46 protein-coding genes (1 of these 46 only partly in view) are annotated in these 47,294 nt (G+C 38.3%); 33 read left to right on the plus strand and 13 right to left on the minus strand.

The features are described 5' to 3' along the window. The 10 genes from xseA to G4Z05_RS07680 all read left to right on the plus strand — a co-directional run. Positions 1-376, plus strand: the final stretch of a protein-coding gene (gene xseA / locus G4Z05_RS07635) for an exodeoxyribonuclease VII large subunit (RefSeq protein WP_163251263.1). It extends 983 nt beyond the left edge of the window; the window shows 376 of its 1,359 coding nt (coding positions 984-1,359); its start codon lies off the left edge, out of view; its stop codon occupies positions 374-376. Beyond that, entirely contained in the window at positions 366-599 is a 234-nt protein-coding gene (locus tag G4Z05_RS07640) for an exodeoxyribonuclease VII small subunit (RefSeq protein WP_038536051.1), read from the plus strand. Before xseA ends, G4Z05_RS07640 begins: the two co-directional genes overlap by 11 nt. Before the next feature lie 2 nt (positions 600-601). Further along, on the plus strand, positions 602-1,495 hold the full coding sequence (locus G4Z05_RS07645; protein WP_163251264.1) for a polyprenyl synthetase family protein: 894 nt from the start codon (positions 602-604) through the stop codon (positions 1,493-1,495). 184 nt (positions 1,496-1,679) lie between these two features. Next, a complete protein-coding gene (dxs, locus tag G4Z05_RS07650) occupies positions 1,680-3,575 on the plus strand; it encodes a 1-deoxy-D-xylulose-5-phosphate synthase (RefSeq protein WP_163251265.1) in 1,896 nt (631 codons plus the stop codon). Between the two features lie 4 nt (positions 3,576-3,579). Beyond that, the gene (locus G4Z05_RS07655; RefSeq protein ID WP_163251266.1) at positions 3,580-4,410 is read left to right on the plus strand and encodes a TlyA family RNA methyltransferase; all 831 of its coding nucleotides are present in this window, start codon (positions 3,580-3,582) and stop codon (positions 4,408-4,410) included. A 261-nt stretch (positions 4,411-4,671) separates the two neighbouring features. Continuing rightward, complete coding sequence (ahrC, locus tag G4Z05_RS07660) at positions 4,672-5,121, plus strand: transcriptional regulator AhrC/ArgR (protein WP_038536048.1); 450 nt, start codon at positions 4,672-4,674, stop codon at positions 5,119-5,121. Between the two features lie 15 nt (positions 5,122-5,136). Beyond that, the gene (gene recN, locus G4Z05_RS07665) at positions 5,137-6,825 is read left to right on the plus strand and encodes a DNA repair protein RecN (protein WP_163251267.1); all 1,689 of its coding nucleotides are present in this window, start codon (positions 5,137-5,139) and stop codon (positions 6,823-6,825) included. 121 nt (positions 6,826-6,946) lie between these two features. Further along, positions 6,947-8,236 (plus strand): SpoIVB peptidase, encoded by a 1,290-nt coding sequence (spoIVB, locus tag G4Z05_RS07670; RefSeq protein WP_163251268.1) that lies wholly within the window; start codon positions 6,947-6,949, stop codon positions 8,234-8,236. 268 nt (positions 8,237-8,504) lie between these two features. Continuing rightward, entirely contained in the window at positions 8,505-9,299 is a 795-nt protein-coding gene (gene spo0A / locus G4Z05_RS07675) for a sporulation transcription factor Spo0A (RefSeq protein WP_163251269.1), read from the plus strand. Between the two features lie 401 nt (positions 9,300-9,700). Beyond that, the gene (locus tag G4Z05_RS07680) at positions 9,701-10,429 is read left to right on the plus strand and encodes a glycerophosphodiester phosphodiesterase (protein ID WP_163251270.1); all 729 of its coding nucleotides are present in this window, start codon (positions 9,701-9,703) and stop codon (positions 10,427-10,429) included. 19 nt (positions 10,430-10,448) lie between these two features. On the opposite strand, the gene G4Z05_RS07685 is transcribed toward G4Z05_RS07680, so the two are convergent. Further along, positions 10,449-10,682, minus strand: coding sequence for a DUF2627 domain-containing protein (locus G4Z05_RS07685; protein ID WP_163251271.1), 234 nt, complete (start codon positions 10,680-10,682; stop codon positions 10,449-10,451). 192 nt (positions 10,683-10,874) lie between these two features. Here G4Z05_RS07685 and G4Z05_RS07690 point away from each other — a divergent pair, with 192 nt between their 5' ends. The 12 genes from G4Z05_RS07690 (at position 10,875) to G4Z05_RS07745 (ending at position 27,100) form a co-directional block, all read left to right on the plus strand. Continuing rightward, a complete protein-coding gene (locus G4Z05_RS07690; protein WP_163251272.1) occupies positions 10,875-12,947 on the plus strand; it encodes a sigma-54 interaction domain-containing protein in 2,073 nt (690 codons plus the stop codon). A 132-nt stretch (positions 12,948-13,079) separates the two neighbouring features. Then, a complete protein-coding gene (gene yqiS / locus G4Z05_RS07695) occupies positions 13,080-13,988 on the plus strand; it encodes a phosphate butyryltransferase (protein WP_163251273.1) in 909 nt (302 codons plus the stop codon). A gap of 53 nt (positions 13,989-14,041) precedes the next feature. After that, positions 14,042-15,145: a branched-chain amino acid dehydrogenase gene (bcd, locus tag G4Z05_RS07700; protein WP_163251274.1), complete on the plus strand. Its 1,104-nt coding sequence runs from the start codon at positions 14,042-14,044 to the stop codon at positions 15,143-15,145. A gap of 110 nt (positions 15,146-15,255) precedes the next feature. After that, the gene (gene buk, locus G4Z05_RS07705; protein WP_163251275.1) at positions 15,256-16,359 is read left to right on the plus strand and encodes a butyrate kinase; all 1,104 of its coding nucleotides are present in this window, start codon (positions 15,256-15,258) and stop codon (positions 16,357-16,359) included. 21 nt (positions 16,360-16,380) lie between these two features. Further along, the gene (gene lpdA, locus G4Z05_RS07710) at positions 16,381-17,802 is read left to right on the plus strand and encodes a dihydrolipoyl dehydrogenase (RefSeq protein ID WP_163251276.1); all 1,422 of its coding nucleotides are present in this window, start codon (positions 16,381-16,383) and stop codon (positions 17,800-17,802) included. Between the two features lie 38 nt (positions 17,803-17,840). Further along, positions 17,841-18,845, plus strand: coding sequence for a thiamine pyrophosphate-dependent dehydrogenase E1 component subunit alpha (locus G4Z05_RS07715; protein ID WP_276207633.1), 1,005 nt, complete (start codon positions 17,841-17,843; stop codon positions 18,843-18,845). A gap of 12 nt (positions 18,846-18,857) precedes the next feature. Continuing rightward, positions 18,858-19,841, plus strand: coding sequence for an alpha-ketoacid dehydrogenase subunit beta (locus G4Z05_RS07720; RefSeq protein ID WP_163251277.1), 984 nt, complete (start codon positions 18,858-18,860; stop codon positions 19,839-19,841). Between the two features lie 133 nt (positions 19,842-19,974). Beyond that, positions 19,975-21,288 (plus strand): dihydrolipoamide acetyltransferase family protein, encoded by a 1,314-nt coding sequence (locus G4Z05_RS07725; protein ID WP_163251278.1) that lies wholly within the window; start codon positions 19,975-19,977, stop codon positions 21,286-21,288. Positions 21,289-21,402: 114 nt separating this feature from the next. Then, positions 21,403-23,268 carry a methylmalonyl-CoA mutase subunit beta gene (locus G4Z05_RS07730; RefSeq protein WP_327989853.1) on the plus strand — a complete coding sequence of 622 codons (1,866 nt, stop codon included), beginning with the start codon at positions 21,403-21,405 and terminating at the stop codon, positions 23,266-23,268. A 37-nt stretch (positions 23,269-23,305) separates the two neighbouring features. Next, positions 23,306-25,447: a methylmalonyl-CoA mutase gene (gene scpA, locus G4Z05_RS07735; RefSeq protein ID WP_327989863.1), complete on the plus strand. Its 2,142-nt coding sequence runs from the start codon at positions 23,306-23,308 to the stop codon at positions 25,445-25,447. Next, positions 25,447-26,571, plus strand: a complete 1,125-nt coding sequence (gene meaB / locus G4Z05_RS07740; protein ID WP_163251280.1) for a methylmalonyl Co-A mutase-associated GTPase MeaB — start codon at positions 25,447-25,449, stop codon at positions 26,569-26,571. Before scpA ends, meaB begins: the two co-directional genes overlap by 1 nt. 91 nt (positions 26,572-26,662) lie before the next feature. Further along, the gene (locus G4Z05_RS07745; protein WP_163251281.1) at positions 26,663-27,100 is read left to right on the plus strand and encodes a BrxA/BrxB family bacilliredoxin; all 438 of its coding nucleotides are present in this window, start codon (positions 26,663-26,665) and stop codon (positions 27,098-27,100) included. A gap of 173 nt (positions 27,101-27,273) precedes the next feature. Here the strand turns inward: G4Z05_RS07745 and prli42 are convergent, their stop codons facing one another. Continuing rightward, on the minus strand, positions 27,274-27,444 hold the full coding sequence (prli42, locus tag G4Z05_RS16670) for a stressosome-associated protein Prli42 (RefSeq protein WP_338036752.1): 171 nt from the start codon (positions 27,442-27,444) through the stop codon (positions 27,274-27,276). 88 nt (positions 27,445-27,532) lie between these two features. On the opposite strand from prli42, the gene mce reads away from it, so the two are divergent. From mce to G4Z05_RS07765, 3 genes are all read left to right on the plus strand, one after another. Further along, positions 27,533-27,946, plus strand: a complete 414-nt coding sequence (mce, locus tag G4Z05_RS07755) for a methylmalonyl-CoA epimerase (protein ID WP_163251282.1) — start codon at positions 27,533-27,535, stop codon at positions 27,944-27,946. Between the two features lie 5 nt (positions 27,947-27,951). Beyond that, on the plus strand, positions 27,952-29,499 hold the full coding sequence (locus G4Z05_RS07760; RefSeq protein WP_163251283.1) for an acyl-CoA carboxylase subunit beta: 1,548 nt from the start codon (positions 27,952-27,954) through the stop codon (positions 29,497-29,499). Positions 29,500-29,608: 109 nt separating this feature from the next. Then, a complete protein-coding gene (locus G4Z05_RS07765; RefSeq protein ID WP_163251284.1) occupies positions 29,609-30,730 on the plus strand; it encodes a tripeptidase T in 1,122 nt (373 codons plus the stop codon). A gap of 265 nt (positions 30,731-30,995) precedes the next feature. On the opposite strand, the gene rnz is transcribed toward G4Z05_RS07765, so the two are convergent. After that, positions 30,996-31,919, minus strand: a complete 924-nt coding sequence (gene rnz, locus G4Z05_RS07770; protein WP_163251285.1) for a ribonuclease Z — start codon at positions 31,917-31,919, stop codon at positions 30,996-30,998. 212 nt (positions 31,920-32,131) lie between these two features. On the opposite strand from rnz, the gene zwf reads away from it, so the two are divergent. Continuing rightward, a complete protein-coding gene (zwf, locus tag G4Z05_RS07775) occupies positions 32,132-33,613 on the plus strand; it encodes a glucose-6-phosphate dehydrogenase (RefSeq protein ID WP_163251306.1) in 1,482 nt (493 codons plus the stop codon). Between the two features lie 41 nt (positions 33,614-33,654). Here the strand turns inward: zwf and G4Z05_RS07780 are convergent, their stop codons facing one another. The 3 genes from G4Z05_RS07780 to proC form a co-directional block, all read right to left on the minus strand. Beyond that, positions 33,655-34,932, minus strand: coding sequence for a DNA polymerase IV (locus G4Z05_RS07780; protein WP_163251286.1), 1,278 nt, complete (start codon positions 34,930-34,932; stop codon positions 33,655-33,657). Positions 34,933-35,029: 97 nt separating this feature from the next. After that, on the minus strand, positions 35,030-36,049 hold the full coding sequence (gene namA, locus G4Z05_RS07785; RefSeq protein WP_163251287.1) for an NADPH dehydrogenase NamA: 1,020 nt from the start codon (positions 36,047-36,049) through the stop codon (positions 35,030-35,032). Between the two features lie 78 nt (positions 36,050-36,127). Further along, positions 36,128-36,967 (minus strand): pyrroline-5-carboxylate reductase, encoded by an 840-nt coding sequence (proC, locus tag G4Z05_RS07790; RefSeq protein ID WP_163251288.1) that lies wholly within the window; start codon positions 36,965-36,967, stop codon positions 36,128-36,130. A 653-nt stretch (positions 36,968-37,620) separates the two neighbouring features. On the opposite strand from proC, the gene G4Z05_RS07795 reads away from it, so the two are divergent. After that, entirely contained in the window at positions 37,621-38,412 is a 792-nt protein-coding gene (locus G4Z05_RS07795) for an SDR family NAD(P)-dependent oxidoreductase (protein WP_163251289.1), read from the plus strand. 335 nt (positions 38,413-38,747) lie between these two features. Here G4Z05_RS07795 and G4Z05_RS07800 read toward each other — a convergent pair whose 3' ends face one another. Further along, positions 38,748-38,939: a YqzH family protein gene (locus G4Z05_RS07800; RefSeq protein ID WP_038536008.1), complete on the minus strand. Its 192-nt coding sequence runs from the start codon at positions 38,937-38,939 to the stop codon at positions 38,748-38,750. 159 nt (positions 38,940-39,098) lie between these two features. Here G4Z05_RS07800 and G4Z05_RS07805 point away from each other — a divergent pair, with 159 nt between their 5' ends. Together G4Z05_RS07805 and G4Z05_RS07810 are read left to right on the plus strand one after the other, a co-directional pair. Continuing rightward, entirely contained in the window at positions 39,099-40,358 is a 1,260-nt protein-coding gene (locus G4Z05_RS07805) for a Y-family DNA polymerase (RefSeq protein ID WP_163251290.1), read from the plus strand. Positions 40,359-40,372: 14 nt separating this feature from the next. Further along, entirely contained in the window at positions 40,373-40,708 is a 336-nt protein-coding gene (locus G4Z05_RS07810; protein WP_163251291.1) for a YolD-like family protein, read from the plus strand. A gap of 36 nt (positions 40,709-40,744) precedes the next feature. Here the strand turns inward: G4Z05_RS07810 and G4Z05_RS07815 are convergent, their stop codons facing one another. After that, positions 40,745-40,951 (minus strand): CDGSH iron-sulfur domain-containing protein, encoded by a 207-nt coding sequence (locus tag G4Z05_RS07815; RefSeq protein ID WP_163251292.1) that lies wholly within the window; start codon positions 40,949-40,951, stop codon positions 40,745-40,747. Between the two features lie 147 nt (positions 40,952-41,098). On the opposite strand from G4Z05_RS07815, the gene G4Z05_RS07820 reads away from it, so the two are divergent. After that, complete coding sequence (locus tag G4Z05_RS07820) at positions 41,099-41,422, plus strand: iron-sulfur cluster biosynthesis family protein (protein ID WP_163251293.1); 324 nt, start codon at positions 41,099-41,101, stop codon at positions 41,420-41,422. A gap of 83 nt (positions 41,423-41,505) precedes the next feature. Here G4Z05_RS07820 and G4Z05_RS07825 read toward each other — a convergent pair whose 3' ends face one another. The 3 genes from G4Z05_RS07825 to G4Z05_RS07835 all read right to left on the minus strand — a co-directional run bounded on the left by G4Z05_RS07825 (position 41,506) and on the right by G4Z05_RS07835 (position 43,639). Next, the gene (locus tag G4Z05_RS07825; RefSeq protein WP_163251294.1) at positions 41,506-42,426 is read right to left on the minus strand and encodes an alpha/beta hydrolase; all 921 of its coding nucleotides are present in this window, start codon (positions 42,424-42,426) and stop codon (positions 41,506-41,508) included. A gap of 102 nt (positions 42,427-42,528) precedes the next feature. After that, positions 42,529-42,669 (minus strand): hypothetical protein, encoded by a 141-nt coding sequence (locus G4Z05_RS07830; RefSeq protein WP_163251295.1) that lies wholly within the window; start codon positions 42,667-42,669, stop codon positions 42,529-42,531. 55 nt (positions 42,670-42,724) lie between these two features. Continuing rightward, positions 42,725-43,639 (minus strand): hydroxymethylglutaryl-CoA lyase, encoded by a 915-nt coding sequence (locus G4Z05_RS07835; RefSeq protein ID WP_163251296.1) that lies wholly within the window; start codon positions 43,637-43,639, stop codon positions 42,725-42,727. Between the two features lie 333 nt (positions 43,640-43,972). Between G4Z05_RS07835 and G4Z05_RS07840 the strand changes: the two genes are divergently transcribed. After that, positions 43,973-44,212, plus strand: a complete 240-nt coding sequence (locus tag G4Z05_RS07840) for a YqkE family protein (RefSeq protein WP_163251297.1) — start codon at positions 43,973-43,975, stop codon at positions 44,210-44,212. A gap of 18 nt (positions 44,213-44,230) precedes the next feature. Here G4Z05_RS07840 and G4Z05_RS07845 read toward each other — a convergent pair whose 3' ends face one another. Further along, entirely contained in the window at positions 44,231-45,142 is a 912-nt protein-coding gene (locus G4Z05_RS07845) for an aldo/keto reductase (protein WP_163251298.1), read from the minus strand. A 65-nt stretch (positions 45,143-45,207) separates the two neighbouring features. Then, positions 45,208-45,336 (minus strand): Z-ring formation inhibitor MciZ, encoded by a 129-nt coding sequence (mciZ, locus tag G4Z05_RS07850; RefSeq protein WP_163251299.1) that lies wholly within the window; start codon positions 45,334-45,336, stop codon positions 45,208-45,210. Positions 45,337-45,409: 73 nt separating this feature from the next. On the opposite strand from mciZ, the gene G4Z05_RS07855 reads away from it, so the two are divergent. Together G4Z05_RS07855 and G4Z05_RS07860 are read left to right on the plus strand one after the other, a co-directional pair. Beyond that, on the plus strand, positions 45,410-45,964 hold the full coding sequence (locus G4Z05_RS07855; RefSeq protein WP_163251300.1) for an NUDIX hydrolase: 555 nt from the start codon (positions 45,410-45,412) through the stop codon (positions 45,962-45,964). Continuing rightward, positions 45,961-47,130, plus strand: coding sequence for an endonuclease Q family protein (locus G4Z05_RS07860; protein ID WP_163251301.1), 1,170 nt, complete (start codon positions 45,961-45,963; stop codon positions 47,128-47,130). Before G4Z05_RS07855 ends, G4Z05_RS07860 begins: the two co-directional genes overlap by 4 nt. Positions 47,131-47,294: the final 164 nt, after the last annotated feature.

Genomic DNA, 47,294 nt, shown 5'->3' on the forward strand with positions numbered 1-47,294 from the left:
AGCTATTCGTTTATTTAAGATTAAAAAAGAGAATCAAATGCTTCTACATAAGCGTCTTGAAAAAAATCATCCTAAAAAAGTATTTAGCGAATCTAAGCATAATTTTGAACGGAAACAAAAAGAGTTAAACAAGGCTTTATTGCAAGTTCTTTCAAAAAAGAAATCAGAATTTGAGCGAATGATTACAACCTTACAAGCTCTAAGCCCTTTAAAGATTATGGAGAGAGGTTACAGTTTAGCCTATACAAAAGATAATCATCTTGTTAAAAGCATAGATCAAGTCAAAGTATCGGATAATGTTAAGATTCAGCTGGCAGATGGAAGTCTTTTTTGTAAAGTGGAGAAAATAAAGGAGAGCGACAAAAGTGACGAATGAAAAAAATATAACATTTGAAGAGGCCATGGCGAAGCTTGAACAAATTGTTGAAAAGCTGGAAGAGGGAGACATTCCTCTTGAGGAGGCCATCATTTATTATAAGGAAGGGATGGAGCTTTCCAAGCTTTGTCATGACAAATTAAAAAGTGCCGAAAAGCAGTTGACACAAATAATAACGGAGGATGGACGCAAGGAAGTTTTCTCAATCAATGAGGAGGAATAGTTTTGAAGCCCAAGAAATTAAATATATTTGCTGCTGAATATAAAAAGCTACTTGAACACGAATTGCGTCATTTGATTGAAAAGCTTAATGCTCCTGCCATTCTTAAGGAATCGATGATGTATTCTCTCGAAGCAGGAGGTAAGCGTATTCGCCCATTATTGTTATTTGCAGCCTTAGATGCATTTGGAGTTAACCCTAGAAATGGCTTGCTTGCGGCGTGTGCGATTGAGATGGTTCATACATATTCTTTAATCCATGATGATTTGCCTAGTATGGATAATGACGATCTTAGAAGAGGAAAACCAACCAATCATAAAGTATTTGGGGATGCAATTGCAACACTTGCAGGTGATGCTTTATTAACATATAGCTTTGAGGTGATGAGTAGCATACCGAATGAAATTGCATCTCCAGAAATGAAGTTGAAATTAGTCTTAGAAATGGCAAAAGCAGCTGGTTCAGAAGGAATGGTTGGTGGGCAAGTCGCAGATATGGAAGGAGAAGGAAAATCTTTAAATTTGGAGGAATTGGAGTATATCCATATCCACAAAACAGGAAAACTCCTAGAATTTAGCATATTGGCTGGTGCGATTTTAGCAAGAGCTGATCAGAAACAATTAGATTGTCTTTCTTCTTTTGCTTATCATCTCGGGTTAGCATTTCAAATACAAGATGATATTTTAGATTTAATTGGAAATCAACAATTGATTGGCAAACCTGTTGGTAGTGATACAGTCAATCTTAAAAGTACATATCCAAAATTATTAACGTTAGAAGGAGCAAAGGATGCTTTGGAACATCAAATTGAACAGGCAAAGATCCAATTACAGAAATCTGGATTATCCACGAACCTGCTCCTAGAAATAACGGATTTAATCGCGTCACGGGACCGTTAGTATACAGCTATTTGAGGCAGAGAAATTAGTGTGTTATAATTTTAATCAATGTATAAATGTAGACAACGCCGTTATCACTGTCGTGTTAGCGGCTCTTTTTTAAGAAGTAAGTCCTCATTTTAAGAAATGAGAAATACAACAGCTTAGGTAAGATAGAAAAAGCATGAAAGTGAGTGGTCCATAAATGGATCTATTAAAAATTAAAGACCCATCCTTTTTAAAGGGTCTGTCTATTAAAGAACTGGAAGCTTTAAGTAAAGAAATTCGCCAATTCCTTATTGAAAAGCTGTCTGTAACCGGTGGCCATATAGGACCGAATTTAGGAGTGGTTGAATTAACGATTGCATTACATAAATGCTTTAACAGTCCTAAGGATAAGATAATATGGGATGTTGGACACCAATCATATGTTCATAAGATACTAACAGGACGTGCATGCGAGTTTGATACGTTAAGGCAATACAAAGGCCTTTGCGGATTTCCTAAAATGGCAGAGAGTGAGCATGATGTTTGGGAAACCGGTCATAGCTCTACATCTCTTTCTGCAGCGATGGGTATGGCCATTGCCAGAGATTTAAAAAAAGAAAATTATTTTGTTGTTCCTGTCATTGGTGATGGTGCTTTAACGGGGGGGATGGCTTTAGAGGCACTTAATCATATTGGACATGAAAAAAAAGATATGATTGTTATTCTTAATGATAATGAAATGTCAATTGCTCCGAATGTAGGAGCTTTGCATAATATTCTAGGACAGTTACGTACGGCTGGAAAATACCAATGGGTAAAAGATGAATTGGAATATTTATTAAAGAAAATACCGGCTGTAGGTGGTAAATTAGCTGCCACAGCTGAACGGGTGAAGGATAGTCTTAAATATTTATTTGTATCTGGGATGTTTTTTGAAGAATTAGGTTTTACCTATTTAGGACCCGTTGATGGGCATAATTTCGAGGATTTGTTTGAGAATATCGCCTATGCGAAAAAGACTGAAGGGCCAATCCTCCTCCATGTCATAACTAAGAAAGGGAAAGGTTTTCATCCTGCTGAATCGGATAAAACAGGTACTTGGCATGGTACAGGCCCTTATAAAATGGATACGGGTGATTTTGTTAAACCAAATAAAAAGCAGCCGCCTGCATGGAGTAGTCTAGTTAGCGAAACTGTTCGTAGACTTGCACGGGATGATGATCGAATTGTGGCGATCACACCTGCTATGCCGGTTGGCTCTAAACTTGAAGGGTTTGCGAGTGAGTTTCCTAACCGTATGTATGATGTGGGGATAGCTGAACAACATGCAGCCACAATGGCAGCAGGTTTGGCGACGCAAAATATGAAGCCATATTTGGCCATTTACTCCACATTTTTGCAACGTGCGTATGATCAGGTAGTCCATGATATTGCTCGGCAGAATCTAAATGTATTTATTGGGATAGATCGAGCTGGACTTGTTGGAGCGGATGGAGAAACTCATCAAGGAGTATTTGATATTGCCTTCTTAAGACATATTCCTAATATCATCTTAATGATGCCAAAAGATGAAAACGAAGGTCAGCATATGGTCTATACGGCAATAAATTATGACGATGGTCCCATTGCAATGAGATTCCCTCGGGGGAATGGGATTGGTGTACCTTTAGATAAAGAATTACAGAACATTCCTATTGGCACTTGGGAAGTACTAAGAGAAGGAGAGGATGCTGCCATTCTCACCTTTGGTACTACCATTCCAATGGCTATGAAAGCGGCAGATCAACTTGAAAAACTGGGCATATCTGTTAAAGTTGTAAATGCCCGTTTTATAAAACCGATGGATGAAAATATGTTGACTAGTTTATTGGATGAAAATATGCCAATCTTAACGATTGAAGAAGCGGTCTTGCAAGGAGGATTTGGGAGCTATGTATTAGAGTATGCCCATTCTAAAGGGTATTATCATGTTCAAATTGATAGAATGGGTATACCAGACAAATTTATTGAACATGGAGATGTCTCTTCATTGTTAGAAGAAATTGGATTAACAACCGAGGAAGTAGTTAAAAGGGTTTCGGTACTTGCAAGAAAAAAACAAAAAAGGGCTTAAACGGATGAAAACGAAAGAACGTTTAGATGTATTATTAGTTGAAAGAGGATTATTTGAAACAAGGGAAAAAGCTAAACGAGCCGTCATGGCTGGAATCGTATATACAGGTGAACAAAGGTTGGATAAACCGGGTGAAAAAGTAAAAATTGATATCCCAATTAATGTAAAAGGTAATGTTATGCCCTATGTTAGTAGGGGAGGATTAAAGCTTGAAAAGGCATTAAAAGTGTTTGATGTCAATGTGATGGATAAAGTGGTCATTGATATTGGTGCCTCAACAGGTGGATTTACAGATTGTGCCCTCCAAAATGGAGCAAAAAAATCTTACGCATTGGATGTGGGGTATAATCAATTAGCCTGGAAGCTACGTCAAGATAAACGAGTTGTTGTGATGGAACGAACCAACTTCCGTTATGTAACACCTGCTGATCTAACCGATGAAATGCCTAATTTCGCTACAATCGATGTTTCTTTTATTTCATTGACCCTAATTTTACCTGTATTAAAAAATTTGCTTGTTCCTGGAAGTGACATTATTGCGCTAGTAAAACCTCAATTTGAAGCAGGAAGAGAGCAGGTAGGAAAAAAAGGTATTGTTCGTGATGAAAAAGTACATCTTCAAGTAATAGAAAAAATTATTGATTTTTCCATTCAGCAAGCATATACAGTTGCTAATTTATCTTATTCTCCTATAACAGGGGGAGATGGAAATATCGAATTTTTACTGCACCTGAAATGGGAAGGAGAACGGGAGAAAGGTGTATGTGAATTACCAGTTGAGCCTTCCCAAATCGTAAAAGACGCACATAAAGAATTTCAAACTAAACAAAAATAAAAAGGATAAGCCTGAGTGCTTATCCTTTTTATTTTAGATATGAGGTGAATTTTTAACATCTAGAAAAGTATAGAATTTGAATACGGATATACGAATAAAACAATCATCTGACTTATAGAGTCACAATATGTTAAGGTGCCTATCCTATTGAATGTATATATATGTATTTTTATAAAAGAATTCATTGTACAAACCTTTAAAAATCGGCTAACATATGGGTAGAAGTGCTCATTAATAATTGAGGATTTTAGGAGTGAAAAAATGAATAAAGGACAGCGCCATATTAAAATAAGAGAGATTATAGCCAGTAATGATATAGAAACACAGGATGAATTGGTAGATGAACTAAAAAATGCAGGCTATAATGTCACTCAAGCTACCGTTTCAAGAGATATAAAAGAATTGCATCTTGTTAAAGTGCCATTAAGTGATGGAAGATACAAATACAGTCTTCCAGCCGACCAAAGGTTTAACCCATTACAAAAATTAAAAAGAGCCTTAGTTGATGCATTTATCCGTATTGATTCTGCAGGAAATTTACTTGTGATGAAATGCTTGCCTGGAAATGCTATGGCCATAGGGGCATTAATTGACAATTTGGACTGGGATGAAATTTTAGGAACGATTTGCGGAGATGATACTATACTTATAATTTGTCGTACACCAGAACATGCCGAAGGAATTTCAAAAAGATTTCTTGATATGCTTTAATTGGGGGAGTTCTTCTTGTTAGCAGAATTATCGATAAAAAATTTCGCCATTATTGAAAAGCTTTCTATCTCATTTGATAAAGGGCTAACTGTTTTAACTGGAGAAACAGGAGCGGGGAAATCAATTATTATTGATGCGATTCATTTACTGGTAGGTGGGCGAGGATCTTCCGAATTTGTCCGCCACGGCGAGGAAAAAGCGGAGATTGAAGGTTTGTTTCAAATTGACGATCTTCAACACCCAGTATATGCAAAAGCATTAGAATTCGGTATTGATATTGAGGAAGGCATGGTCATTTTGCGCCGTGATATCTCTCGAACAGGAAAAAGTGTGTGCCGTATTAATGGAAAGTTGGTTACCATTTCCACTCTTCGAGAAATTGGTGCAGTTCTTGTTGATATCCATGGCCAGCATGAGCATCAAGAATTAATGGATGAAACGAAACATTTACCACTCCTTGATCAATTTGGAGGAGAAGAAATCACTTCTTCACTTGAGGTATATCAGGAACTTTTTCGCAAATACGAGCAAACGCGCCAAAAGCTTAAGGCGTTAAGTGAAAATGACCAGCAAATGGCTCATCGGTTGGATTTAATTTTATTTCAATTTAACGAAATCCAAAAAGCTAATTTAAAGCTGGACGAAGATGAAGAATTAATGAGTGAAAAAAGAAAATTGGTGAATTTTGAAAAACTCTTCGAGGCTTTTCAATTAAGTTATTCTGCATTAAATGGTGAACAAAAAGGGTTAGATTGGCTTGGAATGGCAATGGGCCATTTAGAAAATGCTGCCTCTCTGGACTCCACATACAAAGACTTATATGAGGCTGTTTCCAATTGTTATTATCAATTGGAGGATGCAGGCCGGGCAATTAGAAATGAAATGGAAGTATTGGAATTTGATCCAGAACGATTAAATGAAATCGAAGATCGTTTAAATGAAATAAACCAATTAAAACGAAAATATGGAAAGACAATACATGAAATATTAGAATATGCTGCAAAAATTGAAGAGGAAATCGAAACACTTCAAAATAAAGAAACATTTATTGGAGAATTAGAAAAGGAGTTATCTTCCATAGAAAAAGACCTAGCTCTCGAGGCAAAACAATTAACAGAGCTTCGTCAAAAATGGGCAAGGAAGTTAACAGAGCTCATACATAAAGAATTAAAAGATCTATATATGGAAAAAACTATTTTTGAAATTCGTTTTGAGACTGATTTACATCATTTTTCAAAAACAGGTTCAGATTATGTGGAATTTTATATTTCAACTAATCCTGGTGAACCATTAAAGCCATTGTCAAAGGTGGCTTCTGGTGGGGAGTTATCCCGTATTATGCTCGCACTAAAAAGCATCTTTTCTAAACATCAAGGAGTCACATCAATAATTTTTGATGAAGTCGATACGGGTGTTAGTGGAAGAGTGGCTCAAGCAATTGCTGAAAAAATTTATAAAGTAGCGAATAATTCACAAGTATTATGTATTTCCCATTTACCACAGGTCGCAGCTATGGCAGATAATCATTTATTTATTTCAAAGAATATTAAAGATGGCAGAACGACAACATCTGTTAGAAAATTACAAGAGGATGAGAAAATTAAAGAAATTGGACGGATGATTTCTGGTGCTGAAATTACCGATTTAACTAGGCAGCATGCTAGTGAATTATTACAATTAGCTGTAAAATATAAAAAAACTTGAAAAGCTACCCAACTTGGGTAGCTTTTTTATATTGTACGGAGTTATAAATGGTTGTTGAGGAGGCAAAATTATAATTGTAGCCATTTGTAATGTAGAACAAGAAGCGAGGAGAGTGAAGAATTTGAAGTTAGAAATTATTAGAAAAACGATTGGTGGAATTCTCCTTGTTTCATTAGTTAGCCTAATTTTTTTTCAGCCCATGAGGCAGTTTTTTTGTCTACCTAAAAGTATAACTGTTTTTGAAGGACAGAAATATACGTTTAAAGTAGCTGCTCCGGTTTCAGCTGCTTTAGTTTCTAAAGATTCAACAATTTCACTTGAACAGGATAAAAATTCAGTTACATTAAATGCATCAGAACAAGGCAAAGATGAGATGATATTAGAATTTGCCGGAATCCCCGTCAAAAAAGTGGATGTCAATGTACTTAAAGATTTCCGAGTTATTCCAGGTGGCCAGTCTATAGGTGTAAAATTAAATACAGTAGGAGTGCTAGTTGTTGGCCACCATTTAGTGAATACGGAAGAAGGAAAAAAATCTCCTGGAGAATTGGCAGGCATTAAAGTCGGGGATATTATTACCGAAATAAATGGAAACAAGATTGAAAAAATGACGGATGTCGCACCTTATGTTCAGGAAGCGGGTAAAGACGGAAAGCCGTTAGATTTGGTTATAAGCCGTGATAGTGGGAAATTCAAAACAAAATTAATCCCATTAAAGGAAAAAGGGGAAGAAAACTACAAACTTGGTTTATATATTAGGGATTCAGCAGCAGGGATTGGTACCATGACTTTTTATCACCCTCAATCAAGAAAATATGGTGCTTTAGGACATGTTATTTCTGACATGGATACAAAGCAGCCAATTGTTGTGGAAGATGGTCAAATTGTTCGCTCAACAGTCACTTCCATTGAAAAAGGAAGTAACGGTGACCCTGGTGAAAAATTGGCCCGATTTTCAAATGATCGTGAAATAGTTGGAAATATAAAAAAGAACAGTCCGTTTGGTATTTTTGGCGAGTTAAAGAAAGAGTTAAAAAATGGGATATTGGATAAACCTTTACCGATTGCTTTATCTCATCAAGTAAAAGAAGGGCCAGCAAAAATATTAACAGTAGTTAATAATGACAAGGTTGAAGAATTTAATGTAGAAATCGTAAGTACCATTCCACAAAAATTTCCAGCTACTAAGGGAATGGTTATTAAAGTAACGGATCCTAGACTTTTAGAAAAAACTGGTGGAATTGTCCAAGGAATGAGTGGTAGTCCGATTATTCAAAATGGAAAACTTATTGGTGCGGTGACCCATGTATTTGTAAATGATCCAACCTCAGGCTATGGTGTTCACATTGAGTGGATGCTTAATGAGGCCGGAATTAACATATATGAAACACCAAAAAATAAAGCAAGTTAAAGTAATGAGCAAAATAGGCTAAATTTCCCTATTTTGCTTCTTTTTTTATAATGGATATTTGATAAAAAGAGTAAAATATTGGGATAGTAGCGTATTTCGTCGAAAAAACGAGAAATACAAAGAAAAGATAAGATAATATTACTAATTTGAGAAAAATTAAAAAATGAAAGGAATTTTTGTTGCATTGTCGAATTTCTTATTTAGAATAGAATTAGAAGATAATGGCTATGGAAAACAGAGTTTATGATAAGTTGAGGAGGAACCGGAGTTGAAGAAAATTAAAGTTTGTGTCGTGGACGACAATAGAGAATTAGTGAGTATGTTAGAGGATTATATTTCTTCTCAAGACGATATGGAGGTAGTAGGAATAGCCCATAATGGACAGGAATGTTTGAATTTATTAAGTTCAACTGATCCAGATGTCCTTGTATTAGATATTATTATGCCACATCTTGATGGGCTGGCAGTACTTGAAAGACTTCGTGATATGAAAAAGGGAGTTCTTCCAAATGTAATCATGCTTACAGCTTTTGGGCAGGAAGATGTTACGAAAAAAGCTGTGGAGCTTGGGGCATCTTATTTTATCCTCAAACCATTTGACATGGAGAATCTAGGAAATCATATTCGTCAAGTAAGCGGCAGCAGAACTGCTTTTTCTTCTCGGAAAGCTCCAGCATCAAGTTATCGTCCTCAGGCTGAAACAAAACCCAAGAATCTGGATGCAAGCATTACAAGTATCATTCATGAAATCGGAGTTCCTGCGCATATTAAAGGGTATTTATATTTACGTGAGGCTATTGCAATGGTGTTCAATGATATTGAGCTTCTTGGTTCAATCACGAAAGTATTATACCCAGATATTGCCAAAAAATATAACACAACTGCCAGTCGTGTAGAAAGGGCAATTCGACACGCGATTGAAGTTGCCTGGAGCCGTGGTAACATTGATTCTATTTCTTCCTTATTTGGTTATACAGTAAGTATGTCTAAAGCAAAGCCAACAAATTCAGAATTTATCGCGATGGTAGCAGACAAACTTCGCTTGGAGCATAAGGCTTCTTGAAAGAAATGATTATAAAAAAGTCTCAGAAATGAGACTTTTTTATATAACTAGAACTATTCGTTATGTCTAGTATATTCGTCTCCATATATCGAGTCCTTCGCTCTCAGTATTAATATTAGTCAACATCGAATAACCTTCGTCTCTTCGTGTTTCCTTTATCTATAGTTATAGCGCATCGCAACAATGAAGGCCGTGGCACACTAACATATACCACGGACTTGCGATCATTTTATGAATAATACGCGGTTGACCAGGGCGAATGCGCTTTTTCTAATTTGTTTATGAATTTTCTTTTATCAATTACATTAATTTTGAATAAAAATATGTAGACGCATATAAATCAGCTACTTTTGTTAACAGGGATTTATTTTAGCTAACTTTTAACATTAGGGTGTGAGAAAATGACGCAAATTTTTGCTCACCGTGGCTATTCCTCTGCCTATCCGGAAAATACGATGAGTGCATTTGTTGCTGCTGAAAAAGCTGGGGCGGACGGCATTGAATTGGATGTACAGTTAACAAAAGATGGTGAAGTGGTCGTTATCCATGACGAAAAAGTAGACAGGACTACCACTGGAATTGGATTTGTTAAAGACTTATTGTATAAGGAATTACGTCAACTCAATACGAATAAAAAAGGAGGGAGAAAAGAACCTATACCTGCTTTGAAAGAAGTCCTCGAATGGATGACATCGAATCAGCTGATATGTAATATTGAATTTAAAAATAACCGATTTCCTTATGATGGTATGGAAGAAAAGGTCATACATCTCGTAAGAAATTTTCATTTAGATAATCGGATTATTTTTTCCTCATTTAATCATTATAGCATTGTCCATTCATACTGCTTAGCACCGGAGATTGAAACAGCTCCCTTATTATTAGAAGGCATTTATATGCCTTGGGTTTATTGCCAATCGATTCGGGCAAAAGGACTTCATCCGAAGCATACCACTATTTCCGATCGAATTATTCAAAAAACGATGGAAAATGGAATTGCTGTACGACCTTATACAGTAAACCAAGAAAAAGATATGCATAGACTCTTTAATATTAAATGTACATCCATAATTACTGATGACCCAGTAAAAGCAATAAAAATTAGAAACCAATACAAAAAGAGACCTTAGAGGTCTCTTTGTTTCCATATTACTTTTTAAATCGTGCTTGAACTTTATTTCTTTTTCGATCCCTATGAAGGATAAAGCCGGCAATAAATCCAAGCCCACCTAAAAAAAGAATGAACCCCACCAGAAATTGAAGCCATAATTGGTTAAATGGAGATTGGAGAATGCCAAAGGCCATGTCACGCATTAATTTAATTCCCCATGCAGCTAACACTCCAGGAATTACTAGTATGATAAGGGCAATAATCCTCTTCATAAATAAATCCTTCCACGTCAAATTTTTTAATTCCATTAATTCTGTCTTCAAAAAAATCATAGTACATTGAAGAAAATTGTCAAGCAAGAGAATGTATTAAAATATAAATATTGAAAAAAATTGCATGTTATAATAGTACTGTCTTGAAAGTTTCTTCTTGGTAAGGGCATTTTTTTATGAGGGGCTGGAAATATGCAAAATGTAATGATTGTAGGCGCAGGTAAAGGCGGTACGGCCATTCTTAAGATTATAAAAGAATCAGAAATGCTTAATATCTATGCAGTCATTGATCGTAATTTGGATGCGCCGGGTATAAAATTGGCAAAACAAGAAGGTATTATTACGGGAACAGATTGGCATCCATTTATCAACGATCCGATTGATATCATTATCGAAGTGACAGGGGATGAGAATGTATTTCATGACTTAAGAGAGAAAAAAAATAAAAATACGGTTTTAATTCCCGGTAGTGTTGCCTTTTTGGTTTCAAAATTAATGGAAGAGAAAGAAGAATTAATTCAAAAACATCAATATGAATCTTATCTCCAGGAACTTATTTTTAATGCGACAAATGACGGAATGATCGTTATTAACAATCATGGAGTAATAATCCTATTTAACAGAAGAGCGGAGGAAATGATGGGGATAAAAAAAGAGTATGCCATTGGCGAACATATTGTAGAAGTAATTCCTCAAACAAGACTCCCTCTAATATTGGAAACACGAAGAATTGAATCTAATCAAGAGATGGTATTAAGTAACGGGCGAAAAATTATCACTACACGTATCCCTATTATTGAAGAGAATGGAACATTAATTGGAGCGTTAGCTGTTTTTAAAGACATAACAGAGGTTGTGAATTTAGCAGAAGAAATAACGGATTTAAAAGAAATTCAAACGATGCTCCAAGCCATCATCCACTCAAGTGATGATGCGATTTCTGTTGTGGACGAAAATGGTCGTGGAATATTGATCAATCCTGCCTATAGCCGCTTAACTGGTTTAACGCAAGAGGAAGTCATTGGCAAACCTGCTAATGCCGATATTTCAGAGGGAGAGAGTATGCATATGAAGGTACTCAAAACGAGGAGAGCGGTTCGTGGAGTGCCAATGAGAGTGGGACCGAATAAGCGAGAAGTAATTGTGAATGTTGCACCAATTATTGTAAATGGAAAATTAAAAGGAAGTGTTGGTGTCATTCATGATATGTCCGAAATGAAATCATTAAGCAGGGAATTAAATCAAGCGAGACAGTTAATTCGAAAGTTAGAAGCAAAATATACTTTTGAAGATATCATAGGAAAATCTGATGAAATGGTACTCGCGATAGAACAAGCAAAACTTGGTGCAAAAACTCCTGCTACAGTTCTATTACGTGGTGAATCCGGCACTGGTAAAGAATTGTTTGCTCACGCAATACATAATGCAAGTGATCGAAAGTATAACAAATTTATTAGGGTAAATTGTGCAGCCATCTCTGAATCATTATTAGAAAGTGAGCTTTTCGGTTATGAAGAAGGGGCATTTTCGGGTGCAATAAGAGGTGGCAAAAGGGGATTATTTGAGGAGGCGAATAATGGCAGTATTTTTCTTGATGAAATCGGAGAGCTATCAGCAAATACTCAGGCTAAACTGCTTAGGGTTCTTCAAGAAAATGAAATCATTAGAGTTGGGGGGACAAAGCCAATTTCGATCAATGTCCGTATAATTGCTGCCACAAATGTCAATTTAGAAAAGGGGATTGCTAATGGTACGTTTAGGGAAGACTTATACTATCGCTTAAATCGAATGCCTATTCACATTCCTCCACTAAGGAAAAGAAAAGAAGAAATTCCTGCACTGTGTGAAAGGTTAATACAAAAAATTAATCGTGATTACGGTAGGAATGTGGAAGGGATTACTGAAGCTGCATTACAACAATTAATGGACTACGACTGGCCTGGTAATGTCAGGGAACTAGAGAATATATTAGGCAGAGCCATTATCTTTATGAATTTTCATGAATTGTTGATTGATACTCATCATTTACCAGAATTACAAAGAAAAGAAGGACAAGAACCATCTGTCTTCCTAAATGCTGATTCTTTTAAATCAGACCGCCCTTTGTCAGAAATGCTGGATGAATACGAAGCAAAAATAATAAAACATACCTTACAGCGATTTAAAGGAAATAAAACACAAACAGCTAAGGCACTTGGTCTATCAGTAAGAAATTTATATTACAAGATCGAAAAATATAACCTTGAAAAAAATAACATGCAATAATTTTCATTATATGAAAAATATTGCGCAATAGAAATCGACAGATAAAGCGTTTTCACGACAATGGGGATTTGGCACGGAACTTGCATTATAAAATGATGGAGTTGCAGTTGAAAAGAAGGGGTTGATGACATCTTGTTGCTGGATTCACTGATTGAAAAAGCAACCCAAATAGGTCCAAAGACGGTTGCAGTTGCTGCCGCGGAAGATTCTGAAGTGATTGAAGCAGTTTTAGATGCTTTAGACCGTAACTTGGCAAATTTCATTTTGTATGGTAACGAAGAAGAAATACGTACCATAATCCGTTTGAAAGCACGGGAAGAAGTGAATGGCAATGATAGGTTGAAGATTGTACACACTAATTCCAAAGCTGAATCGGCTGAGCAAGCTGTAAAAGCAGTTTCTAATAATGAAGCAAATGTATTGATGAAAGGCAATATTTCAACCAGTGTCATTTTAAAAGCTGTTTTAAATAAGGAATACGGTCTAAGAACTGGGAATGTATTATCCCATACAGCAGTTTTTGAAGTTCCGGGGTTTGAAAGATTTGTTATCGTAACAGATGCAGCGATGAATATCGCACCTGATTTAGAACAGAAAACTCAAATAATAAATAATGCCGTTCAGTTAGCAAAATCGATTGGAATCGATCTTCCGAGAGTTGCCCCGATTGCTGCTGTCGAAGTCGTAAATCCTTCTATGCAAGCAACACTGGATGCAGCTGCTTTAACAGTAATGAATAAACGTGGACAAATATCGGGGTGTATTATTGATGGACCGCTAGCACTTGATAATGCAGTTTCCGTTCTTGCTGCGGAACATAAAGGAATTCATAGTGAAGTAGCTGGAAAGGCAGATATTTTATTGGTACCAGCGATTGAAGTTGGAAATGTGTTATATAAATCGCTCATTTATTTTGCTCATGCAAAAGTCGGAGCAGTCATTTCAGGAGCGAAAGCCCCGATTGTTTTAACCTCAAGAGCTGATTCAGCAGAAAGTAAGTTATATTCTCTCGCGTTAGCGTTATGTGCATCACAATATTGATAATATAAATTCCAAAGTATATGTGACTTTTATCATTGAGGAGGAATTCACACATGGAAATTTTTAAGTATTTAGAAAAATATGATTATGAGCAAGTTGTATTTTGCCAAGATAAACAATCTGGATTAAAAGCGATTATAGCCATTCATGATACTACACTTGGTCCAGCACTTGGTGGAACACGTATGTGGACTTATGAATCCGAAGAAGCAGCCATTGAAGATGCTCTGCGTTTAGCTCGTGGAATGACCTATAAAAATGCTGCGGCGGGGTTAAATCTTGGTGGTGGAAAGACTGTTATTATCGGTGATCCACGAAAAGATAAGAATGAAGAGATGTTCCGAGCATTTGGCCGTTTTATCCAAGGACTTAATGGTCGATACATTACTGCTGAAGATGTAGGTACCACTGTTGCTGACATGGATTTAATCCATGAAGAAACTGATTATGTAACAGGTATTTCTCCAGCTTTTGGTTCTTCTGGTAACCCTTCTCCTGTAACAGCATATGGAGTCTATCGCGGAATGAAAGCAGCTGCTAAAGCCGCATTCGGAACTGATTCACTAGAAGGGAAAGTTATAGCTGTACAAGGGGTAGGAAACGTGGCATACAATCTTTGCAAACACCTACATGAAGAAGGCGCTCAATTAATTGTAACGGATATTAATAAAGAAGCGGTAAAGCGTGCAGTTGAAGAGTTTGGTGCCCGTGCAGTAGAGCCGGATGAAATTTATGGTGTGGATTGTGACATTTATGCGCCATGTGCTCTAGGTGCAACTATTAATGACGATACGATTCCTCAATTAAAGGCAAAAGTGATTGCTGGTGCAGCAAATAATCAGTTAAAAGAAACTCGTCATGGAGATCTTATTCATGAAATGGGCATAATCTACGCACCAGATTATGTAATTAATGCCGGTGGGGTTATCAATGTGGCTGATGAATTATATGGTTATAATCGAGAACGTGCAATGAAAAAGGTAGAAACCATTTATAATAATATTGAAAAAGTTATAGAAATTTCAAAACGTGATGGTATTCCAACTTATTTAGCCGCTGACCGTATGGCTGAAGAAAGAATTGAAAGAATGCGTAATTCAAGAAGTCAATTCTTACAAAATGGGCATCACATTTTAAGCCGCAGAAGAACAAGATAACGAATTCGGTTCGATAAGAAAGTGGCAGAGCGCTGAATGAAAATTCAGCGTCTTTGCCTTTCATGAAGGTTTGAATTGTCTATATATTAATTAAATCGGAGGTCAAGACGTTGCCAAATCAAGAATATCGAATTCTCGTCATCAACCCGGGCTCAACATCAACAAAGATTGGAGTCTTCGATAATGAAATATCCATTTTAGAAAAAACGATTCGTCATGACACTGAGGTCATCAATTCTTATTCCAATATCATTGATCAATATGAATTTAGAAAAAATACAATTTTAGAAACACTTGATAATGAAGGAATTAATATTTCAAAATTAAGTGCCGTATGTGGGCGTGGCGGACTCCTTAGGCCTATTGAAGGTGGAACCTATGCTGTCAATGACATCATGCTTCAGGATTTGCGTACAGGTTATTCTGGTCAGCATGCATCAAATCTTGGCGGAATTATTGCCTATGAAATTGCCTCTGGATTAAATATTCCTTCCTTTATTGTTGATCCGGTGGTTGTAGATGAATTGGATCCAATTGCAAGGATTTCAGGCTTTTCTTTAATAGAACGTAAAAGCATCTTTCATGCATTAAATCAAAAGGCGGTTGCAAGAAGGATTGCAAAAGAGTTGGGGAAAAAATATAATGAGTTAAATTTAATTGTTACCCATATGGGTGGTGGGATTACGGTTGGTGTCCATAAACAGGGCCGAGTTGTTGATGTCAACAATGGTCTTCATGGCGATGGACCGTTTAGTCCTGAACGTGCAGGTACTGTACCTGCAGGTGATTTGGTTGCTTTATGCTTTTCTGGAGAATACTACCGAGAAGAAATTATGAAAAAATTAGTTGGTCAAGGTGGACTTGTCGGTTACCTTGGTACCAATGATGCGGTAAAGGTTGAACAAAGAATTGCTGAAGGTGATCAAAAGGCAAAGTTAGTCTATGATGCAATGGCATATCAAGTAGCTAAAGAAATTGGAGCAGCGAGTGTTGTTCTATCTGGAAAAGTGGATGCCATTATATTAACTGGTGGTCTTGCCTATGGAAAGGAATTTGTTAAATCCATTACTGATCGGATTAATTGGATCGCAGATGTAATTGTTCACCCTGGAGAAAATGAGCTCCAAGCACTTGCTGAAGGAGCGCTACGTGTATTACGTGGGGAAGAAGAAGTGAAGGAATACCCTGGCCGTTATGAAACCATTAAAATTTAGAGTTATTAGGAGGAAATTATTGTGGCACAAGAATACGATTTAGTCATTCTTGGCGGTGGTACAGGAGGCTATGTAGCAGCCATTCGTGCCTCTCAGCTAGGTTTAAAAACAGCAATAGTTGAAAAAGGAAAACTTGGAGGTACATGTCTTCATAAAGGATGTATACCAAGTAAGGCACTGCTTAGAAGTGCGGAAGTATATGCAACGGCTAAACGAAGTGAAGATTTTGGAGTATTAACAAAAGAAGTATCTGTTGATTTTGGGAAGGTACAGGAGAGAAAAAATAAAATTGTCGAACAGCTTCATAAAGGTGTTCAACACTTAATGAAGCAAGGAAAAATTGATGTCTATGAAGGCTATGGTAGAATTCTAGGTCCGTCAATATTCTCTCCAATGCCTGGTACCATTTCAGTTGAAATGAATAATGGTTCAGAGAATGAAATGCTTATACCGAAGAATGTTATTATTGCCACAGGTTCTAGGCCAAGAACACTTCCAGGCTTGGAAATTGACGGAGAATATGTTATGTCTTCTGATGAGGCACTAAACCTTGAAACACTTCCAAACTCTATCATTATTGTTGGAGGTGGAGTGATTGGAATAGAATGGGCATCCATGCTTTCTGATTTTGGAGTTGATGTGACGGTTATTGAATATGCGGACCGAATTATTCCTACAGAAGATCATGAAATCTCTAAAGAAATGCAGCGATTAATGAAGAAAAAAGGTGTTAAACTTGTTACTGGGGCAAAGGTCTTGCCAGAAACTTTGGTTAAAGAAAATGGTGTCATCATTTCTGCGGAAGTAAAAGGTACCGTTCAAGAATTTAAGGCAGATAAGCTCCTTGTTTCAGTTGGACGTCAGGCAAATATAGAAAGCATCGGTCTTGAAAATACAGATATTCAAGTTGAGAAAGGGTTTATCGTTACTAACGAGTTTTTCCAAACGAAGGAGTCCCATATTTATGCAATTGGAGATGTCATTGGTGGTCTCCAGCTTGCACATGTTGCTTCACATGAAGGAATAGTGGCAGTTGAGCATATTGCAGGAAAAAATCCAGCTCCGATTCAATACCACTTAGTCTCTAGATGTATTTACAGTAATCCAGAGGTTTCAAGTGTGGGAATTACAGAAGAGCAGGCAAAAGAAAAAGGACATAAAGTTAAAGTGGGAAAATTTTCTTTCCGAGCGATTGGAAAAGCCCTTGTTTTTGGAGAATCAGATGGTTTTGTGAAAATTATTGCTGATCAAGAAACAGATGACATTCTTGGTGTTCATATGATTGGTCCTCATGTAACAGACATGATTTCAGAGGCAGGACTTGCGATGGTGCTTGATGCAGTACCGTGGGAAATTGCTCATACTATTCATCCACATCCAACTCTTTCGGAGGCAATTGGAGAAGCCGCATTGGCAGTGGATGGTAAGGCGCTTCACGCATAAAAAGGTGAAAAAGGATAATTTTTAACGTAATGGGAGGAATGAATGTAATGGTGGAAAAGCGTCATGAAGCTTTAGGTTTAAGCGATGACAAAGTTCTGGAAATGTATGAAACGATGCTTCTTGCCCGCCGAATTGACGAGCGGATGTGGTTGTTAAACCGTGCCGGGAAAATTCCTTTTGTCATTTCGTGTCAAGGACAGGAAGCTGCACAGGTTGGTGCCGCTTTTGCTCTAGACCGTGACAAAGATTATGTACTTCCATATTACCGTGATATGGGCGTCGTATTAACATTTGGTATGACTGCTAAAGAGCTAATGCTTTCTGGATTTGCTAAGGCAGAAGATCCTAACTCAGGTGGACGTCAAATGCCAGGACACTTTGGACAAAAGAAGAATCGGATTGTTACGGGGTCATCACCTGTTACTACTCAGGTGCCTCACGCGGTTGGTATTGCTCTAGCCGGTAAAATGGAAAATAAAGACTTTGTAACTTTTGTAACCTTTGGAGAAGGTTCCTCCAATCAGGGGGATTTCCATGAGGGAGCAAACTTTGCAGGAGTACATAAGCTTCCAGTGATTTTCATGTGTGAAAACAATAAGTATGCTATTTCTGTTCCAATTGAAAAACAATTGGCTTGTGAAAAAGTGTCTGACCGTGCCATTGGATATGGAATGCCAGGATTTACTGTTGATGGAAATGATCCATTAGAAGTGTATAAGGTTGTCAAAGAAGCAGCAGAACGTGGCCGACGTGGAGAAGGTCCTACGTTAATTGAAACGGTCTCTTACCGACTTACACCTCACTCTTCAGATGATGATGATCGATCCTACCGTGCGCCTGATGAAGTGGCTAAAGCCAAAACAAAGGATCCAATCATTACGTTTGGTGCTTATTTAAAAGAAACTGGTGTCATGAATGATGAGTTAGAAAAAGAAATAAACGACCGTGTAATGAAAATCGTTAATGAGGCGACCGAATACGCTGAAAATGCTCCGTATGCAGACCCAGAGCATGCGTTGAAATATGTTTATGCGGACAGGTAAGGGGGAAAGAACATGGCAGTAATTTCTTATATTGATGCAGTAACAATGGCCATTCGAGAAGAAATGGAAAGAGATCCGAAAGTTTTCATTCTTGGAGAAGACGTAGGTAAAAAAGGCGGAGTTTTTAAAGCAACTCAAGGATTATATGAACAATTTGGTGAAGAAAGGGTAATCGATACTCCACTTGCGGAATCTGCAATAGCAGGAGTCGGCATAGGTGCAGCAATGTATGGTATGCGTCCAATTGCAGAAATGCAATTTGCTGATTTTATCATGCCTGCTGTGAACCAAATTATTTCTGAAGCTGCAAGAATCCGCTATCGTTCCAACAATGACTGGAACTGTCCAATTGTTATTCGTGCTCCATATGGTGGCGGAGTCCACGGGGCTCTTTATCACTCCCAGTCTGTCGAAGCAGTTTTTGCCAACCAGCCTGGATTGAAAATCGTCATGCCTTCTACACCATATGATGTAAAAGGATTACTAAAAGCAGCGATTCGTGACGATGACCCAGTCTTGTTTTTTGAGCATAAGCGGGCATATCGCTTAATTAAAGGGGAAGTACCGACAGATGATTATACGCTCCCAATTGGTAAGGCAGATGTAAAGCGAGAGGGAGAAGATATAACGGTAATCACTTACGGTCTTTGTGTGCATTTTGCTTTACAGGCAGCGGAAAAGTTAGCTAAAGACGGTATCTCTGCACACATATTAGATTTACGTACAGTTTATCCGCTTGATAAAGAGGCGATTATTGAAGCTGCTTCTAAAACTGGTAAGGTGTTGCTCGTGACTGAGGACAATAAGGAAGGCAGCATTATGAGTGAGGTAGCGGCAATTATTTCAGAGCATTGTTTATTTGAATTAGATGCACCAATTAAACGTCTAGCAGGTCCGGATGTTCCGGCCATGCCATATGCTCCAACAATGGAGAAATTCTTCATGGTTAATCCGGAAAAAGTAGAAAAAGCAATGCGAGAGCTAGCAGAATTCTAATCAATAAGATAAAGATCCCTAATTGCCCTTGAACAGAATAAGGCGCACTTTATCAGATGGCTAGTAACAAAAAATAGGTGCGTCTTTTGATCTTGGGCTAAGGGCTGGAGCTAGACATAGGAGGTTATAAACAATGGCAATTGAACAGATTAAAATGCCCCAATTGGGCGAAAGTGTTACTGAAGGGACAATCAGTAAATGGCTTGTCTCTGTTGGAGACAAAGTAAATAAATATGATCCACTCGCAGAAGTGATGACCGATAAAGTAAATGCAGAAGTTCCGTCTTCCTTTACTGGTGTAATTAAAGAGCTAATTGCAGCAGAAGGAGATACTTTAGCTGTCGGAGAAGTTATTTGTACGATTGAGACTGAAGGTGGAGATACTCAGGAAACAAAAGCTGCTGAGAGCCAACAGGAGGGGACTGCCCCTAGTGAGGAAAAACCTGTAAAATCTACTTCACAAGGGAATAAAGCTCGCTACTCTCCAGCTGTACTTAAGCTTTCTCAAGAACATGGAATTGACTTATCACAAGTGACAGGTACTGGTGCTGGTGGCCGGATTACGAGAAAAGATTTATTAAAGATTATCGAGTCAGGCAATATTCCGGTTGCTGGAGGACAAACGTCAACACCGGTACAACCTGCTCAAGAGCAGCCAGTTGAAAAGGAAACTGTTCAGCCTGTGAAACCAAGTCGACCTTCGGAGACAGCAAGTGCATCTTCCGTTAACATTCCGGTTGCGGCTGGAGACGTGGAAATTCCAGTAACTGGTGTTCGGAAAGCAATTGCAGCGAATATGCTTAGAAGTAAGCATGAAGCTCCTCATGCTTGGACAATGGTCGAAGTGGATGCAACCAATCTTGTAGAATATCGTAATTCTGTAAAAGATGAATTCAAGAAAAAAGAAGGATTCAACCTAACATTCTTTGCTTTCTTTGTGAAAGCAGTTGCCCAAGCCCTGAAAGAATTCCCGCAAATTAATTCTATGTGGGCTGGTGATAAAATCATTCAAAAGAAAGAAATTAATATTTCTATTGCTGTTGCAACTGATGATGCTTTATTTGTACCTGTGATTAAAAATGCGGATGAAAAGACGATCAAGGGCATTGCCCGTGAAATTTCTGAACTTGCTAATAAGGTAAGATCCGGAAAGCTCCGTCCGGAGGATATGCAAGGCGGAACAATTACAGTAAATAACACAGGTTCATTTGGCTCGATTCAATCAATGGGAATTATTAACTACCCGCAAGCAGCCATTATTCAGGTTGAATCCATTGTGAAACGTCCTGTAGTTATGAATAATGGCATGATTGCTGTTCGTGACATGGTTAACCTATGTATGTCACTTGACCATCGTGTGTTGGACGGGCTTGTTTGTGGACGCTTCCTTGCTCGAGTGAAAGAAATTATTGAAAATATGTCAAAATCGAATACTTCAATTTACTAAAACAAACCGCTACCCAAAGGGTGGCGGTTATTTTTCATTGATTGAATTTAATAAGTATTCTAAAATAGAATTAATAGAATTTTATTTTAATTTAAAAAATAAAGGGGGTAGTGGGTGTTGGAAAATATTCTGAATCAGACTTTTCCATCCTATAGTTTGGATGATTGGTGCGAAAAGGCTGAGCGGTCGCTCAGGGGCCAAAAGATAGAAACTTTGCAAAGTTCTACATATGAAAATATAATTTTGAAACCGCTTTACACTTCTAAGGATGAAAATTCAGTAACACAATATCCCGGTGTAGGAGATTATAGAAGAGGGATCAATTCGCTTGGGTATGTAACAAATGAATGGAAGATTGCCCAGCAAATTTCTGCTAACACTCCGGAAGAATTAAAACAAAAGCTTTATGATGTGCTTGAAAAAGGACAAACTGCTATTTCATTTCAGATAAACAAAGAAGTAATAGATTATTTCCCGTTTTTTTTAACAGAATTATATAAAAAATATCCATTTGCACTGAATACAAAAAGACTTCAGAGGGAAGTGCTGTCTGCACTAGAAAACTTACAATTAAAAACTAAAGATGTCACTGGATATATTGCCAATGACCCTATTTCCTTTTTTATTGTGGATGGAGCCATTTCTGAAGAGTTCCTTCAGGATTGGGTTGAAGTTGTTCAACATGCCAATAAAAGTTTTCCAAATTTACGTACCATTTTAGTTGATACAACCCCTTATCACAATGGTGGAGCAAATGCCGTTCAAGAGCTGGCAGTTGCCATGGCAACAGGGGTATTTTATTTGGAGCAGTTACTTGATAGTGGAATGGATCTTGAAAATGCTCTTTCAAAGATTATTTTCCAATTCTCGATCGGTAGCAACTTCTTCATGGAATTGGCTAAGCTCCGGGCAGCACGTGTTATATGGAATCGAGTGACCGAGCTTTATGGTGCTGAGGAAAATGACCGGAAAATGCATATCGCTGCTACCACTTCCTATTTTACGAAAACAATTCATGATCCACATGTTAATTTGCTTCGAACTGCAAATGAGGCATTTGCTGCGGTTTTAGGTGGGATTCAGTATTTGAATGTGTCACCATTTGATGAACTAACTGGATCTACTAGTCTTTCAGAACGAACGGCCCGTAACATTCAGCTAATTTTAAAAGAAGAAGCTCATTTGCAAAAGGTGATTGATCCAGCAGGTGGGTCTTGGTATATCGAAGCATTGACGAATCAATTAGCGGAAAAAGCATGGGAATTCTTCAAAAAAATCGATGAAAAAGGCGGAATACTTGAATCACTTAAAACAAACTGGCTGCAAACTGAAATTGCTATTGTTTTTGAAAAAAAGAATCAAGATATTCAGACTAGAAAGCAAAAACTTATAGGTACAAATGTATATGCCAAGCTGGATGAAGTCTTTTCAAGTCAAAAAATTAAAAAGGAAACAACTGATTTGAATGGTTCTTTAATTACAATTGAAGCCATTCCACAGAAGAGATTGGCTGAACCGTTTGAGGAACTACGCCTGAAGGCAAAAGAACTAGAGGAAAAATATGGGGTAGTACCAACTGTAGCTATGCTTTGTCTTGGTGAGTTAAAGCAGCATAAGCCAAGGCTTGATTTTATGAAAGGATTTTTCGCAGCTGGTGGAGTTCATTCTCTTGATAGTCAGCCGATCCATTCCATTGAACAGGCTCGGGAGTTTGTTACTAATGTTAATTCTCAATTTATTACACTTTGCGGTACAGATGATCTGTATGAATTAATAGGTCATGAGATAGTAAAATCATTAAAATCTGAAAATTCTAACCTAATTTTTTATCTGGCTGGTCTTCCCGAAAAAGATAAGCAGGATCAATGGCTTGTAGAAGGAATTGAAAAGTTCATCCATATAAAAAGCAACTGCTATCAAACTGTTAAATCAATTTTAGCAGCCATGGAGGTGACCTTAGTTGAAAAGACAAAAGCCTAATTTTCAACAAGCAGCATTGTTTAATGAACAGTCATCTATATCAGAACAAGAGTGGAAAGACAAAGTGGACAAGGAAATTGCTGCTTCCATTGATGAGTTATTGTTTGAAACAAATGAACAAATTAAATTAAAGCCACTTTATACAAAGAAAGATCGCGATGGTTTGGAACATCTTGATCACTTACCTGGTCTACCTCCATATACACGTGGGCCTTATCCGACTATGTATGTCAATCGTCCGTGGACAGTGAGACAGTATGCAGGATTTTCAACTGCAGAAGAAAGCAATGCATTTTACCGCAGGAATTTAGCCATGGGACAAAAGGGATTATCGGTCGCATTCGACTTGGCCACCCATAGGGGCTATGATTCGGATCACCCGCGTGTAATTGGAGATGTTGGAAAAGCGGGTGTTGCTATTGATTCTGTTCTTGATATGAAAACCTTGTTTGAAGGTATTCCTTTAGACCAAATGTCTGTATCGATGACTATGAATGGAGCTGTTCTTCCTATTCTTGCTTTTTTTATTGTCACGGCAGAAGAGCAAGGGGTCAGTCAGGAAAAGCTGGCCGGTACTATTCAAAATGATATTTTAAAAGAATACATGGTTCGTAACACCTATATTTATCCACCTGAAATGTCAATGAAAATTATTGCTGATATTTTTGAGTATACATCAAAGTACATGCCGAAGTTTAATAGTATCAGTATTTCTGGCTATCATATGCAAGAGGCTGGTGCCCCTGCTGACATTGAATTAGCTTATACTCTTGCGGATGGGTTAGAGTATGTTAGAACCGGATTGAAAGCGGGGATTGATATAGACTCATTTGCCCCTAGACTGTCATTTTTCTGGGCGATTGGCATGAATTATTTTATGGAAGTTGCCAAAATGAGGGCTGGTAGATTTATTTGGGCAAAAATGATGAAATCTTTTAATCCGAAAAATGAAAAATCAATGGCTTTAAGGACTCACTCACAAACTTCTGGATGGAGCTTAACAGAGCAGGATCCATTTAATAATGTGACCCGAACATTGATTGAAGCTCATGCTGCTGCTATGGGTCATACTCAATCTCTGCATACAAACGCCTTGGACGAGGCGATTGCCTTGCCAACTGATTTCTCTGCAAGAATTGCTAGGAATACTCAGTTATTTTTGCAAGAGGAAACTGGAATTACAAAAGTCATTGACCCATGGGCTGGCTCGTATTATGTTGAAAAACTAACAAACGAATTAATACAACGTGCTTGGAAACATATCGAAGAGATTGAACAACTGGGAGGAATGGCGAAAGCAATTGAAACTGGACTACCTAAAATGCGAATTGAAGAAGCGGCTGCTAGAAGACAAGCACAAATTGATTCAGGAATGGAAACAATTATTGGAGTTAATCGTTATCGTCTGGAAAGGGAAGAAGCGATTGATATTTTAGATATCGATAATACGGCTGTCCGCCTTAAGCAAATTGAGAAATTGAAAATGTTAAAAGGAAATCGTGATGCTGATAAAGTTGAAGAAGCATTAAATGCATTAACCGAGGCAGCAGCGACTGGAAAGAAAAATTTGCTGGAAATGGCCGTACAGGCGGCACGAGTTAGAGCTACATTAGGTGAAATTTCTGATGCAATTGAAAAGGTGGCTGGAAGACATAAGGCAGTCATTCGCTCTATCAGCGGGGTTTACAATACGGCTTATAATAATGAAGAGGAAATTGCCATTGTTAAGAAAATGACTGATGAATTTCTAGAAAATGAGGGACGGAGACCGAGAATTTTAATAGCTAAAATGGGGCAGGATGGTCATGATCGGGGGGCAAAAGTAGTAGCAACTGCCTTTAGTGATCTTGGCTTTGATGTGGATATTGGTCCTTTATTCCAAACCCCTGAAGAAACCGCACTTCAAGCTGTAGAAAACGATGTCCATGTAATTGGCATGAGTTCCCTTGCTGCTGGTCATAAAACCCTACTACCACAGCTTGTGGCAGAGCTAAAAAAGCTTGGACGTGAAGATATTCTAGTTGTTGTAGGGGGAGTCATCCCAGCCCAGGATTATCAATTCCTGTATGACAATGGAGCTGCAGCTATTTTTGGGCCAGGAACCATTATCCCGGTTTCTGCTCAAAAGGTAATCAAGGAAATATATAAAAAACTGGGCTATGAGGAAGTGGATCAGTAATGTCTATGGATCAAAGGCCAGAATGGAGTGATCCCAATAAGCCTGATCAATGTTCAAGTTTCATTAGAAAAGGAGATGGTCAGGAAAACCAGCCGGTTTCTATACAAAAATATTCTCGTTTTCAAAAACAGAAGTCAACAGAACCTACTGTACAAGAACTTTATGAGGGCGTGTTAAAGGGAGACAGGAGCTTACTTGCGCGAGCCATTACATTAGTAGAGAGTAATGCGGAGCGGCATTTTCAGAAATCCCAGCAGCTCTTGCAATTGCTATTACCTCATACCGGAAAAGCAATACGGGTCGGTATCACAGGGGTTCCTGGTGCGGGGAAAAGCACCTTTATTGAAGCATTCGGAACCTATCTTTGTGGGCTCGGCCTTCGTATCGCTGTCCTGGCGATTGACCCAAGCTCTAGCATCAGTGGAGGAAGTATTCTTGGTGATAAGACACGAATGGAACAGTTAGCAAGAAATCCTCATGCTTTTATCCGTCCATCACCAACAGCTGGGAAGCTTGGCGGCGTTCATCGCAAAACAAGAGAAGCTATGCTTATTTGTGAGGCGGCTGGTTTTGATGTCATCTTAATTGAAACAGTTGGAGTCGGCCAAAGTGAGGTTATCATTCGGGATATGGTTGACTTTTTCATGCTCCTGGTTTTGACAGGTGCTGGTGACGAATTACAAGGCATGAAAAAAGGAATCATGGAACTCGCTGATGCTATTATTGTCCATAAAGCAGATGGAGATAATAAATTAATCGCAGAAAAGACGAAAAGAGAATATAATCGAATTCTGCATTTCCTCCAACCCGCTACAAGAGGATGGCAGACAAAAGCATATACATGTTCTTCCTTGACTAAGGAAGGAATCGGTGATATTTGGAAAGTAATCCGAACTTTTGAGCAAAAAGGAAAAGCTTCCGGGGTTTTTGAAGAAAGAAGAAAAAGCCAATCAAGAGAATGGATGTATTCAATGATTACAGACCATCTTCATTATCAGTTTTATCAGCATCCTGATGTTAAAAATCAGCTGCCAAAATTGGAGAATGAAGTCATTGCGGGGGATATAACTGTAGCTACGGCCGTAGAAAAACTGTTTCAACTTTTTCTTGATCGTAAAAACTGAAACAGCCTTTATTGGGAAGTAACTTAAAAAATTGTAATATTGATATATTAACTGTTATGATGTAGGTATAAGTTGTTTAGGAGTGATTTCAGTGAGCATGGATTTTAATATTTTCATGAATGATGTGGTTCGCCAGGCACGTCAAGAAATGATCGATGCAGGTTATGAAGAACTAAAAACCCCAGAGGATGTGGAAAAGGCTTTTGCAAGAAAAGGCACCACATTAGTGATGATTAATTCTGTATGCGGTTGTGCCGGTGGGATTGCCCGCCCTGCAGCAGCCCACTCCATTCATTATGATAAGCGGCCAGATTATCTAGTAACTGTTTTTGCTGGCCAGGATAAGGAAGCAACAGCAGCTGCACGAAGCTATTTTACTGGTTACCCACCATCTTCCCCTTCTTTTGCCTTATTAAAAGATGGTAAGATTTGTTCAATGATCGAAAGACACGAAATTGAAGGTAGTGATCCGGCAACTGTAGTTGCCAAGCTGCAACAAGAATTTGATAAATATTGTGAAGAAATATAATGAATTAAAGGACCATTCCCATTTTCATGGGTGGTCCTTTTTAAGTTCAGATATTAAAAAATATAGGGTTGAATAGAAGGGAACAATAAAAAATATTTGAGGAATTGGCAAAAAAAAAAAAACATAGAGTGATAAAAACAGAGGGACTGTTGTATTAACAGTCTTTTAATTTTTTATGAGAGAAATTGCCCAATACCTACTAGGAGGGTAGAGGCAAGCATTGCAAGTAACATTAAATAAACAATAACTTTACGTGTTTTCTTATTTTTCAAATTGAATACCTCCTGAAAACAATGGGTTTGTCTATATTGTACTTGGAAAAGGACAATTGAACAATGGAACAAGCTTTTAAAATCAGGAAGGATTTTATTAACTTTTTCACGAATACATTAAGTGTCGAATTTTATATTAATTTGGAACAGAGGGGTTTAAATGATAAAAAAAGTCGACCATATTGGCATAGCTGTGAAATCACTTGATGGTGCTCTTCCATTTTATACAGAAGTATTGCAGCTACCGTTGATTGGGATTGAAGAGGTGGAGAGTCAAAAGGTAAAGGTTGCATTTATCAAAGCAGGTGAAACCAAGCTTGAGCTACTAGAACCTACCTCCGCTGATAGTCCAATTGCTAAATTTATCGAAAAACGTGGGGAAGGTATTCACCATTTGGCCTTGGGAGTGGAATCGATCGAGGAGAGAATTCGTGAAATGTCGGAAAAAGGTATCCGTATGATTGATGAACATCCTAGGCCAGGAGCGGGAGGAGCTGAAATCGCCTTCATGCATCCAAAAGCAGCTTCAGGTGTTTTAGTCGAGCTATGTGAAAAGAAAGTGAAAAAGGGGTAACAAAAATGGACATCTACGAGAAAATAAATGAATTATATGACCGACGTCGGGAAGTGGAACTTGGCGGCGGTGATGAACGAATTGAAAAACAGCATGAAAAAGGAAAACTTACTGCCAGAGAAAGAATTGAGCTTTTAGTAGATAAAGGAACGTTTGTAGAGCTTAATCCATTTATCGAGCATCGGACTACTGATTTTGGTATGGGTGAACAAAAGGGCCCTGGAGACGGAGTTGTCACCGGTTACGGAAAGGTGAATGGCCGTCCAATCTACTTGTTCTCTCAAGACTTTACTGTTTTTGGCGGGGCTCTAGGTGAAATGCATGCTAAAAAAATTGCGAATGTTATGGATTTAGCAGCGAAAAATGGGACACCTTTTGTCGGATTGAATGATTCTGGAGGAGCACGGATTCAGGAGGGTGTCGTCTCTTTAGATGGTTATGGACATATTTTTTACCGTAATTCAATTTATTCAGGTGTCATCCCACAAATCTCTGTTATTATGGGTCCGTGTGCGGGTGGAGCAGTTTACTCACCTGCCATTACCGATTTTGTCATTATGGTGGAAAAAACAAGCCAAATGTTTATAACCGGTCCGAAAGTAATTGAAACCGTTACCGGTGAGAAAATCAGTGCCGAAGATCTTGGGGGGGCTGCCGTACATAACTCTATTAGTGGTAATGCGCATTTTAGTGCTGCAACAGAAGAAGAGGCACTCATGACAGTTCGTAAACTATTAAGCTATTTACCACAAAACAATGAGGAAAAGCCACCAAAGGTTCAAATGAAGGATGAAGATGATTACCGTCCGGACTTAACCGATGTTATTCCATTTGATGCCGTTAGGCCATACGATGTCCGTACTGTCATTGAGCAAGTAGTGGATCCAGAGTCCTTTATGGAAATTCAGCGGGATTTTGCCAAAAATATTGTTGTAGGATTTGCTAGAGTTAAAGGAGAGACAGTAGGACTTGTTTGTAATCAGCCAAAAGTGATGGCAGGCGGATTGGATATCGATTCTTCCGATAAAGCAGCGCGTTTTATTCGTACTTGTGATTCCTTTAATATTCCTATTATTACATTTGAAGATGTGACCGGTTTCTTCCCGGGTGTCAAACAAGAACATGGTGGTATCATTCGTCATGGAGCAAAAATTTTGTATGCCTATTCAGAAGCAACCGTACCTAAATTGACTATTATTTTGCGGAAAGCATATGGTGGCGCTTATGTAGCGCTAAACAGTAAATCTATTGGTGCTGATTTAGTATTTGCCTGGCCGAACGCGGAAATTGCCGTAATGGGGCCGCAGGGAGCAGCCAATATTATTTTTGCCAAAGAAATTCAGAATAGTGAAAATCCGGAGCAGACTAGGCAGCAAAAGATTGAAGAGTATCGAAAAAAATTTGCTAATCCATATGTGGCTGCTGCTAGAGGGATGGTCGATGATGTCATTGATCCACGGGAGACACGAATGAAAATTATCCAAGCTTTAGATATGCTTCGGAATAAAAAAGAATCACGTCCTAATAAAAAACATGGAAATATTCCGTTATAAAAAAATCCACTTATGGAAAACGGCGGGCTATATGCTCGCTTTTATTTGATGGTAATCAGAGGAAAAGGTATACTAGAAAAGTGAATACATAGTTTGGAGGGTTCGCCAAATGGTTAATCAGGAACGTCTACTTAATGAATTTTTAGAGCTTGTGCAAATTGATTCAGAAACTAAATATGAAACTGAAATTGCCAAAGTATTAAAGCAAAAATTTACGGATTTAGGTTTAGAGGTTATTGAGGATGATACGACTTCCGTCACCGGGCATGGGGCAGGGAATTTAGTTTGTACTCTTCCTGCCACAAAAGAAGGTGTTGATCCAATTTATTTTACTTCCCATATGGATACTGTTGTCCCTGCTAAAGGAGTTAAACCATCCATTAAGGACGGTTATGTTGTCTCTGACGGTACTACCATCCTAGGGGCGGACGATAAGGCCGGACTTGCAGTCATGCTTGAAACAATTCGTGTTCTTAAAGAGCAAAATAAGGAGCACGGAATGATTCAATTTGTTATTACGGTTGGGGAAGAATCTGGTCTTGTTGGAGCAAAAGCTCTTGATCCTTCATTGGTGAAGGCGAAATATGGATATGCGCTTGACAGTGATGGCTTAGTAGGAAATGTGGTTGTTGCAGCACCAACCCAAGCAAAAGTAAAAGCGGTCATTTACGGTAAAACAGCTCATGCGGGTGTAGCACCGGAAAAAGGAGTTTCTGCCATTACAATTGCAGCTAAGGCGATTTCGAAAATGCCACTTGGAAGAATTGATCATGAAACAACAGCAAATATTGGACGTTTTGAAGGTGGACAGGCAACAAACATTGTTTGTGACCGTGTAGATATTTTGGCAGAGGCTCGTTCACTAGTTCCAGAGAAAATGGAAGCACAAGTTGCCAAAATGAAGGAAGCCTTTGAATCTGTTGCTGCTGAAATGGGAGGCAAAGCAGAGGTAGACGTGGAAATCATGTATCCAGGTTTTAAATTTGGTGAAGGCGATCAAGTGGTAGAAATTGCACGCAAAGCTGCTGCAAAAATAGGTCGTAGCTGTGAATTATTACATAGCGGTGGCGGAAGCGATGCGAATGTTATTGCGGGATTCGGTATTCCTACCGTGAACTTGGCTGTAGGTTATGAAGAAATTCATACTACAAACGAGCGCATGCCAATTGAGGAACTATATAAGTTGGCAGAAATGACTCTTGCGATTATTGATGAAGTGTCCAATCAATAAACTCCTAAAAAAGACTGGTTACTGAAATAAAAAGTACCCTATAGGGTAGACATAAAAAGGTCTACCTATAGGGTACTTATTTTTTGGGGCTGTCTAGAGCTAGACCCCTAGTGACGTATGTCTTTCTCCCTTTTACTCCATGATTAGTCCATATTGAATTGCTCAGGATTCGTATGTCCTTTACAAGTAAGCATAAGTATTGCCTGCTCAAAATCGATCGCATCTGGAGAAAGTTATACGTGCTGCCTAAGTTTGATTATGCTTCCTACTTTGAAGGAATATGGACTTCTTTAAAGTCTTCTGCAATAAGCGTATTAGGAAAAGTTTCAGCAGCTTCTTGAACTAATTCTTGCCATGTATTTCGTTCATAACGAGAACTGATATGAGTGAGACAAAGTTTTTTACAATCGGCTTGACGGGCAACTTCAGCAGCTTGCTTTGTTGTTGAGTGGAAATATTTATAGGCAAGTAGTTCTTCTCCTTTTGAAAAAGTGGCTTCATGAACCAAAATATCTGCTTTTTTGGCAAGTTTCAGGGCATTTTCACAAACTCTTGTGTCGCCAAGAATGGTAACAATCCTTCCTTTTTGAGGAGGTCCGAGAAATTGTTCCGGTTCAATCACTCGACCATCCTCTAGGACAACCCTCTCACCATTTTTTATTTTTTTAAAAATTGGTCCCGGCTTTACCCCTGCTGCTATTAACTTTTCAGCTAGTAAGGTTCCTGGTTTGTCCTTTTCCACGACTCGATATCCGTAAGAAGGTATTCCATGATCTAAAAGTCCCGCTTCTACGATGAATTGATCATCTTCAAAAATAATCCCTTCTTCAATTTCTATAACGTTGATTGGATATTTTAAATAACTTTGACTAATAGAAAGACTCAGGTGAATATACTCTTTAATCCCTTTTGGGCCGTAAACGGTTACTTCGGATTCACCGCCTTGAAAAGAACGGCTGGATAGGAGTCCGGGAAGTCCGTAAAGATGATCCCCATGTAGATGAGTGATAAAGATTTTTTCAATTCGTCTTGGTTTGATGGAGGTATGTAATATTTGATGTTGGGTTGCTTCACCGCAATCAAACAGCCAAATGGCCCCTCTTTCTTCAAGTAATTTTAGGGCAATGGAGGTAACGTTTCGAAGCTTTGCCGGCATACCAGCTCCAGTTCCTAAAAAGAATAAATCCATATGAATTCCTCACTTTTTCGTTCCTTTATCCAATATTGATACTATACCATAAACTCTTTTTCTTTGCTCTTTTTCTCATTTCTTTTTAAAATAGGATCAATGACTATTAAATATAATATTTTTACAAATTCTAAAAAGGAGAGAGTATTTTTATCAATCTACATAACAGTATCTAAATTATTGGAAAAGAGGTTTTAATCGTGGAGCAAAATATGACATCATTGATTATGATTTTTGGAGCAACAGGAGATTTAGCGAAAAGGAAATTATTCCCTTCTATTTTTAGGTTGTATGAAAGGGGGAAGTTGGATAAATTTGCTGTTATAGGTGTAGCCAGAAGACCTCTTTCAAATGAAGAGTTTCAACAAAATGTTGTTGATTCGGTAAAGTCGGCATTGGGCGATGATAAGAATGTAGATGAATTTGTCTCTCATTTTTATTATCAATCACTTGATGTGGATGATTCCGGTTCTTACACCGCTTTAAAAAAATTAGCAGATCAAATTGATGACCATTATGATCTAGAAGGGAATCGAATCTTCTATTTAGCTATGGCGCCGCAATTTTTTGGACCGATAGCTCTCCATTTAAAATCAGATGGATTAACTGATGTAAAAGGATATAAAAGGCTTGTCATTGAAAAGCCATTTGGTCATGATTTAGAATCGGCAAAAGAATTAAATAAACAAATACGTACTGCCTTTAAAGAGGAAGAAATTTATCGTATTGACCACTATTTAGGAAAAGAAATGGTGCGGAACATTGAGGTTATTCGCTTTGCCAATGCTATTTTCGAACCTTTATGGAACAACCGATATATCTCTAATATTCAGATTACATCCAGTGAAGTTCTTGGTGTAGAAGAACGTGGCCGTTATTATGAGTCAAGTGGTGCTTTACGTGATATGGTTCAAAACCATATGCTGCAAATGGTGGCGCTTCTGGCAATGGAGCCGCCAATCAGTCTTACTACCGATGAAATTCGCTCTGAGAAAGTTAGAGTATTTCGGGCACTAAGACAGATTGAGGGGGATGAAGTAAACGAATACTTTGTCCGGGGCCAATATGGCGAGGGAACCATCGATGATAAGCAAGTTCCAAAATATCGTGATGAACCGATGGTCGATAAAGAATCCAATACGGAAACCTTTGTGGCCGGTAAAATTATGATTGATAACTTCCGTTGGGCTGGTGTTCCTTTTTATATTCGGACAGGAAAACGGATGAAGGCCAAATCAACCAAAATCGTTGTACAATTTAAAGATATTCCAATGAACCTCTATTACCAGACAGAGAAAATGTTGAATCCAAATTTACTAGTTATTCATATCCAACCTGAAGAGGGAATTACCCTTTATTTGAATGCCAAAAAAGCAGGTGGGAAGTTAGATGCACAAAATGTCAAACTTAGCTTTGCTAATACAGGTGTTCATGCTATGAACACCCCTGAAGGCTATGAGAAGCTTATTTATGACTGCATGCGCGGAGATGCTACGAATTTCACCCATTGGGATGAAGTAGCGTACTCTTGGGCATTTGTTGATAAAATTTCAGCTGTCTGGGAAAAGACAAAAGGAGATTTTCCAAATTATCAAGCAGGTTCCATGGGACCAGATGCAGCGGATAAACTTTTGGAAAAAGACGGATTTTTCTGGTGGCCGGTAACAGATTTAGATGTTGATATTTGTAAATAATCAAAAAGCTCCACATGCTAACCTTTAGCACAGTGGAGCTTTTAATCATTTTTATCCTCTTTTTTTGAAAATGCTTGAAGAAAGTCTTTATTAAAGCTTGTGCTGGTTCCTATTTGATGGGCAGGATCTACTAAATGTGAACCGGCACTTTTTATAATCTTTTTCCCATATTTATCACGGAGGCTAGATAATGTTTTAAGTAGTGGTTCCTTTTTAGCTTCTTTTTCGTACGAAAATAAATCCAATTGCTTGTAGGCATGCTCTTGTTCTACTAAATCAAATCCGGTTATACCTAATAATCGAATGGGATTACCGTTCCAATGTTTCATAAATAGCTGCTTTGCTTGTTCTGTGATTTCCTCTTTTTGGTTAATAGGGTTTCCTATCTTTGTGCTTCTTGTAATGGTTTTTCGGTCTTTATAGCGGATGGTTACGCCCAGTGTTGTTGCTAAGACATTTTTCCGTTTTAATCTTACAGAAACGGTTGATGCCAATGAATCCAACACGTGAAAAATTTCTTGTTGATTGGTTGTGTCATGAGGCAGGGTAGTGGAATTGCCAATGCTTTTAAAATACTCAATGGATTCTGGATCAACCGGTCGATGATCAATTCCATTTGCACGCTCTTTTAAACGAACCCCATTGATTCCAAGAAGTGTTTTCAGTTGAATATCATTCGCCTTTGCTAAATCACCAATTGTTTGAATTCCGATCGTTTTGAGCTTTTCTGCAGTCTTCTTGCCGACCCCATGCATTTCACTGGTGTTTAACGGCCATAGAATGTTAGGAATATCTCGCTTACGAAGGATGGTTATCCCTAACGGTTTTTTCATGTCTGAGGCTGTTTTTGCCAAAAATTTATTTGGTGCAATTCCAATACTGCAGGGTAAATCAAGCTGTTCTAAGATTCTTTTTTGGATACTTTCCGCAATCTCAATAGGGGTGCCAAACTCAAAGCTTTCAGTGATATCCATATATCCCTCGTCAATGGAAACAGGTTCTACAAGCTCAGTATAGTGTCTAAGAATATCAAAAATCCCCTTTGAAGCAGCTCTATAACGTTCGAAATTTGGCGGCTTTACAATTAACTGAGGGCACAGCTTTTTCGCTTGCCACAGCGGCATGGTTGTTTTTACACCAAATTTTCTTGCTTCATAGCTACAGGTGACGATGATTCCTCGACGCTCCTCCACACTTCCGGCGATGGCCAAGGGCTTCCCTTTGAGTGAAGGATCATATGCCATCTCAACCGAAGCGTAAAAGCTGTTCATATCAACATGTAATATGACTCTTCCGTTTTTCGGATACATTTTCTTCATGGCGCCCATCCTTTCTATTTTTAGTTTAGCATATAGAAATTTATATAAGAAGAAAAGACGGCTTTAGCCGTCTTATAGAAAATAGATATTATGAGGTTTAAATCCAGCCGCGTTCATATTGTTTTGGACCTATAATCTCTTCGCCTAATTCTTTTGCAGCTTTTCGTGGCCAGTATGGGTCACGAAGCAATTCGCGTGCTAAGAATACTAAATCTGCTCTTTCATTTTGTAAAATTTCTTCTGCTTGAATGGCCGTAGTAATTAATCCAACCGCACCTGTCGGGATGTTTGCCCCATTTTTAATTGTTTCCGCATACTTTACTTGGTAGCCTGGGTATACATTAATTTTGGCTGGAACAACAGCTCCTGAGCTGACATCAATTAAGTCCACACCCTGCTTTTTCATCCATTTGGCAAAAGTTATGTAATCTTCCGGTTTCAGTCCATCTTCGTGATAATCATGTGCAGACACACGGACAAACAGTGGTCCGTCCCAAACTGTCTTAACAGCTTCAATAACTTCACGCAAGAATCGGTATCGGTTTTCGGCAGAACCTCCATATTCATCTGTTCGTTTATTGGTAAGAGGAGAAAGAAACTCATTTATGAGATATCCATGAGCACCGTGAATTTCAATGATATCAAAGCCGGCTTTGGCAGCCCGTTCCGCTCCTTTTTTAAAGGCTGCAATTGTTTCTTCAATATCAGCTTTTGTCATTTCTTTTGGTAATTTTGATTTTTCATTAAATCGAATAGCTGATGGAGCAATAATTTCACTTTCTAATTCAGCCTTTCTGCCAGCATGGGCGAGTTGGATTCCAATTTTAGCACCATGTTCCTTTACCAATTCGGTAAGCTCTTGGAGGCCTTTGATATGGTCATCACTCCAAATACCTAAATCTTGAGGAGAAATGCGTCCTTGTGGTGTAACAGCTGTTGCTTCAACAATGATTAACCCGACTTGGCCGACCGCTCTTGTGGTGTAATGAGTTCGGTGCCAGTTTTGGATGTGGCCGTCTTCATTATGGCTGGAATACATGCACATTGGTGCCATGACAATCCGATTTTTCAATGTAACTCCCTTAATAGTATAGGGAGTAAATAATTTTGCCGTCATTTTGCCACGCCTCCTTTATTTAAATCATTTTTAGTATAGCAAATAGATTTACAATCATATAAAATTTTGCTTTTACTATCATGTTTTTCCAACTTGTAGCTGTGAACATAAGGCATCGCCCATACGTTTGGATTGCTCGGCAGCTGCTTTAATGCAGGAAATAAAGGCTTCCTGAACGCCGTGTTCCTCGAGAACACGAATCCCGGCCTCTGTTGTACCTCCTGGGCTAGTTACTTCCCTCCGTAATTGCTTTGGTGATTTGGAAGAGTTTTTAACCATTTCAGCTGCTCCAATTAACGTCTGAACAATAAGTTCTTTTGCTATTTGTTTTTCAAGACCGATTTCAACTGCACTCTTTTCCATTGTTTCAATGAGATAATAAATATAGGCTGGTCCGCTGCCTGAAAGGCCTGTTACGGCATCGAGTTGTGTTTCCTCGACAAAGGTAACCAATCCCACAGTTTCAAAGAGTTTTTTCGTCATTTCCAATTGATTTTCTGAAACACGGTGATTTACGGCAATAGCTGTGGCCGATTTTCCTACTGCTGCTGATGTGTTTGGCATGGATCTGGCAATTGCAAGTGGTTTTCCAGCTAAGGTTTCAATTGTTTTCATTGAAACTCCGGCCAGGACGGATACAATCAGCATATCCTTGGTTAAAAAAGGACGAATATTTTGAATCGCTGATGATGCATCTTTTGGTTTCATAGAAAGTATCACAATGTCCGCATTTTCAAACAGAGTTTGTAAATTGTAGGTACTACGAATTCCATAACGTTCTTCTAAGTCTCGGAGACGGTTTTGATTGGAATGATTGGTTACCCATACATTTTTTCGATCAATTAATTCATTTTCTAGGATTCCAGAAATAAAGGCTTCTGCCATCGAACCTGCACCAACAATAGCTATTTTTTTCATGAAAACTCCTCCTTTTCGTCTAAAAAAATAAAAGGCCTTTCATCCGTAAAGGACGAAAGACCAGGCTCCCGTGGTACCACCTTTATTGAACCCTCATTTAAATATAAAAGGATTCACTCAACTCCGTTAACGCCGGGTTACGTTAGGTTTTCCTAAATGCTCATAAGGTAGGTTCAATGATCAAGAGGGCTGTGAAGTCTTTCAGCCTATGAACTTCACTCTCTTTTGCCATTTCTCATTTACTGGCCTTACTCATTGCATGAACGTATCGAATTTTTATAAGTGATTATGCAAGAAGAAATGCTTGTCTGTCAAGAGTTAAATTTGTAAATTTTCCGACTTGTTTAGAAAGATGTGGAATTGATGACATGTCTACTTAAATTGGTAAATTTATTTTTATATATTTATTTGAATGTTGAGGGGATTATTACTATGACAGATTAACTTCCCGCTTCTATTTTAGAAATGTCTATGTAAATGATGAAAGGAGAGTGTAACGTTTTTCGACAATGGTCCGGAAGAAGCTTTCGGATTTGTTCGTTATCTTGCTTGACTATTTAGTCTCTATCAGAGAAATTATTAGTAAGATACACATAAACTGTGCTTTTCGGTCAAAGATTTAAGATGAAGTACAGTTCAGATGGGGTGTTTTCGTGAATCGATTAAAGGATAAAAATATTGTGATTACCGGGGCTTCTGGAGGAATCGGGGCGGAAATTGCTAAGCTTTGTGCAGCGAGGGGAGCAAATCTTGTCTTGCTTGCTAGAAGTCTTGATAAACTGCAGCAACTGGAAATAGAGTTGGAGCAGAAGCATCATGTAAAGGTAGAGGTGTTTCAGCTGGATGTAGCGAATACAGATCAAGTAAGGGAGATTTTTGGGAAGATTTTTGACTTGTTTGGACATATTGACGTTCTTGTTAATAATGCTGGTTTTGGTGTATTCCGCGAGGCTCATGAAGCAACAATGGACGAAATTAAAGGAATGTTTGAGGTAAATGTAATTGGGTTAATGGCCTGTACTAGCATGGTATTACCAAAAATGCGTGAACGGCGTTTTGGGCATATTATCAATATCGCGTCACAGGCTGGAAAAATCGCTACACCAAAATCAAGTGTTTATTCGGCAACCAAGCATGCTGTTTTAGGATACACCAACGCTCTTCGGATGGAACTTGATGACGTTCATGTTTTCGTGACCTCCGTCAATCCTGGACCGATTGCTACCAACTTTTTCAACATTGCCGATGAAAAAGGGACTTACGTGAAGAATGTGCAAAAATTTATGCTGCAGCCAGAATATGTAGCTAGAAAAGTTGTTGACAGTATGCTCACAAAAACAAGGGAAATCAATTTGCCACGTTGGATGAATATGGGCAGTGTCGTCTATGTCCTTTTCCCACGGTTGTTTGAGCGGATTGGTAAACGAATGTTGAATAAGAAATAAGTGTCACTGGAAAACCCCCAGCAATAAATGGATTGTGGGGGTTATGTTTTTGTTATATTCGTTTCAATTTCCAGCCCTTTTATTTGTAAAAAGAAATGTAGTTCATTTCAGAATAGGAAGTACACCAAGCCATTAAATTCGTATAGCCATCGTGCTGGACTAAAGCAACCCAAAGAGGCTAAGCTGAACAACTTGATTTACTCGGAACTAATTCCTGAAAAAATTATTAAGCTCAATCTGTATTTAATCAAGGAAGATGAACATGCATTCTCCTTTTTCAATGAATCTTCATACATCCTCATGAGTAAGTAAAAGAAATATGTATTTCCTAAATTTTACCCTGTTAAATATTCATATACAGCATCATTTACTACTTCATATAAATCGGCTGCTGGATCTTCGTTTTTGATTTGCAAAATCTGATGAACTAGATCCTCCATTTCTTTTTCTCCAACAGGTAGGGGATCCACTTCCCCGTATTGTTTAAAACAATGACGAATCATTTTGATTACAAGTTTTTTCTCCATAGCTTGCACCTCACCATCATTATAGCGTTTTTTTGTCCATTATCCAGATTGGAGATTTGTCAAAAAATCCCTATTGAATACGAACGTATATTCGCTTATGATAATACATATACTAAACGAAGAACGAATGTTCGAAAATAAAACTGTGAGGGATTCGTCATGGTTGATTACAGTACATTACCGCAAAATAAAATACTATGCGTCGATATGAAAAGTTTTTATGCCAGCTGTTCCGCTGTTATGAATGGGCTTGATCCTTTAGAGTCCTACATTGCGATTGTAGGTGACAAAAAGAGGCAGGGAAGTGTTGTGCTTGCCGCTTCACCTAAGTTGAAAAAAGAATTTGGCATTAAAACAGGATCGCGGCTGTTCGAAATTCCAAAGGACCCAAGGATTGAACTGATCGAGCCGAAAATGGCTACTTATTTACGCGTTTCGACGGAAATTACTCGTTTGTTTAACCGTTACGTCCCAAAGGAAGCGATCCATACGTACAGTGTCGATGAAAGCTTTATTAAGGTAGATGGGGTGATGCATCTGTGGGGGGATGCCAAGACGATTGCTGAAAAAATAAAGAACGACATTGAGAGGCAATTCCAGCTACCATGTGCCATTGGAATTGGTCCCAATATGCTAATGGCAAAGCTTTGTCTTGACTTGGAAGCAAAGAAAAAAGGAGTCGCCGAGTGGACATTTGAAGATGTCCAGACAAAGCTTTGGAAAGTATCTCCACTTCGAGAAATGTGGGGAATCGGCAGGAGGGTGGAAAAGACATTAAACAGCATAGGCATTTTCACAGTTGGCCAGCTGGCTTGTTATGATTTAGAGCAATTAGAAAAGAAATTTGGCGTCATGGGCAATCAACTTTATTACCATGCTTGGGGAGTGGATTTATCCGATTTGGGCGCACCGATTATTGAAGGACAAATCAGTTTTGGAAAAAGCCAAATTCTTTTAAGGGATTATAAAGATCCCGAGAAAATCAAGCATGTAATTTTGGAAATGTGCGAGGAGGTAGCGAAAAGAGCAAGAACGCGAAAAAAGGCGGGGCGGACTGTCAGTCTTGGAATTGGTTACAGCCAGGATGAATTTGGTGGTGGCTTTCATCGCTCAAGAACGATCAAGCAGCCGACAAATGTCACCATGGATCTTTACCGCGTCTGTCTTGAATTATTTCAGGAGCATTATAATGGCAAAACGGTAAGGCAGATTTCGATTGCGCTCAGCAATATTGTGGACGACTGCGAGCTACAGCTTGATCTGTTTGACATGGGGGCATACAAAAGACGTGAGCTTGGCTATGTGGTGGATTCCATCCGCCGACGTTTTGGCCCAGGGTCACTCCTCCGAGCTGTTTCCTTTACCGCAGGAGGAACAGCCAGACACCGATCGACGCTGGTTGGTGGACATAAGATGTAAGGAGGAGAGGAAAAATGATTCGCGACCGCGGCAGGATCAAATGGACGTCGATGATGTTGCCTGAGCATGTAAAATTGCTCAGAGATTGGGTGAAGGAAGACCAGTATGAACAGCCAAAAGAAGTGGATGAACAGCAATTCGAACGAATGAATGAAACCTTATTAGAGGCGATTGAATTTGATCAGTACGTGACAATTATCCATTTTCACAACCATCATTATGAAATGGTGGTTGGAAAAATTCATTACTGGGATGAAATTGCCCATAGGCTTCATGTGATTGATCACTTTCAAGAAGTGCATCGTATTCCTATTCATACGATTGCTGACATACAGCTAACAGAACGGTAAAAGAGTGGCTTTTGCCATAAGCCACTCTTTTACTATTTAATCTACTTTTGGTACCCGAACTTCAGAATGAAAATGACCTTTATGGGATCCATCACAAAAAGGTTTATTCTTGCTTAGGCCGCAACGGCACAGGGAAAAGGATGGTTTTGTTGTATACACATTGCCTTCGCCATCCAGTAGTTCCACATCACCGGTAATTCTAAGCGAACCGTTATCATTCACTTTAATTTGTACCTTTGACATGAAGAAACACTCCTTTAAAAAATGGATATTAATTAAGAGAATAGTTAATTTGCTTAGAAATTTCAACTAAAGAAAAGCAAAATAAAAAACAGCTAGAACAAACCTATGCTACAATCATCATATGCCTAAAAAAGGGGAGTGTTAAATGTGGAAATTACCATAACAAAAGAAGCGGTTCAAAAATTGAATGAGAAGATAAGCGGTCGGAAAGGTTATTTAAAACTCATCTATGATACAGAAGGTTGTGGCTGCGCAGTAAGTGGTGTAGCAGCTTTGTGGTTCACAGGTGAAGTAGACAATAACGAAGCAGCAATTGAGACAAATGATCGGACTGTATACATAGAAAAGTCAAAAATGGTTTTCTTTGATGAGCAAATGAAAATTGATTTTTCTCCAAGTACAAATAGCTTTCAATTAAAAAGTCCACAGCAAATTTTAAACGCGAGAATGAGTTTAATCATTAAAGAGTAATAAGGTTTAACACATGGGTGATAAATTGAATGATAATAGGATTTAAAATTCAAAACAGACTGTACCGATTAGGACAGTCTGTTTTAACTTGGTAGAGCAGAATACACATATTTTTTCAGAAACTCATCTACGACTCGTTCATAATCCGCTTTGTTTTCATTAAAGGACTGGGCATGCTTGCCTTTTTCAGCAATATAAAGCATTTTCGGTCCCTTTTTTTGTTCATATAAGTCATTGGTCATAGAAGGAAGAATAAAATCATCTTTTCGGCTGTGAATAAACAGAATTGGATGTTGGATGTTTTGGATAACAGAAATCGGTGAAACCTCACGGAGAGAGTACTTATCACGCAAGCGTAAGAGAGCATCACCGATTAGAAGCAATAGCCTTGGATGAACTTTAAAATCTCGTTTAATTACATAAGCAATCTGTTCTTTAAAGTCCGAAAACGGGCAGTCAGCTATATAAAAGTCTGCACCGTCTTCAAGGAGACCTGCATACAAAAGCATGGTAGCAGCCCCCATTGATTCTCCGTGAATACCTAAAAGTAAATCTGGTCCTTTTTCGTTTTTAAGCCAGTCGACAACTGCTTTTAAATCGAATTTTTCATAGTGACCAAAGCTAGTTGTTTTACCACCGGATTCTCCGTGGCGACGGTGATCATAAAGCAATGTATTAAAGCCTCGATCGAGAAAAAGTTTCGCATATTTAACTGAATTAATTTTTGTTTCTGTCACACCATGAGAAATAATCACATAGTGATTTGTTTTATGAGGTTCCACAAGCCAAGCTTTAATGTTGTAGCCAAATGGAGAGGGAATATCAACAATCCGTCTAGGCAAGGATTCAAATTCATCGGGATTAAACCTGCCAGCTTCTTTTTCCCGGGTTAAGATGAAATCTTCATCTTTTTTTTTCATGTACATGAGCCGGTTGGTAAAATACAAACCAATCGCGAGCCAGCCGAACAATAAAATAAATAAGACTCGAATTGCCTTTTTCACGCTTGGCACCCCCGGAAGTTGTCAGATACATAATTTTACAATTGTAATTTTACCATAAGAAAAGCCGCTGAGACAAAATGGCGGCTTTGTTTGATCCTATAATTATTGTTCTGAGTTTTGACGTTTGGTTGGATGAAGAGCTTGTTCCATTTCTTCAGCGGCCATCATTCGTTTGCCGCCTTCTGCTGATTCAGCAAAATTTTTTCCGGACTGTGGATTCCCTTTTTCACGTTTACGGCTCATACTAATCCCCTTTCAAAATAAATATCATCTTTAAGATGTATTATTTGATGGGAGATTATTCATGAAGCTGCTTGTTCTGAGCATAAAGACGATAATAACCGCTTTCAATCTTTCTTGAAACATACGGGCGGACAATTTCGATCGCACTCATCAGCTTATGAAGATCAATACCCGTTTCGATACCCATCCGTTCGAGCATATACACTACATCCTCTGTTGCGGTATTACCGCTTGCACCGGGTGCAAATGGGCAGCCACCTAGCCCGCCTGCAGAGGTATCGAAACGGTTGATCCCGGCTTGAAGGGCAGCTAGAATATTAGCGAGTCCAAGTTTCCTTGTATCATGAAAATGAGCTGTTAACAATGTATGGTTAAATTCTTCTTTTAATTTGGAAAACAACGAATATGATTCGGTTGGGGAGGCCATTCCAATCGTATCAGCAACACTCAACTCGTCGACTCCGGCATCCACAAATTCACGACACAGCTTTAATGTGTCTCTTTCTTCCATTCTTCCTTCATAAGGACAGTAAAAGGCAGTAGAAATGCAGGCCCGGACAAAATAATTCTTTTCTTTTAGTTCATGAATGATCGGTTTTAATTCTGTCATACTGTCTTGAGTTGTTTTGTTAATATTTTTTAAGTTAAAGCTGTTGCTGACACCGACAAAAACAGCTACTGCTTTACAATTTGTGGCGTAAACCCTATCAATTCCTTTTCGATTTGGAGCTAAAACAATGTTTCTTAATTGGTCATTAGAGCAATCGGCAACGATTTCTGCTGCATCACTCATTTGTGGTACCCACTTTGGTGAAACAAATGAGGTGAGTTCCATTTCCTGGATTCCTGCCTCTTTTAGTGCGGAGATAAATTGTTTTTTTATGTGAGTTGGGACGAGTAATTTTTCATTTTGCAATCCATCACGAGGTCCTACCTCTATAATTGTCACTTTATTAGGTAAATTTTGCATTTTGTCACTCCCCTAGTATTGATAATTTTATTGTAGAGGGATTAATTTCTAAAAATCAAGAATAAATAGAATTTTAAAAAACTAATGAGATTTCTATGATACGGATGGTTGCAATTTTACTTGGGGACCTAACTAGGAGCAAGCGTGGGTAGAATTTTGTTCACACTGATTCATGAAATTTAGAGGAAAGGCGTACTTTGGCTCAGGGTACACGGTGATTAGGGATTTGTATCAATAGTTCGCTCGACTGAACTTAATGCTAAGTGTGATAAATTATATTCTATGAAATGTTATAATAATTTAAGAAAATAAATAGATAGGGAGTAGAAACACATGAAGAAAAGACGCTCAGAAACAAAAAAAGACGAAGCTACGGTAACTCTTAAGGATATGCTGAATCCTGAATTAATGAAACAATTAAAATCGAAGCAGGAACAACTGAAAGCAGAAGAGGAAAGAAAAAAAGAGGAAGAAGAGCAAAGAAAACGGGAAGAAAGAAGATTAAAAGAAAAGAATAAATCATTTGAAGAACTATTAAATGAAAGTTCAATGGATTGGCGAAAGTTTAAATAAGGAGAGCGCGGCTCTCCTTTATCGATGTTCTTTATAAATATTTGCTTTTGTGAGCTCCTTAATAAGTGTCACTTCTTCATTCGTGAGTGCTTGGCTTTTTACAGCAGCTGCATTATTTCTAACTTGTTCAACACTACTTGCTCCGACAACGACAGAAGCCACAGAAGGATTAGCAAGATTATACTGAAGAGCCACTTCTGTCAATGAACGCTCCCCAGCTATCTTCTCCCGCAACAAAGATAAAATCTCTTTTAACTCTTCTGGGCGATAATCCAAATATCCTTTTTCTGGCAGTTTATCTAGCATTCTATCACTTAGGAGCCCTTTTGCAAGTGAACCACGAGTCACCACACTTACACCATGTTGCGTCAATAGCGGCAAAGCTTCTTCTTCCGGTCTGCGGTCAAGGATGCTATATTGCATCATTACTGAAATAATTCGGGACTTTTTCACATATTCGCGGATGACATTTGGACGAATAGAGGAGATTCCATAATAACGGATTACACCTTCGGAAACTAATTCTTCAAATGCTTCAATCGTTTCATCTATAGGATCTTCAATTGTACCGCCATGCAACTGATAAAGATCAATATAATCTGTTTCAAGTCGCTTCAAGCTTTGTTTCACGGCTTCCTTAATGTAAGCCTTGGAAGGATTCCAAGTCCATCCAGAACGATCAGGTTTCCAACAATTCCCGACCTTTGTGGCAATGATCACGTCACTGCGGACATTTTTTAAGGTCTTGCCAACAATTTTTTCATTCATACCATAATCATAAAGGTCGGCAGTATCAAAATAATTAATTCCTTCCTCAAGAGCAGTTTCAATAATCTTTCGGCCGATCTTTTCGTCTATCCCAATTGACATACAGCCAAGCCCTAGCTCCGTTACAAATAAATCAGAATTACCTAATCTTCTTCTTTTCATAAAATATTCCCCCAGTCTTTTTACAATTTTATAAAAGAACGGGGCAGACTACAAACGGTAGGCTATTAATGTGAAATTTTTTTAACCCAATCTGAAACAGTGTTAAATTCCTTCGAATATTCCTTAAGTTTTTGTAATACTTCCCAGCCTTTTCCGACAAGAATAATTCCTTTCTCATAAACATATACCTTCATCCCATACCCCTCCAATTGATGTATGGTAAAATGTATGACGAGATGTGACTGGACTAGAACAGGAGATGAAAGTATGAGTACGTTGGAAGAAAAAACGATTCATAGCGAAGAAATTTTTTCAGGGAAGGTGATTAGCCTTCACCTCTACGATGTGGAATTACCGAATGGGAAACAATCAAAAAGAGAAATTATCAAACATCCTGGAGCAGTGGCCATTTTGGCATTGACACCGGAAAACAAAATTATTATGGTTGAGCAGTATCGTAAAGCCCTTGAGAGAGCTATTGTCGAAATACCAGCAGGCAAACTTGAAAAAGGTGAAGATCCATCCGAGTGCGCGCTTAGAGAACTGGAAGAAGAGACAGGTTATGTTTGTGAAAACCTTGAGCTATTGACCTCTTTTTACACATCACCGGGATTTGCAGATGAATTAGTATATGTATACTTGGCAAAAGGTTTAACAAAAAAGGAAAACTCTAGAGCGCTTGATGAAGATGAGTTTGTGAAACTTGAAGAACTGACATTATCTGAAGCCCTTCAGTATATAAAAGAGCAGAAAATCTATGATGCGAAAACCATTTATGCAGTTCAGTATTTACAATTACAAGAGGCGTTGAATAAAAAATGAATCGTTATTATGTAGATTTACATATTCATATTGGCCGCACTTTGACAGGAAAGCCTGTTAAAATTACCGGAGCCAAATCACTGACATTTTCGAACATCATTGAGCATGCGAGGCATGAAAAAGGGTTGAACATGATTGGGATTATTGATAGTCAATCTCCGGAAGTTATTTTGGAAATGGAAAGTTTGATGGACCGTGGATTGATTGATGAGCACCCAGATGGGGGATTGGTGTTTGGGGATTTAACTGTCATTCCTGGCTCAGAGATTGAAATTTATGATGACCAATGTAATGGACCCATTCATGTACTTTGCTATTTTCCGACATTGACCATTATGAAGGAGTTTTCTAATTGGCTCTCAGCCAACATGAAAAATGTTCAGTTAAGCTCGCAAAGAGTTTATGTGACTGGATTAGAGTTGCAAAAAAAGGTAAAAACCCTGGGAGGTATATTTATTCCAGCCCATGTTTTTACACCATTTAAGAGCTTATATGGTAAAGGGGTGAAAAAGTCGTTAACAGAAGTATTTGATCCAGCATTGATCGATGGAATAGAACTTGGACTAAGTTCTGATACGAAAATGGCTGATCAATTAGGTGAATTACATGCTTACACCTTTGTAACGAATTCAGATGCTCATTCCTTGCAAAAAATAGCTCGAGAATACCAGGTAATGGCTATGAAGGAGCCATCATTTAAAGAACTTCAAAAAGCATTAAAACAAGAAGATGGTAGAAAAGTTATCGCTAATTATGGTCTAGACCCGCAACTTGGCAAATACCATAAAACCGTATGTGCGGAATGTTTGAATCAAGTAAATGAAGAGGAAGAAATTTGCAACCAGTGTGGACAATCAAAAATCATTAAAGGGGTAGCAGACCGTATCCATGAACTTAAAACTGCCGATGGAAGTCCGCCTGGAAGGCCGCCATACATTCATCAAGTGCCACTTGAGTTTATCCCAGGCTTAGGGCCACGTATGCTTGAAAAATTAATCGATCACTTTGGCAGTGAAATGGCGGTATTGCATGAAGTTCCATACGAGGCTTTACAAGAGGTAGTTCCCCAAAAAATTGTCGATCTCATATTAAAAGCTAGAGAGGGAAATCTTCATCTCGAAGCAGGTGGTGGAGGAAAGTATGGAAAAATAGCATTACAATTGTAAAAAAGTAAGAGAAACCGACAGTCGTCAGACTGTCGGTTTCAGATTGTAGACAAAAGGCATTCCGAATAAACTTAATTCGAAATGCCTTTTCAAATTTTAAGCAATTTTTGGTCTATATTAACTTTAATTTGACCCCTACGGGGTCAATTATTATACCATTTTTG

The sequence above is a fragment of the Neobacillus thermocopriae genome (assembly GCF_010975035.1).
Taxonomy (GTDB): domain Bacteria; phylum Bacillota; class Bacilli; order Bacillales; family Cytobacillaceae; genus Neobacillus; species Neobacillus thermocopriae.

Coding starts and splice junctions, on each gene's coding strand:
- dxs (WP_163251265.1), top strand. CDS start 1,680: ATGGATCTATTAAAAATTAAAGACCCATCCTTTTTAAAGGGTCTGTCT.
- G4Z05_RS07655 (WP_163251266.1), top strand. CDS start 3,580: ATGAAAACGAAAGAACGTTTAGATGTATTATTAGTTGAAAGAGGATTA.
- ahrC (WP_038536048.1), top strand. CDS start 4,672: ATGAATAAAGGACAGCGCCATATTAAAATAAGAGAGATTATAGCCAGT.
- G4Z05_RS07680 (WP_163251270.1), top strand. CDS start 9,701: ATGACGCAAATTTTTGCTCACCGTGGCTATTCCTCTGCCTATCCGGAA.
- G4Z05_RS07685 (WP_163251271.1), bottom strand. CDS start 10,682: ATGAAGAGGATTATTGCCCTTATCATACTAGTAATTCCTGGAGTGTTA.
- G4Z05_RS07690 (WP_163251272.1), top strand. CDS start 10,875: ATGCAAAATGTAATGATTGTAGGCGCAGGTAAAGGCGGTACGGCCATT.
- bcd (WP_163251274.1), top strand. CDS start 14,042: ATGGAAATTTTTAAGTATTTAGAAAAATATGATTATGAGCAAGTTGTA.
- G4Z05_RS07715 (WP_276207633.1), top strand. CDS start 17,841: ATGAATGTAATGGTGGAAAAGCGTCATGAAGCTTTAGGTTTAAGCGAT.
- G4Z05_RS07720 (WP_163251277.1), top strand. CDS start 18,858: ATGGCAGTAATTTCTTATATTGATGCAGTAACAATGGCCATTCGAGAA.
- G4Z05_RS07725 (WP_163251278.1), top strand. CDS start 19,975: ATGGCAATTGAACAGATTAAAATGCCCCAATTGGGCGAAAGTGTTACT.
- meaB (WP_163251280.1), top strand. CDS start 25,447: ATGTCTATGGATCAAAGGCCAGAATGGAGTGATCCCAATAAGCCTGAT.
- mce (WP_163251282.1), top strand. CDS start 27,533: ATGATAAAAAAAGTCGACCATATTGGCATAGCTGTGAAATCACTTGAT.
- G4Z05_RS07760 (WP_163251283.1), top strand. CDS start 27,952: ATGGACATCTACGAGAAAATAAATGAATTATATGACCGACGTCGGGAA.
- G4Z05_RS07765 (WP_163251284.1), top strand. CDS start 29,609: ATGGTTAATCAGGAACGTCTACTTAATGAATTTTTAGAGCTTGTGCAA.
- rnz (WP_163251285.1), bottom strand. CDS start 31,919: ATGGATTTATTCTTTTTAGGAACTGGAGCTGGTATGCCGGCAAAGCTT.
- zwf (WP_163251306.1), top strand. CDS start 32,132: ATGACATCATTGATTATGATTTTTGGAGCAACAGGAGATTTAGCGAAA.
- G4Z05_RS07780 (WP_163251286.1), bottom strand. CDS start 34,932: ATGAAGAAAATGTATCCGAAAAACGGAAGAGTCATATTACATGTTGAT.
- namA (WP_163251287.1), bottom strand. CDS start 36,049: ATGACGGCAAAATTATTTACTCCCTATACTATTAAGGGAGTTACATTG.
- proC (WP_163251288.1), bottom strand. CDS start 36,967: ATGAAAAAAATAGCTATTGTTGGTGCAGGTTCGATGGCAGAAGCCTTT.
- G4Z05_RS07800 (WP_038536008.1), bottom strand. CDS start 38,939: ATGGAGAAAAAACTTGTAATCAAAATGATTCGTCATTGTTTTAAACAA.
- G4Z05_RS07805 (WP_163251290.1), top strand. CDS start 39,099: ATGGTTGATTACAGTACATTACCGCAAAATAAAATACTATGCGTCGAT.
- G4Z05_RS07810 (WP_163251291.1), top strand. CDS start 40,373: ATGATTCGCGACCGCGGCAGGATCAAATGGACGTCGATGATGTTGCCT.
- G4Z05_RS07815 (WP_163251292.1), bottom strand. CDS start 40,951: ATGTCAAAGGTACAAATTAAAGTGAATGATAACGGTTCGCTTAGAATT.
- G4Z05_RS07830 (WP_163251295.1), bottom strand. CDS start 42,669: ATGAGCCGTAAACGTGAAAAAGGGAATCCACAGTCCGGAAAAAATTTT.
- G4Z05_RS07835 (WP_163251296.1), bottom strand. CDS start 43,639: ATGCAAAATTTACCTAATAAAGTGACAATTATAGAGGTAGGACCTCGT.
- G4Z05_RS07840 (WP_163251297.1), top strand. CDS start 43,973: ATGAAGAAAAGACGCTCAGAAACAAAAAAAGACGAAGCTACGGTAACT.
- G4Z05_RS07845 (WP_163251298.1), bottom strand. CDS start 45,142: ATGAAAAGAAGAAGATTAGGTAATTCTGATTTATTTGTAACGGAGCTA.
- mciZ (WP_163251299.1), bottom strand. CDS start 45,336: ATGAAGGTATATGTTTATGAGAAAGGAATTATTCTTGTCGGAAAAGGC.
- G4Z05_RS07855 (WP_163251300.1), top strand. CDS start 45,410: ATGAGTACGTTGGAAGAAAAAACGATTCATAGCGAAGAAATTTTTTCA.
- G4Z05_RS07860 (WP_163251301.1), top strand. CDS start 45,961: ATGAATCGTTATTATGTAGATTTACATATTCATATTGGCCGCACTTTG.